This is a genomic window from Acidithrix ferrooxidans (genome assembly GCF_000949295.1).
GTDB lineage: Bacteria > Actinomycetota > Acidimicrobiia > Acidimicrobiales > Acidimicrobiaceae > Acidithrix > Acidithrix ferrooxidans.
The window spans coordinates 1-54,440 of record NZ_JXYS01000080.1 but is presented as its reverse complement, the minus strand read 5'-3'; the positions used below and the strand labels follow the sequence as shown (position 1 = coordinate 54,440).

The window sequence follows — 54,440 nt, the reverse complement described above, 5'->3', positions numbered from 1 at the left end:
GGCACTCATGGCAGACTCGTTAGGTTCAAATCAGACAATGCATCAGACGCTGCAGTGGTGGACTTTGATGCTGTCGTTGTCTGGTTTGTTGGAACAAGTGACGTAGAGACAACTGGCTTTCAGTTCCGGGTGTTGGCATTGATCCATCGTTTTGGATTCTTGGCTTTGGCCTCCTCGTAGACCTTGACTCGCTTGGCGAGGATCATGACATCTTCGCCGTTGTGTTTTTGGTTTGGGGTCACAAAGTTCAAGCCAGAGTGATGGTGCTCCTCGTTGTATAACTGGACGAATCCCTCGATCCAGACCCTTGCCGCCATGAGGGAGGCAAAGCCATCGTGGGGATAGCTCGCACAGTACTTGACTGTGCGAAACATCGATTCCATGTGAGCATTGTCATTCGACGTCCTGGGACGTGAGTAGGAGGCAGCTATACCAAGTAGGTAACACAGTGCCACTAGGGTTGTCCCCTTCATAGGTGAACCGTTGTCTGAATGTAGTACAGAAGGAGCGAGTGAACCCTCATTCAAAGTGGCCCTCTTTAGGACAGTTGCTAGATTTTCAGATGATTCATTCTCGTAGATCTCATAGCCGACGATCTTCCTGGAGTACAGGTCCATAATGAAGTGCAGGTAGTAGAAGAGACCTTTGATAGGCCCTGGCAGGTAGGAAATGTCGGTGACCCAAACCTCACGTGGTCCCATGGCTACATGATTGGGCTTGGAACGCCTACGAGGCAGCGCTACCCGTCCTCGTCGCTTATTGAGTCCCGCGTCTCCTAAGACCCGATAGAAGGTGGACTCTGATGCTAAATAGACTCCTTGATCCGCTAGAGCTGGGACAATCTGAGCCGGTGGCAGTGAGCGGTACTCAGGACTGGCGCACACCTTTAGGATCTCGGCCCTCTCTTGATCACTCAGGGCATTAGGTGGGGTTGGATAGACCCTGGTGAGTCGTTTATCTTCGAGGATCGCATCTGAGATCTCCTTAGGTGATGCTTTGGTGGCATCCACTCCACCTGCCTTCCTCCAACGCTCATAGGTGCTCTCGCAGATTCCCACCTCCCTTACTGCGCAAGAGAGGTTGACACCAGCGCTATTGGCCTCAGCACTCGTTCCTTTTGTTCTCTTGGGTATACCTTTTTCATGACTCCTCTATCCTCGCCCTATATATGACTGTAGTAGATTTTCCGGCAAAGACTCTGAGGGCTAGGGGATCGATACCACATATCTCAGGTAATGAAGAGTTGGAGTTGATATACGAATAGGTCTTTCGATCAGATCCAGGACGGTGAGTGTCCATATAGTTGGCACATTTGCTTTGTTTCAGATTAGTGTTTTTCTCCTTTAGCGCCAACAGAACCGGGGTAATTTATTTGTTTTGTGGGTTGGCTAAGTCGCTATATATGTTTCTCATAGTTACGGACTTGCAGGTGGCAACTATGCGAGCCGACCACACTCAAGTTATATAATTTGGACAACCAATTAATTCATCTCAAAACTCTTAGTGACTTCTTGGCCTTCAGTCAAGGGATTATCATTGTGGCAGAGTAAAGAAGTACTCCCCCGAAGTTCGTGACTGCGCATTAGGAAGGGTCAATGACCACCAGGGTAAATATCCTTGACTTCGGACATAAAGATACTGACCGTCTAGTCATCCTGTCGCTCAGAATCACTAAATGTCACCCAAGACGCTTTCGTGCTTTGATGCGTCACAGGCTGCTATAGATGTCCGTGACGGTAAAGGAACAAATACTCAACGAGAGGATTGAAACCCGTTAACTTGAGCGAGAAGTTGTGAAACGCATGAGATTTTATGAGCGGTATTTATTCTATAGCGATCTGTTTTGGAAGGTCAAAACCTGAAGAGATTCAAGTAATCGCTTGCTTGGATTGGAATAAATAAAGATGGTTGCTCCGGCCGATTGCCAGGGGAGAGTCGATTGTTGGCTCTTATCGTTATAAGTGAATTCTCAATACCAGCACTGGCTTAACGGATTTTTACCCTTTGTATCCAAATTATTTGGAAATTGCCTTAAGTACTGTTCAATTGACACCGAAAACAATAGTGCGAGCAGGATAGCGCAATAGGAGCCCAGGAAGGGCCGTATTCGGATTCGGACATTTGTGTCCAAATGAAGGATTTCGGTGAGTACTTAATGGGTGGACCTGTAGTTCAAGCATTACAATTCGCATTAGATGGCCTGACGATCCAGCAGAATGTTCAGGCAAATAATATCGCAAATGTCAGTACGCCTGGATTCACTGCTTCTAGGGTTGACTTTGCATCTTCTCTACAGAGCGCGCTGGCGTCAAGCACAAGCGGTGCTCCAGCTGTGGCTTCGGTGGCAATAACAGGTTCAAGTAGATTGCCCTCCACAAATGGAAACAACGTCTCCATGAGCCAAGAGCTTGTTGGAATTGAAAAATCTACGGTCTGGTATCAATCAGCTTCTGCTGAAATCAATAACCAATATCACCTAATGCGTGGTTCAGCGGGAGGGTCCTACTAATGTCTTTGTTTGGCCTTTTGTCAATTTCTGGTTCTGGCATTGATACTAATCAAACCTGGTTGAATGCAATTGGAAGTAATATCGCCAATATTAACGACGCGGTAAATCCAGCGAAAACGCCATTTTTGCAGCAGGAGATCGTAGCCGCACCGGGAGCGGTACCAACAGGATACGGTCCCTCTCAGAGTGCAATTCCAACATCTCCCCTAAATGGTATGGGTGTGCACGTCGCAGCTGTTACGACGAATCTTCCAAATGGAGTTCTCACCTACGATCCAACGAGCCCGGTAGCTAACGCAAGTGGCTATGTGCGCACTCCAGGGATCAGTCTTGCCGATCAGCTTGGAAACTTGAACATCGCTGAGGCAAACTATCAAGCCAATGTTGCTGTGATCAACCATGCGAAGTCGATCTATCAATCCGCATTGACGCTCGCTGTATAGTAAGCGAAAAGTTTCCTAAATTATTTACCGAGAAAGACTACCATGACTGCGATTCCGGCTATCTCCGCCATTCCATCGATCCCACCACTTCAGAGCGGATTGTCCCCTTTGAATCAAATCACGACTCCTAACTCGACTAATTCTTCATCTGCGACAGGTGCAATTGCCACAAACCCTGGCATCGGCGCAATACAGCCAATCGGAGGGGCTGCAGCTACCAGTGGAACTTCTAGCTTCGGTAATGCCCTCGCTTCGGCTGTGGATTCGATCTCTTCAGTTCAGAACCAGGCAAGTTCTCAAGCACTTCAAGTCTCTACCGGTCAAGCTAATCTCGCTGACGCGATGATCTCAGCACAGCAGGCTTCTTTGGATACCCAAGTAGCGACGGCAATTAAAACTGCTGGAGTTGGAGCGTTCAATCAAATTATGGCCATGCCGGTCTAAGAAATAGTTAGGTACTAAAGTGGCAGTTTCAGATAGCGTAGGATCGCTTAGGCAATATGGCGTAAGGTTCGCAAATGGCTTTACGTCCGGTCAAAAAGTTCTCACAGTTCTTGCCATAGCGGCTCTAGCGCTTGGTGGATTTGTGTATTCCCAGTACGCATCTAAGCCCAGTTATGCTCCTTTGTTTACTGGGTTGGCAGCATCTGACGCTGCTGCTATGACGGCAAAGCTTCAGGCGGCGGGCGTTCCGTATCAAATAGCTGACGGTGGAGCCACAATTATGGTCCCACAGCCAGATGTCTACCAGCAGCGCCTAAATATGGCCCAAGCAAATCTTCCAGCCAATTCGACGGTTGGCCTTGCGATCTTGGACAAAGTCGGAATTACTGCCTCGCAACTCACACAGCAAGCCGACTACCAGCGTGCCTTGCAAGGAGAACTCGCCTCTACGATCGAAGCAATCCAAGGTGTTACTGCGGCTCAGGTCAACCTTGCGTTGGTCTCTAACAATGTCTTTGCGATTTCAAATACCCAACAGCCATCTGCTTCGGTTTTGGTAACACTGGCTACCGGGACTGTTCTTAGCGCTACGCAAATCCAAGGGATCGTCCATTTAGTGGCTTCGTCGATTCCAAATCTTTCAGCATCAAACATCACCCTCGTTGATTCAAATGGAAATGTTCTCTCAGCACCGGGGATGAATACTGCGTCTTCGACCAATTCAGCAGCTACTACTGCTTATGACCAGAACCTTCAGACCGCTCTAGAGTCTCTTCTGACTCCCTTGGTGGGAGCTAACAACGCCGTGGTTCGCGTGGCTGCAACCCTGAATTTCAATCAAGTCACCACTCAGAGTCAAGCTGTTCAGACTAACCCTAAGGGAACTCCGATCACGGTTCCAACGCAGGTTCAAACTGCAACTCAGAACTTTAGCGGAACTGGATCCCCAACAGGTGGAGTTCTGGGAAGTATCACGACTAATGCCGCTACCGGTGCTGCTAATTCCACCTACCAGCAAACCAACAACACGACCAACTACGCCCTTGGCCAAATCAACCAAAGCACCACCCAAGCACCAGGGCAGGTTCAGCGGCTGAGCGTCGCAGTTTTGTTGAACTCAAAGGTAAAAGGTGTGACCCCGGCGCGAGTCTCGCAACTTGTCTCGGCGGCTGCCGGAATTGTAGCGGCCAGGGGCGATACTATCTCGGTTGTTCAAATGCCCTTTAGCGCTTTACCTAAGACTACCCCGATTGTTGGAGCGTCTTCTGCATCATCGCTTTATTCCCTGATAAAGACTGCACTGCTAGTCTTAGGCGTGATCTTGGCCATGTTCTTTGTCATTCGATCGTCCAAAAAAGAGGTTCGAGCCGAGATAGATATTCCTGCCTATAGCGATTATTACGATGAGATTCCAGAGGCACAGGTTCGTCAACTTCCACCTGCTGAAGCTCCGATGATTTCAACTGAAATTGTGAGCTTTATAGAGAGCCAGCCTGAAGATGTCGCCAAGCTGCTTCGAGTCTGGATGACTTCAGCCGTAAAGGCGGGATGATGGCGGTGAAAGCCAGCGAACTCACAGGAACCCAAAGAGCAGCCATTGTTTTGGTGCAACTCGGAAGAGATGTTGCTGGTCGGATCCTTCGATCGATGTCGGAGACTGAGGCGATATCGCTCACGCTCGAAATAGCGCGCCTTCCAAAGATTGAAAATGATCTGAATCGTCAAATTGCTGATGACTTTATTAATTCTTTGGCTGGAATTAGAAACCTCACCCAAGGCGGAGTTGACACCGCCAGGGATTTTTTGGCCTCTCGAATTGGAGCCCAGGCGGCCGAAGAGATACTTGATGAATTTTCTGGATCTCAGGCAAATAATCCGGTTTCGTTTTTGGCACATGTGGATGCGGGCCAGACTGCTTCTTACCTTCAAGATGAGCACCCGCAGATAGTCGCAGTAATTCTAAGTTTTTTGTCCCCAGATACTGCGGCTGCAATTTTGTCTGCACTTCCGGATGTTTCGCGCGCCGATATAGCTAGGCGAATAGCCAACATGGAGCGAGTTGACCCAGAGGTTCTAGAGCTTGCTGCATCGGTCTTGCAGAGAAAGCTTGCTGGTCTGGCAAAAGCTGGGCAAACTTCTAGCAGAGGTGGGGTCTCAGCAGTTGTGGAGATGCTGAATCGGGCAGAGCAAAATACAGAAAAGAGGATCCTAAGCGACTTAGATGCCATGGATCCTGAATTGGCTGACCGAATTAGAACGCAGATGTTTGTCTTTGAAGATGTGATGAATTTGGACGATCGAACGCTTCAACGCATCCTTCGGCAGGTTGTGCCTAAGGATCTAGCCGTCGCACTCAAGGGTGTTCCAAACGACATGAGAGAAAAGGTCCTAAAGAATATGTCAGAGCGTGCTGCTGGGGACTTGGTCGATGAGATCGAGACGCTTGGTGCTATGAGGGTTTCAGCTGTTGAAGCGGCACAGTCGGCGGTCGTTAGGGTTGTACGCGAATTGGAGTCAGCTGGAGAGATTGTTCTCACTCGAAACGATGAGGAGATGATCTAATGAGCCGCAATCGATATGAAAATATGGACGCATCTACGAGAGCTGTTTTGCGATTTGGAGCAATGCGCGATAATCCAGAGCTGATCTCACCACTTGAGCTACCATCGGTTGCATCTTATTCATCCGAGGGGAATCCCTCATCAGGCTTCGAATCCCAAGAAAAAGAGAGAATACGCCAGGATGCATTTGAGGAGGGAAGGCTAAAGGGTTACAACGAAGCAAGAGAACAAGCCCAAAGTGAATTTGGAGCAAAGGTTCGAGCCTTTGATTCAGCAATATCGTCACTCTCTCAAGCCATCGAGTCAATCTCGTCAAAGAGCGAAATCCTAGAGATGACTGAGTCAACCGACCTAGCTACCTTCGTGGTTGACTTGGTGGAAGCAGTGTTATCTGCCCCTATCTTCGATCAGCGTCAGAGATTGATCGAGGTGCTCAAGAGTACCATCTCCATGAGTATCGATGCTAAAGCTGTCACGATTCGACTCAATCCTAAAGATTTCCAAGTGGTTTCAGTCGCCTTTGAAGAGCGAAAGATTCCACCTCCGTCAGGACTCTTGCTAGTTGAAGATCCGGATATAGAGGCTGGCGCCGCAATATTAGAGGCGGATTCCATGAAACTCGATCTTCAGATCTCTTCAGCATTGGCTCGCATGAGGGAAGTCCTTAATGAACTAGGAAACGACTAATGATACCTAGTTCTATCAAAGATGCCCTTCGTGAGGGAGCAGCATTTCGCCCAGTTGGGAAGGTCTCTCGAATCACCGGCCTTCAGCTTGAGATAGAAGGCGTTAGCGCGGCAATTGGCGACTTGGTAATGGTCCAACGAGATGATGGTTTTATGGAAGCAGAAGTAGTGGCCGTTCGAGAGGGGCGTTTGATTTGCACTCCATTTGGTCATTTACGTGGCCTTCGTTTCGGAAGTTCTGCAATGCCAGCAGGTCGGCCACCAACAATTCGAGTCGGCGAATCGCTTTTGTCGCGAGTGGTCGATGCCCGAGGGTACCCGATCGATGGCGGTAAGCCTATTAGTGGTGGCGAAGTGATATCAGTTCATGGAGAGCCGCCAAGTCCCATGGCGAGAGGAACGATCTCACGTCAGATCCCTCTAGGCGTACGGGTGCTTGACACCTTAGTTCCCTGTGGAATTGGCCAGCGCCTTGGGATCTTTGCTGGCTCTGGAGTCGGCAAGTCCACAATGCTGTCGATGATAGCTCGCGGTAGCGCGGCCGATATAAATGTAGTCGCACTCATAGGCGAACGAGGTCGGGAGGTAAATGAGTTCATTTTGAACGATCTTGGGACTGACGGCTTGGCGCGTTCGGTAATTGTGGTGGCTACCTCTGACGAACCTGCCTTGGTGAGAATCAGGGCCGCATTTACCGCTACTCGTATTGCAGAATGGTTTAGGGATCAGGGCAACTCAGTAGTGCTAATGATGGATTCGCTAACGCGTTTAGCTATGGCTCAACGAGAAGTTGGATTAAGTGCCGGCGAGCCACCAGCTACACGGGGATATCCACCATCTGCCTTTGCCCTTTTGCCTAAGTTGCTCGAGAGAGCTGGAAACTCCGAATTAGGTAGCATAACTGGTTTGTACACAGTTTTGGTTGATGGCGATGAGATGAACGAGCCAATATCAGATGCCGCACGGTCGATTTTGGATGGTCATATTGTTTTGTCACGGCGGTTAGCTACCTCAGGTCAGTATCCAGCTGTTGATGTATTGGAGTCGATCTCTCGTCTTGAAGGCGCAATATTGACACCTGAACGCAGAGCCTTGTGCACAAGATCTCGAAGGTTGATGGCCACCTATCGCGAGGCGCGCGATCTAATTGAGGTAGGTGCCTATCAGCGTGGCTCTAATCCTGAGATCGACCTATCTATCTCAGTCAAACCACGACTGGATGAATTCTTACGTCAGACTATCGATGATCAAAGTGATGTGGATCTAGCCTTTGGGCGACTTGGTGAGATTTTGAATTCCTCCTACGAAGAGGTGTCTCGATGAAGAAGTTCGTCTTTTCCCTGGAGCGGCTGATGCGCCTTGCTCAGATGCGCGAGGAGGTGGCTCGGGCACAGCTTTTAACTCAGGAGAATATCGTTCGTCTCGCGGAGGTCCAGGTGAAGACGAGGTCTCATTCTTTATCTGCCATGAGCTTTAATGCCTCTTCCAAAGAGGAGTTGCAAGGCACCTTCGCCCTTCAGCTAAACGGAGTGGAAGCCCTGGAATTTTCTGAGCGAGAAAAGTCGATTGCTCTTGATCAGAGAGATAGTGCAAAGGGTAAGTGGACCGTTGAAAAGCGTTCATTCGAATCGCTTTCTCGTTTAGAGGAACGCGATTATAGAAGCTACATAGAGGAACTAACACGCTTTGAACAGATGGAAAACGATGAAGTTGGATCTGTTATGTGGTATATGAGAAAGAGAGAGGACGAACAATGAGTATGGTTAGCCCCGCTCCATCGAGCTCTTCTTCTGTGAACCCATCGGTCCAAATGAGCCAAAGTGCGATTTCAGGCATTTTGGCTACCATAAATTCCATCTCTAACATGGGCAAGACCTTGGCAAGCAGCGTTGATGCAGCGGTACCTTCAAGTGCATCGTTTGCCTCGGCTTTAGCATCTGCGACTCCTAGCGGATTGATCAATGGCGCAAACCTATTGCAGAACTTAAATAATGCGGCAAATCCATCGGCGACAAATTTATCTAATGCGGCAGCGGTAACTTCTCAAGTTCCATCACAGCCCACATCACCCAGCGGCGCACAAGCTCTCGCCACAGGCAATTGGGCATTTTCACCATCTACTACCCCCTCTGTGTCTCCTGCATCTCCTACGTTTGCTACATCTCCAGCGTCTCCTGTAGCTTCGAGCGGAACTATCACAGGGGGCGCGCCTGTCGTAAATGGTGCATCTGTAGTTAGTGATGCTATGCAATATCTAGGTGTGCCTTACCAATGGGGTGGGGCCTCTCCATCAACAGGATTTGACTGCTCGGGCCTGGTGCAAAAGGTATTTTCGGATCTCGGCGTCTCACTTCCTCGAACCGCGGCTCAACAACAGAGCACAGGAACCCCAGTTGCATCATTGGCACTTGCACAACCTGGCGATCTGATCTTTTATGGAAGCCCTGCTTATCACGTTGGCATTTATATAGGTAATGGAAAGATGATCGATGCTCCAAAAGCAGGCCAGAACGTTCAGGTAAATTCGGTTGGCACTCCTACTTCAATTGTGCGAATAACTGGCGCAACAGCAAATCCTTCTTTGGTGAGCCAAGCTGGAAGCTACCTTCCGACCTTCCAGGCTGCGGCTGCGGCAAATCACATTGATGTGAACTTGTTGCTTTCAATCGCTAAAGTCGAGTCAAACTTTAATCCAAATGCCGTTTCGTCGGCGGGCGCCCAAGGCATAATGCAGATAATGCCATCAACGGCTAGCGGTCTTGGAATTAACCCAATGAATCCAACCCAAGCTATCTATGGCGCTGCTCAGTTGCTCAGCGAAAAGCTTGGAGCCTTCAAGACCCCGGCTTTAGCTGCAGCTGCCTATAATGCCGGCGACAATGCGGTAAGAGCCTATGGAGGAATTCCTCCGTATCCAGAAACTCAAAATTACGTCACCTCGGTACTTCAGAATATGAAAGGAGCAGCTGCATGATAAGTGTTTCTGCATCCAATTCGTCCTCTAGCTCTACAGTAAGTTCAACGCCAAATTCAAATGGGTCCTCCTCGTCAGGCGGTTCCTCTTTTTTAGATGCGATCTCGCAGGCGACATCCCCTCCCAATGCTGCAACATCTAACGCTGCATCAAGTTCTTCGTCTCAAACTATCTCTCGCGTCAGTGACACTATCGGCCAAGGGGCATCTGCTTCCCAAACCAATATGAGCACACCTACCTCTTCTCAGAGTCAAGATGCGACCTCAAAGAGCCCTGCGGTCGCGAATAGTTCTTCGAATGGGGTGAATAATGGTCCTAAAGGTGCTGCTATTTCGACAGTGATGCTGACAGATGTCAGTGTCGCAAATGGCACTGGACCAGCGACTAATCCGTCTTTAGCCAGTGTTGTTTCGGATGCCAAAAATGCTTATCTCGCAAATTCAAATTCCCAGCCAATAACTACAATTGGCGCGCCTTTGGACAAGCAACCTACGAAGACAACCACAACCACAGCTACCAAATCAAAGTCGAAACCTATTTCATCACCTGGTAATTCGATAGGGTCACCGGCACAGTCGACCACTGTTCCGAATCAGATTTTGTCGAATCAGCTTGCACCAATCACGATTGCATTGAGTGCTTCCAATCTCTCAAGTAAGGTGGCATCTTCGAGCACCAATGGCCAAAGCGTCCAAAGTGCATCAAAGCAAGGTGCTTCGGTATCTTTGGTTAGTGCCTCAGTGTCAGAGAGTGCTCTTTTGCCAAATCAGCTTGGAAACAAATCCAGCACTGCTGCTGCGCCGGAGGCGACGGCCTCTAATAAGGCGATTCAAAATTCAAACAGTCCGACTTTTGTTTTGGGAGAGAATTTAGCCAAAACAGTCCCTAACCAAACCCAAGATGCATCGAGTGTGAGTCAGCCTTTGTCTTCTAGTCAAAGTCAACAGGAGGCGTCTTCTAAAGGTGCAGCCCCTATTGATTTTACTAGTGCACTTATGAGCGGCTCTAAAATGACTTCTTCTTCAGCACAGATTGGCGGATCAGGTGCTTCTGGTATCTCTTCAACCTTGGTTGGCGAAGCTACTAAGGCGGCTGCGTCTCAGAGTCATACTTCTGGTAATTTAACCCCAGGAACACAGAACCAACCAAGCGTTGCCACAGTTGGCCCCTCAGAAGAGAAGTTGGCTAGTCTTTTAGCCAACTTTGGAACTATTGCATCAAACGACCCAACTTCTGGCGCGCCGAAGACTTTGACCATTTCATTTCCGACGCCCCTTGCACCTTCTGAAGCTATCTCAAGTGCGATAGCAACATTGGGGATTAAGGCTGGGATGGGCGCAAATGTGGAACTTATTATTACACCACCAAATCTTGGACCAATCACAGCACATATGACCATTGATTCAGGCGGTCTAGTGGTCTCTTTGACCTCTAGCAATTCAGCAACTAATTCCCTTCTATTGCGACATGCTGGCCAACTCACGAGTGAACTTACGAGTGCATCTGGCCTATCTACCCACTTAGATTTTTCGCAGAATCGCTCGTTTGGGCAAAGAAGTCCTACCCCGAGCGCATTTTCACCAACGGCCGCCACAGCCGTTCTAGACGGACCTATCGAAAATCAACAGCCCTCGCCCGCTTCGCTTTCTTCAGTTTTGATCAGCGGATATCACGTACTTGATATGCGTCTTTGAAGTGACTAATGAGAGAACTATCTATTTTTTGAGAGAAGGAAATTAATGTCATCTATTTCATCGATACCGGCGATACCACCGATCATCCCACCTGCGATGCCGACCTTTAGCTCGATCGCATCACCCACAACCACCACTTCAACCTCGACGACGCCTACCAGTACCACGCCTACCAGTACTTCTACGACGACGCCTACTACGTCATCCACTTCGACGACACCAAGTTCGTCCTCGTCGGGTGGTTCGAGTGCAACTTCGACCAATGCGATTGCTTCGATGAATTCGAGTGAGTTTTTGCAACTATTAGTCGCACAGCTGCAGAATCAAAACCCCCTGAATCCAACAAATCCGACTACCTTTGTAACTCAAACTGCACAACTTACGATGGTTCAGGCGCTTCAAGCGGTTCAAACATCGTCAGCTCAAACGAACCAGGAGATGGGGGTGATGGCGTCGACGTCGATGATCGGTAAGACGGTTTCGGGTACATTATCCAATGGAACACCTTTTTCGGGTTTGGTATCTTCTGTCTCCGTAACAGCAAGTGGGCCAAATTTAAATGTTGGTTCTCAATCCGTGCCACTCGCAAGCGTCAGCTCAGTCTCTTAGATCTTGCTCTCTTAGTTATCCATTTATTAATCATAAGTATTTCAATTCGACCAACAATTAAATTAGAAAGGCAAGCCGAATGACTCGTTCTTTATCCGCTGCTATATCAGGAATAGATGCCGCACAGACAATGCTTGATAATGTCGGTAACAACATTGCAAACGTCAATACGGTTGGATACCAAGACACAAGTGTCCAGTTCGCAGACCTTTTAAATCAGCAGGTAGCTCCTGCTGGAGCGCCGCAGACTGGAGTAACGGGTGGCGTAAACCCAATCTTTGTCGGTAGCGGTGTTCGTGTCAGTAGCACAAGTACTAATTTTACTGAAGGTACAAATGTTCAAACCGGAAGTCCGACTGACGTTGCAATTCAAGGAACGGGCTTCTTGGTAGCTCAACAAAATGGCCAAACTTACTACACCAGAGCTGGTAATTTGAAGCTTGATGCCAACGGTCAGCTCGTTACTCAAACTGGAGCACTGATCCAAGGCTGGTCCCCAACGACTGCAGGGGGTACTATCTTAACTACAGGACCGACAGGGCCCCTATCAATACCTCAGGGCCAAGCTGCAAATCCAGCAGCTACAGCGAATATAACCTTGGGGGGAAACCTCCCTGCTTGGAACGGAGCTACGGTTACCACGCAGCCAAGCTATACAGCTACGACTACAGCGTATGATAGCCTTGGCAATCAGATACCAATTACGGTTACATTTACAGCCACATCGGGGACGGCAGATAGCTATGGCGTAAAGGTAACCACGCCGACGCCAGGAAGTACAACGGGAGGCACCACCTCCCTAGGGAGCGGTACGATTACCTTTGTTCCGACCACCGGGCAAATGACGTCAACGACTCCAATACCGTTGACGGGTTTTCCAACATCCTATAGCGTGCCGACGGCGGGAATGAATTTGGACTTTCCGGCCGCTGGGACGACAGGGGCTGTAACTCAGTTTTCTGGATCAAGTACGATAGCGGTTGCTTCTCAAGATGGATATCCTTCTGGAACCTTGCAGAACTTCTCCATTGGGTCTGACGGGACGGTAACTGGTACTTATGCAAACGGTAAGACGCAATCTTTGGGAGTTATCGCAATGGCAAACTTTGCCAATGAAAATGGCCTAACCAAGGTGGGTAATCTAAATTATCAATCCACCTTGAACTCTGGAACTGCCCAACTTGGTACTCCTGGTACTGGTGGTCGAGGGCAACTTCTAGGTGGTTCTTTGGAAAACTCTAACGTCAGCCTTGGAACTGAACTATCGAACCTGATAGTCGCCCAAACTGCCTACCAGGCTGACACTAAAGTGGTTTCAACAACTTCCATGGTCCTTCAGTCGTTGGTTCAGATGTAGCTGACCACCTTGAATAAATAAATTCATCACTTTTTCTTCGACGAATCCGCCAAATGGGCACCGGGTAACTGTGAACCTGGTGCCCATGTTTTTGCCTTCGGATATGCCGTGAGCAGTCAAGATATGCGTGCTACTCGATCGTTGTGTCAGAAACTTCCATTGTCTATAACAGATATAGTTCAACCGATTAAAGGGCAGCCCCATGAGGCGATACCCCTGAAACTATTGGTGTCAAATGAGATAGCGAAGACACCATCGTTTAATGTATCTATCGATTTTTGGATTATCCAATAAAACACTATTTGCCTCGGACCCCAGCCTTTTTGGTCGAACGCAATTGAGGAAATCTTCAGATTGTAATTTCGATGATCTTGAGCATTGCGTTATTTATTTATTGATTTCTTTAAATTAGCCACCTAGAGTGCCGACACTCTAGGTGTTGGAATTGTCGGGAGATGTTCGAAAAGGAAACTTATAGATGATTAATCTAACTCGATTGAATGGTGAGAAGATGGTCATCAATTCGGATCTCATACAACGCGTTGAGGCTAACCCTGATACCGTGATAATGCTGAGTGACGGGACTCATTACGTTGTTCGAGAGAGCGTCGATGAGATCGTTGCTGGGGTTCGTACCTTTCAGGCATCTGTTTTGGCAGAGGCTGCATATTTGGGACGCACCGGAGAGCCCTCTCCCGCACTTCGACTGGTTATAGGACCTGACCAAGAGGGGTAGAAATGGATTTCGCAACACCAATCGGAATTGGAGTTGCCTTAGTGGCAATTATGGTTTCGATGATAATGGACGGGGGCAATCCTGCATCGCTGATCGCTCCGTCTTCAATGCTTTTGATCTTTGGAGGCACGATCGGCGTTACTATGGCGACGGTCCGTCTTAAAGATATGTCTATGTTGATCGGTGGAATCAAATCTGCAATGTTAGCAAAGGCTCCAGTGGCAGAGGAGTCGATAGCCGATTTAGTCAAATACGCAGAGGTTGCACGCAAGGAAGGCCTATTAGTGCTGGAATCTGCGGCAAAAGACATAGAGGATCCCTTTATGAAAAAGGGCCTTCAAATGGTTGTGGATGGCTCCGATCCGGAGGTAATTCGGATGATTTTAGAGGGCGATATCGACTCGATGAAGGCACGGCATAAGGCTGCGGGAAAGATCTTCAAGGACATGGGAGGATATGCACCTACGATTGGTATTTTGGGAACAGTTATGGGCTTGGTCCATGTTCTGCAGAACCTTTCTAACCCTAGCACTCTAGGGCCCGCAATTTCGGCAGCCTTTACCGCAACCCTTTGGGGTGTTATGACTGCTAATGTGATCTGGCTTCCAATCGAAGGCAAACTTCATCGCATGGGAGAGTTAGAAGTCAAAGCCAAGCAATTGACTCTTGATGGGATATTGGCAATTCAAGAGGGATCTGCTCCTCGAATTGTCGAACAGCAACTCTTGACCTATTTGGCGCCAAAAGACCGAGAAGCGCTTGAAGCTGCAAAAGCGGCTTCTAAGAAGAAGGCAGCATAAAAAGATGAGCGTTAAGGGACATACTGCTCCTGCACTTCATCGAGGAAAGAAAAAGCACGAGGAAGAAGTTGGTGAGCACTCTGAACGTTGGCTACTGACATATGCCGATATGATTACTCTTTTGCTTGCTCTATTTGTGGTTCTTTTTGCTATGAGTTCTATCAGTGTAAAGAAATTTAATGAATTTAGGACTGGTGTGATCTCTGCATTTTCTCCTCAAATAAACTCCCTACAAGCGGGAGGAACTGGAATTTTACAAGCGAATTCACTTATATCGAGTCCTGGCAATTCGTCAGCTAAGGCTACGATCTCGTCCTCATCAAATTCGAGCTCCTCTAATGCGACTGTTAGCTTAGAACGCCAGTTGAGCAGATCGATCGCGTCATCTGGACTTTCTTCTTCGGTAAGTGTTTTGACAAGCTCCCAAGGAGTTATTGTTAGGATTCTGACGGATAAGGTATTTTTCGCCGTTGATTCTGCCAACGTTCAGCCTGGTGGAACCAAGATTTTGGATGCCGTCGCCTCGGTGATTGCACCGATTCCAAATAATGTAGTTATTCAAGGTAACACCGATAACCAGCCAATTGTAGGAGGACCTTACAGCTCTAATATGGAATTATCGGCCATGCGTGCCGTGAACGTGCTTGAGTATTTAGTGAAGAACGATCATATTTTGGCTTCGCGCTTGAGCGCAACTGGATATGGATCCACCCGGCCATTGCTTCCAAATACCACCCCAGCTAACATGATGGAAAATCGACGAGTTGATATCTTGATCCTCAACACGACGATATCGACGAGTCTCTCTTCTACGGCCACCTCTTTAGCGCCGACCTTGACTACGCTTCCGAATCTAGGTTAGCTGACTCGCGCTACTGGATATCATGAGCGAATGTTGATTTCTGCATTTTTGTGAATAGATCTATAAAGAGATTCATTGAGCTCGGGTCCTCATTGTTAGTGTGACCAAAGCGCTGCGACTGAACATATGAGCTGGAGCTGTGATTGACTTTCTCATGGTCGGCTACAAAGTTCAAGACCCTCCAGGCGCAATTGGCACGGAGACGACCAGGATTGTTGCCAGGGATTGGGACACAGACACGATTCGAATTGGTACCGTAGGTCGCAACCTCCAAATTGATTTTGCAGAGTCTATCTGCGCTATCGCAGTTGTTTGATCTCTTCCTTTTCTCTTTTCGTCTCTTGTCTTCTTGACGATCCAAGACCATGTTTTTACCCTTTGATAGGGTCCAGCTAGTTAGCTATCTTTAGCATTTTGGGAGAAGATCGATTTAGGGATCGATTTCCGCAGATTCATTTGAGATAGCCGATGATGGACGAGGCGCAAAGGTGAGGCGCAAAGGTGAGGCGCAATGGAACTAAATCAGTTAACTAAATTGACTACGCCATGGCTTCAATCTAAAGAGACAATGCTCTTTAGATTGAAGCCATGGCGTAGTTGTCGATAGGTTCTAAATTAGCTCTTTTAGCCAATGGCAGGTGGTGGCTGAGAGGTCTGTTGGTTTATCTCCTCTAAGGCGAGTTTGGCAGGCACCACATTATCGCCTTTGTTTTCCTTCTCCTTGGCATCTAAGAGTTCTATACTTTCCAAGGATTGAGCAGTAAAGATCGCAAGTACATACGAAAGAAGGGTAACCCCAACAAACGAGACCGCAATTGAGATTAATGCACGGCCAAGAAGGTCGTTGAGGGAGATGAAGCCCGCACTATAAGACGAAAAGGCCGGAAAGGTAATCGCAGCAGATGCTGCCAATGTTAGTTTTGGTCGAAAGTGCATCGAGTCTCGCCTCCTATCAATCAGGGTTACTTTGCGACCTGGTCATCTTGGTTGGAACAACTCGACCGGCTTGATTTGTTGCCAGGTTCAGAACTGGCAGGTCGAAGTTGTTTGCGTCAAAGCCAGGCGAGTTGCTCAAAAAGACGAGCGTCATTGCGCTTTTGCCACCGAGTTCTCTAGCTAGATGATTGACGTAGGCATTAGACCACCGTGGATCACAAAATAGATATGTAGATGGAAGGCCAAGTTCGCGACGTACAAAGGCCACTTCTGTCGGGTTTAGCGATTCTTCGTCGATCTCCATTGCAATTGTCATTGGAGAATTAGAGGTTTCAATTTGTCCAAAGAGGTTGTTGATCTGCTCGATTGTAGCCACAGCAAGAAAGAGTGAAGGACTCTCCATCCGATATTCTGATTCAATAAGATCTAAAAGCTGGTAGGAACCTTTGCGGATCTGCCTTTTCTCGCCTATGAAAATCGTTCTTAGGGCAGCCAGCGAAGGAGAGTTTAGAGTTCCATCTCGACTTTGATTTAGAGTTCCGTTTGGGCTCGGTGGGCGGCTTTGTTCGTTTATGTCGGCAGCTAGGCCCTGTGTGAGGCTGTTGATTCGAGCTTCGAGCCAAGTTATAGGATCGGACTTCGTATCGTGAGCGGAGTTGTTGTCTCTAATTTGACGAAGGTCGTCTAATTCGATTACATTCCCACGCAGAAGTTCGGGTTCTGGTGGGGTCTTGGGCTCAAAAGGGGTCTTGGGCTCAAAAGCACTCAGAGTTCGAAGGTCTATTATTTGTTCTTTTTCGGGAGAAATTCGATAGGACGACGGGGTGGCTTGTGCTGCCGCATTATTTGAGATGTCATCGAGAAGTTCAAGGGAGAGGTCGTCTTCCAAATAATCGTAGGAGCTATTGGAGCTTCTAGAGACTAGATATTCATTTGAGAGTTCATCGTTTGAGGCATCGCTTCCTAGATATGCTTGGCTGAGTTCGCTGGAGAAGTCAAAGGCCAGATCATTTTTGCTAGCCTTAGGAGATTTGTTCTCTTTGGTGAGGTCCAACTCAAAGTTGTCATTGGTTGGGGCGTTAGCTTCAGCTTCGCCATCGAACTTTTTCGATAGGCGAGTCCAAAGGGGAGTGGTAACCTCTTTTGGCGTCTTTGTCTTTTTTGCTCCTTTTGAATTTGAGCGAAGCGTTCGTTTATCCGGATCGGATGGATCGTCCAAGAGGTGCTGTGATGGGTTCGAAGATACCTTTAAATTTGGAAACGGAAGAGAGGTCGAAGGTGACTGGGGCTGCGATGGGGCGACCTCTCCGTATGCACGTGCTAGTCGTACCGCAAATTCAGCAGGATCTCGAACGAGAGTATCTTCTCTTAGACGGGCTGATTCCGCACGAAAACGGTCTTCAACTAAAGCATTTGAGAAGTTGGGATTGTCGGAGATTTCAACGAGAATGGAGAATCTCTCTTTGTAGACCAGCGACTTTAATCCCGCTGGCTTAATCTTTTCGGCTTTTATAATCTTTGCGGCGGAGCCCCATTGATTCTTCACATTGAGAATCAGGAGCTCGAGGGATTCACCCTCAAATTGCTGAAGCGTTGACAAGGCTCACTACTCCTATCAGATTGGGGCGGTATGAACCACCCAGTTCGGCGGTCGAAATGACGCTTAATCGAGGTATTAGAGGGTGTATGGTTCGGTAGGTCGCTGCCCTAAGCTTGGGTTGGACGACTAGAACCGGGGACTTTCCCTTGGTTTCTGAGTCTGCAAATATCGCTCCCACCTCGTCGACAACTCGTCTAACATATGTGGGGTCGGCTCCAAGGGTCAGACCAGCCTCTGTAATTTTGAGCGTTTCCATCAAATGCGTGGTTACAAGGCCGTCCAGTGTGATCATAGGCAGCTCGCCATCGGTGAGTTTTAGTGAGACTATCGACGGGCCAAGCGCCACTCTTGCGGCTTCGAGGAGGTTATCGGGATCGCGACTCACACGAGCTCTTTCGGTGATAGCTTCTAAGATTCGTGTGAGATCGCGAATCGGGACGCCTTCGTCGAGGATATCTTTTAGGGTTCGCTGTACTTCCGAGAGGTTTATGCCAGCTGCTCCCAACTCCTCTACAACCGCCTCATTTCCTTTTTTGATAGCGTCTATGAGTTCTTTGACTTGTTGTCGTGAGAGTAGTTCGCCTGCGTGACGTTTTACCACCTCGGAGAGGTGGGTGGTAATTACTGACGAGCGGTCGACAACTGTCGCACCCATCATCATGGCCTGTTGCTTCATTGAAGAGGGGATCCACTTGGCCTCAAGGCCAAAGACTGGTTCTTTATCCATCTCGCCCGGGATTAGATGGAGATCGCCTCCGATTGCTAGAGATCGCCCTTGAGGGGCTCGTCCTTTTGCGACTTGTACTTCATGGACTGAGATCGCATATTCAGTCATGGCTAGCTCTATGTTGTCTCTAGTTCTTACCGGTGGGAGGACAAGCCCTAGTTCATTTGCAATCTTGCGACGAAGGCCTCGAACGCGATCCAAAAGGTCGCCACCCATGGGAGTATCCAATAGATCCAAAAGATCAATTGCAAGTTCCAGAGTGAGAGGTTCCACCTTCATAGTGTTCATAAGGGCTTCTGGGGTGTCAAGTGGAAGCGGAGCTATTACCTTTGGCTCTTCTTTTTCCACCTTGGCGCTAGCGTCAGCTTGTGCGTTGTTTCGACGACCAATTATATAGACAACTGAACCAACGAGTATAAATGGGAGCTTCGGAAGTCCTGGGAGGATTCCAAGGCCGGCGATGATACCTCCAGCCATGGTCATAGCATGTTTTTGAGATTTGAATTGCGATAGTAGGTCTAAACCAAAGTCGTTTTCTCCAGCTGATCTGGTTACGATAAGGCCAGTTGAAACTGAGAGCAATAGAGCCGGAATCTGTGAGACTAAACCGTCTCCAACGCTCAGGAGCGAGTAGGTAGAAATCGCCTGAGTGAGCCCAAGATGATTCTGTAGTACGCCTACGGTAAATCCACCTATAAGGTTTATCATCGTGATTATGACGGCTGCGATGGCATCGCCTTTTACAAACTTCGATGCGCCATCCATAGCTCCGTAGAAGTCAGCCTCTTTTGAGATCTTTTCTCTTCTCAATCGTGCTTCAGCCTCATTGATGTGGCCTGCATTTAGGTCGGCGTCGATTGCCATCTGCTTTCCAGGCATTGCATCGAGTGTGAATCGAGCTGCGACTTCAGCGACTCTTCCGGCACCATTTGTAATTACAACGAACTGGATGATGAAGAGGATAAAGAAGATTACTAGGCCGACAACGATCGAGCCACCGACGACAAAGTGGCCAAAACTTTCAATAACGGATCCAGCGAATCCATGCAGGAGAACTAGGCGTGTGGCGCTTATATTGAGCGCAAGGCGAAAGACCGTAGCGATGAGCAAGACCGATGGAAAGGCAGAAAATTCCAAGACTGATTTCACTCGTATCGCCATCATTAGCACGAGCACGGCAAAGGTTATGTTGATAGATATCAAGATGTCCAAAAGTATCGATGGTATAGGTACCACCAACATGACAACGATCGCTACGATTGCCAAGGGAACACCAAAGAGCGTCCATTTACCAGCCTTCAAGACTTATCCTCACATCGCGTTCTTACGCAACCATCATGGTTAAGTTCCAAAGAGCCGTCCTGGCTTTCAATAATTTTCGACAGCTTGAAGGTCTGACTAAAATTTTTACTTGATTTACTTTGAGCTTCGTCTTCGATTGCTAGAGTTGGCGATCAATCAATGTATTTTATCTCTTGGGTCGGGCCAGTTGGAATCCAACCAAGGTGCACCAGCCGCAGAAGGGCAAAATGGCTAGGATCGCGATCTAAATCGTCGCCGTTAAATGCTATTCAAGTCTCCTCGTTGTTAGGTCGAATAATTAAAATATGGTCAAGACCATAAGCGCATGTCTTATAACAAAAAATGAAGAGATCCACCTGGAGAGGTGTCTGAGCTCTGTCTATGGCCATGTCGATGAGATCGTGGTCGTAGATACCGGTTCGAATGATCGTACAGTTGAGATTGCGCAGGGTTTTGGTGCCAAGGTTTTTTCGGTCTCCTGGAAAGACGACTTTGCCCTCGCCAGAAATGCAGCGCTAGATCTCGCCTCGTCGGAGTGGATTTTGAGCATCGATGCAGACGAATGGGTGGAAGTAAATTGGGACGCTTTGGACTTTGCGCTTAGATATCCAAGAGGTACTCAAGCTTATTTGATTGATATAGAAGTGAAAAGCGCAACTAGCTTTGGAGGAGATTACTCTTTTCGAGCTCCACGGCTCTTTACCAGGACGGAACTTCGCTGGTTTAATCGGGTTCATGAGAAGGTTTTGACCCCAGATGGCTTTGAACCAGTGGTCTCTTTTTTGGAGTCGTCGATAATGAAGATTATTGACGTTGGCTATCAAAATGAGGATGATTGTTTGGTTAAAGGTGAGCGAAATTATACCCTGGCTCTTCGTGACTTGTTAGATCACCAAGAGTTCTCGTTCGATCAAAACCTCCTTGCGCAAAAGGCCTTCGAAGTTGGGCGCAGTTTAGTCACTTTAGGCCGTAGAGAAGAGTCTTGTGAATATTTTGAGCAAGCTCGGGGCACCGCTAGAGACCCGCAACTTTGGATGTGCGCTACTGACTTTCTAGCACGCCAATATCTTGCCCTTGGAAGGTTCCGCTATTGCATAAGCTTGGCGATCTCGCTACGCCAGCGTGGTGGTGAAGAGCGATATTGCAATTGGTTGTGCGCCCAGGCTTTGGCTCAAGCCGGTCAACCACACGATGCATTGGACTTTCTAGAAGGCGTGGACCAAGTCATCGATCCTTCGGGGTGTGAGTTCGATCGAGCTCGGGTAGTAGAATTTCGCTCGCTCTGTCTTGCACTCAGTGAACTTGAGGAGTCCACAGGATAGAGTCTTTGAAAAAGGGACTGAATCAACCAGGCAGAGATAAGCACCCGATTACAGCGCCAAAGTAAATAGAGGAATCTGAGGCCTTGTGACCAAGGTCAATTTATTTGCCGTAGAGCGTTTTTGCCTTTAGCGTTGAGCCCCCTCGAACTAACTTTGATTGAAAGTCGAGACTTTGTTGACCTGAGGTAGAAGTCGATCTTTGGTTTTAGATTTCGTTTGATTCTTTTTCTAAGGACGGCACTTTGGCCGCCTCGCTTGCTTTAAAGAGACGATCCCAAAGAGACGATCCCAAAGAGACAATCTTTTTGAATGGACGGACCTAGGCGAGCTCTGGTTAGTCGACTATAGGTCGACTATAGGTCGACTATAGATAGTCTGGGTTCTAGGGGCTTTTACTTCACGTAGCGATATCTCAATTTGATCCGTGATATTTCAAATCGATGTGATAGTAGGTTAGCCCTCTTGGACGCTCTTTAGATCGATCTTTTGCCTACCTCCAGTGCCAATCGCGATAGTTGGTTGCCCATAGAGGTGTCGCCTAGGCAATTGAATCCGCTTTGATTAATAGTTCATTGGGGATCTCTGCGCTCGGAGTTGTGTGGCTCATCTCTTGGCTTTTAGCAAAGGCAGATAGCTTGAAGACGAATGCGATCAGCTTAGCAACGGCCTTATAAAGCACAAATGGAATTTGATCGTCAATCTTCGTGGAAACATAGAGTGCGCGAGCTAATGGTGCGTCGCGAACGATCGGAACATGATTTTGGCTTGCTCGTTCCTTTATCAGGAGCGCTATGTTATCTTTTCCTTTGGCTACGACCCTAGGCGCCGGTGAGATCTTGGGGTTGTAAGAGAGGGCGACTGCAAAGTGGGTTGGATTTACCACCACAACAGTTGATTTTGCTATTGCAGCCATCATCCTCTGCCTGGACATTTGCATCTGCATTCTTCTGATTCTACCTTTTACGGTTGGATCGCCTTGATCGTCTTTGTTTTCCTCTTTGACCTCTTGTTTGGTCATCTTTAAGCTTTTGGTAAGCATTTTTTTCTGACGGGCATAGTCGGCTACGGCTATTACTAGACCAAATCCTGCTATCATTCTGGCAGCTCCTAGGACAATACCGGCCGTTTCAGTTGTAACGCTTCCAATTGCCAGATTTGAATTTGTGGAGAGCAAAGATGTGAGGCCATGAACCTGTGAATAGCCAAGCCCAACCACGACAACTAGCTTGACAAAACTCTTTAGCACTTCTGTGAGGCCAGATGGGGAAAAGATCTTCTTGATGCCCTTGAGGGGCGAGACTTTGGAGAGTTTAGGGGTTATAGATTTATAGAAGAGACCAAATCCCGTTTGAGCAACCGAAATGATGATAGCAACAAGGGCTGCTCCTCCAATTATCGGACCCACAATCAATACGAATGCGCTGAATCCATCGCTGAGCATGGCCGTTGTGCTTGTTGTCGTTGGATTCAGGGTTACGCGAGGAATTGTATAAAAGAGCACCTCGATCTTTTGTTCGGCAGGTCCCAATAGGATTGGCATCAGAATCGTCGCTGCTAAAAGTGAAAACCATGAAAATAATTCCGGAGATTTTGCTACACTACCCTCAGATCTCGCCTTTTTGATTCGTTTAGCGGTGGGTTTTTCAGTCTTACTCTTCTTGTCGGCGGCCATCTGGTCACCCCCCGTTGATCAAACGCATGAAGTTCATCATCGTCGTTACCGAGTCACCACTAATTAGTTGTACAAAGCCAGGAAGATTCGAAATTACCAAGGAGACGACCAGGATTGTTGCCAAGATTTGAATGGGAAATGAGAGTGCATAGATAGAGATCGAAGGTGAGACCTTAGAGAGGATGGATAAGAGTATTTGGACCGTAAAGGCCACCGCTGCAATTGGCGCTGCTATCTGCAGGGTCGCTCCGAAGAAGGTCGAGAAGTTGTTAATAACTAGTTGACTAATCGCAGAGGATGAGATGTGGGTTGGCATCGCGATCTTCAGTGATACAAATAGTCCTTTTAGAATAAATAGGTAGGCACCTGAGGTGAATAAGAGCATAAGTGCGATCATCTCGTACAAGATGCCAAGTCCAGAGTTTTGGTTTAAACTCAGTGGGTCTAATTGAGGCGGAGGTGAAAATCCACCGAGTAGACCACTAAGAAAGCCAGCGCTAGAAAAGGCCGATATCAATGTGTTGACAAGGACTCCAAGGGCCAGCCCTAATACGACTTGTACAACCAGAAAGATTAGCGTCGAGTTGGGGTTTGAAAATGTCCCACTTGGAACTGCCAAGAGATGAGCTGCTGGAAGTGCCATCGCCAAGGAGAGACCGACTCTAACTGAGACCGGGATCTGCTGTGATGAAAATGGCGGTGCGACAGCAACGAATGCTCCGATGCGAAGCAGTGCGCCAAGCAACAAGAGCAAGGATGCTTCAGAGAGCGTCACGGTCTCATCCAGCCAGTAGCTGAGGTAGTTGAGAAAACAGCGAGTCGGTGAAGGAGATCAATTGGCCGATCATCCAATGTCCCCCAACAAATAGCACGGCCGCCGCCACGACTAGTTTTGGAACAAAAGTTAGAGTTGGCTCTTGAATCTGCGTTATCGCCTGGATAAAGGAGACGATCAGTCCGATTGCAAGGGTTGCTACCATAACTGGCCCTGCGATCTTGCCAATTAGGTAGAGTGCTTGTCCTGCAATATTTATTACTTGAGAGTCGGTCACCGAAAGCTCACCAGTAGCCCATGAACCACCAGGGTCCAGCCATCCACCAGCACAAATAAAAGAAGTTTAAAGGGCAGAGAGATAAGTGTTGGTGGTATCATCATCATTCCCATTGACATCAATATCGATGCGACCACCAGATCCACGATCATAAAAGGTATGTAGATAACGAAGCCAATAATGAAGGCAGACTTGAGCTCAGAGAGCATGAAGGCCGGAACCAATGCACTCATTGAGATGTCTTGTGGCTTTGCGGGATGTTGGTTTGTCACCTGTGTAAAGAGCGCTAGCTCGGGTGTGCGAGTTTGTTTGAGCATCCAAGTCTTCAGGGGCGCCTGGGCGTCATTGTATGCAGTCACTGCTGATATTTTGCCGTTTAGATACGGTGAGACTGCAACATTATTAATCTGGGTGAAGGTTGGCGCCATAATAAAGAATGTCATAAATAGGGCAAGTCCTGTCAGGACCTGACTTGGGGGGATCGTTGAGAGGCCCAGGGCGTTTTTGGTAATGGAAAGGACGATGATAATGCGGACAAAGCTAGTCATCATAATTAGAAGCGATGGTGCTATTGAAAGCAGGCTCAACAGCAGAATGACAATAATACTCTGACTTGGCTTTGTGAGGGTGTTACCTAGATTGATGCTGACGGTAGGAAGAGTTGTTGTGGTCGGTGTTATGAGACCGGCGGCTGCGAGAATGGGTGTCATCGGCTTGCCTTGGTGAATCTTTGGGTTCCACTAAATAGGCTCTGGGAGAGTTTGGTAGCGAGAGCTTCTTCAAATCGAAGTTTTGTACCTGAGCGACCTTGGCTTTGTCTGATCTGTGCAGTCAGATCCTCAAGGCTATTATTAGAGAGCTGATTTGCATCGTCAGTCAAGTCGATAACTTCACCTTGATATCCACCCTGGCGCTTTTGCGGTTTCATGACAAGTAGGTTTGTGGCATCTAAGGCTTCATGGGAGCTTTCATCATTTGATTCGGCCTCTATCTTTGAGATTAACGAGATGTTGGACGGCGTGATTCCAACGATAAAGGAGTGCTCTCCGAACTCTACAAGGGCGATCTGGCTCGATTTCCCAATGGTTATTCGACTCTTGATGACAAGATTCTGCAACTGCTTGGGCTTGGGTCGCGTCCCTTTGACCATTCGCTTTTGGTAGATTTTTGAAAAGAGAAGGATGATTCCAATTGTCGCTCCCAAGGAAAGAACAACTCGTGCTGCTAGAAGGACCATGCTCATTGAAGTAACTCTCCTGACATCGCATATCGCGATGTCTAAATAAGCCGATCCTTGGCAGGGTTTGGATTCTTCCGTGTTTGAAAAGTAATAGAAAAATTAAGTGATAAAGTTGACTCGCTTGGCTAGGAGTCGCTTCGCTCATCTCGGCCGACCACTTCGGTGATACGTATGCCGAATTCGTCTTCTACGACGACTACCTCTGCTCTGGCTACTAGGGTTCCATTCACCAGAACATCCACTGGGGAGGTGGCCAAGCGATCGAGCTCTACGACGTCGCCGCTTGTCAGGGAGAGGAGTTCTCGAACTGACATCTTGGCGCGACCCAATTCGACCGTAATCTCCATCTCGACATTTTGGATAACCCCTAGCGGACCAAGGTCTGATTCAAGTCTCTTCCCAAGAAAGTTTTCGTTTCCATTTTGATTAGTATCGGAAAAGTCAGTACTAATGTCGGTCATTTGTCTCCTCCGGTTCGACTAATAGACAGGCAACTCGTTTACCGACCTGTGTCGGTTGAGCCCAGTAAAGATAGGTTCCATCGACCTTTATTTTCAGAGGGTTACCTTTTCGATGTTTCAATCGCACCACGTCACCGACCGAAAGAGAGACTATCTCTCGTGAGGTAAGAGACGTTGGCTCGAATTCCACCGTTGCCTCTACCTCAATGTCAAATAGCCGAGCCTCTAAATCATGGCTTAAGGTGGTATCGGCCGCGTCTTCTACTGGGTTGGCTCGATTGTTTAATATGTCAGTGATGGGACGAAGTAGCGGAAATGGTAGGCAGATAGCCGTTTGAATTGGCGGGTCATTTGAGATTGACATCTCAACTTGAGCCAAGACGCACATCTCAGACAGCGATACAAGCTGAACAAATTGAAGGGATGCTTCTTGATGGATGGATCCTATTGAAATTTGGGTTATTGGGGCGAATGCCGGAATTAATTGGGCAAGCATCTCTTCGATGAGATTTCGAACGATAACCCGTTCTAAGTCGCTTAGAGATCTTCTTGGGTTTTCGCCTCTTCCGTTTCCGCCAAGTCGCATATCGATGAGACGCATAACAAGCTCAATTGGCATATGCCATAGAGCCTTTGACGGCAATGGAGGGAGGGAAAAGACTGCAATTGACGCAGGATCTTCAAGAATTGTGATTACATCTTCCCAAGGCTTTTGTTCTAACTCGCCGATGTTCAATCGAAATGGCATGCGAAGGTTGGCAGATAGGACCGACGAAGCTGCCCTTAGAAAGCTCTCCAATATCAATTGGAGGGTTCTAAGTTGGTTACGCTCTAGAGACTTCGGCTGGCGAAAGTCGAAGTTTCTAGGAGCTCGCTTGTTATTTTTTTTAGAGACATTTGCGATGTCGAAGGAAGTCTGAGTCATACCTATCTATAGTTTTCGGCACTTCCATAACCAATCTTCAATATCTCGAGTGGAATTTCCTAAATTTAGTTGGTCGCTAATTCAAAGGGGAGGTAGTTGGTGCAGTTTTTTAGAGTCGTGGCCTTTGGAGCGTCTTAGAACCATAGGGCCTAGTTCGGAAAACTTTACGCGGGCACCTATTCGCAAAATTGAAGCAATGTAGATACGAGCACCTATTCGTGCGACTAGGACAGTCGCAATTATTGAAACTGCAATCGAACCTATGAAATATGCAAGTGAGATTTTTCCAAGAGAAAAAAGAACCGGTGCCAAAAATGGCGATACCCCAGGGATGAATACGAGCACTTTGGCCAATAGCGAGGGAGAGGACGATGCGACCTCAAAGAAGCCAAGTCCATAGCCGGCAAGCATTGGTAGAACCAATGGGAAACTAACAGCTTGGGCATCTTCAACTCGAGAGACCATCGATCCTACCGAAGCAAAGAGAGTTGCATAAAAGCCATAACCTGCGATGAACCAGATAGGACCAGTGACCAAGAGTGATCCGGAGACGACGCTGGTCGGCGACACTCCAATTACAGCTAACCCCACGATTAGCGAGAGGATCAGTAAGGTGGCATGTATGAGGGCTACGACTGCAATCCCAGCAATTTTTCCCGTCAATAGTTGAATTGGACGTACGATCGACAAAAGGACCTCTATGACTCGGGTCGATTTTTCCTCGATTATTCCAAACATTACCCAACTGGAGTATTGGGATAGAAGAACGTACATTAATATCAACTCGAAGATCGCAGCTTTTTGCGCTCCCTGATTTGGTGCTTTACTTGGCGTTAAGGAGGTGATTGAAAAAGGAGCGGGATGATTGATTATATAGAGTTGGCTCTTTGTCAATCCTGCTTGATCCTGTGCGTTGATGGTTGCAAGAACATTGGCGGTCCTATTGGCTAGAACGTAAGATGAAGAGGAGGTAGAGGCGGAATTTATTAGGAATCGCTTTGATGGTGAATAGCCAACGGATATGGCTTGGCTTCGAACTTCTTTCTCAAGTTGGCTGGATGATGCGATGGTTTCGATCCGAATGTGAACACCAATTTCAGTTGAGGCGATTTGAAAAGCCTCTAGAACGGATTTTGGGGCAGAGGATTCGATACCGACGCTTTGAGGTCCAGCCTTTGATGCGGTTAAATGCGGTACCAGAACATATGCAAAGGCTGCGAGCATCGTTAGGATCGTTGCTATCCTAAATGCTCTTGAATTGGTGCGCTGTCTAATTTCTCTCTTAGCGATTAGTGCCAGCGAGGAAGTCCCGAATTGGGGTCGTTTCAGTTTCATGAGATCTCATCTTTTAGGTCGTGGCCTAGTTCGGTTTGGTGTTCTGCCTTGAATTTTAGGTCTTCGTCGAAGTCATCTCTTGTTTCCCATTGGCTATTTGATAGGCCAGAGGTTGAGATGGCTTCCTTGAAAACATCGGAGAGGCGTCTTCGCGCGACTTCGTATCGCTCTAAGGTCCCGAACTCCATAGCTCTGTGCAATACGACTGGAGCCAATTCTGGTCGTGCGAGGCGTAGTCGAAAGGTGCCCTCATGATTATCTAAAATTGAGATATCATCAATTTGATTTAGATAGTTACCATCTAAATCGTCTTGGACCTTGATGATTAGGTCTTTATCTAACTCTGTGAGCGTTGTGAGCCGATCCCAGGCGACGATTCGACCTTGGTAAGCTATCGCCACTGATTCGCAAAGGTCCTCGACCACTTCTAGCTGATGCGATGAGAAGAGTACAGTCTTGCCCTCCTGCGCATATTTTTTAAATATCCCGCGCACTACCTCAATCGAGATAGGATCGAGGCCAGAAAATGGCTCATCCATAACCAACAGGGTGGGCTCATGTATGAGCGCCGCTGCAATCTGGGTCCTTTGTTTGTTTCCTAGCGATAACGACTCTACTTTGGCACTTCCACCACCTTTAACCTCTAATTCGTCTATAAGAGCCTGCGCCCTTTTGGTAGCGGTTTCAGTGGATAGGCTATGAAGACGACCTAGGTAGACTAGGTGATCCATTACTGACATTTTGGGGTACAGCCCGCGTTCTTCTGGCATATATCCGAATTGTCTTATTTCATCGGGCGTAATGGGTGCGTTTTTCCATTGGACATGGCCGGCCTCAAGCGAGATCAACCCGAAGATTGATCGCATCGCCGTGGTTTTGCCAGATCCATTTGGGCCAAGAAACCCAAAGACTGCTCCAGGTTGAACGGAAAATGTCATTCGATCAAGAGCTTTAACTTGGCCATACGTCTTGGTGAGATCTATCAAATCGAGCATATGTTTGTAATGTCCCCTCTGACTTTGGTAGGACCTAATATCTATTTGGATAACTATAGGAAATCTTCTCATACCTAATTACTCCTCAAGATGAGTAATTAGGTATTGCTATCTATGCAAATGTGGTTGGCCATATTCTAAGGTGTTGTGATGTGATAGTAATTGGAGATAGAACAATGAGACCAAGTGTTAGGATTTCTGCTCTAGAACCAAATTTTCCCCGAACGATCGCCCATGGCCCGAGTGATCCATTGCAGGTGAAATATGGCTCTACAAAAGACCGGTAGTTTGTTATCCTTCGGGATAAGTTTACCTCCTAGTCCGGGCAGGTTACGGCTGTGCCTGATGAGCCTTGGGGTTGATCTCTTTGACCCAAAAATGCAATATCTACATTTATCTTATAGTCACCCTATTAATCACCCTTTTAAGGCGATCGCGAAAGGCAATTGAGATATTATGTGGGGCCTTTTATGGAAGCATAAGGCTCAGGAGGAGTTGTCATCTAGAGTTGTTATCCACCTGATACAGGGGGTAAAAATGCCAACTCGCTATTATTGGAGAGTTCGGTATCCAAAGGAACCTCGTCGCCGTCAAGCCAAACCTTTGAGACCAAGAGGAGTTCTTCAAATTTTGTTCCAAAAGATTGTCGAGCAAAAGCTATTGCTTCTCCTACCGTCTTAGCATCGATCGATATCTTAGTCTTTCCGGTTATATCTTTGAATTGCGCAAAAAATAGTAAGGTTGCCACTACATCCACCTTAGCGCTTAGAGGGAACTTTTAAACAAAGCCAGCGAATGAACAGAGCTGGCCAATAGGTTTTTGTTCAAATTATTCTGCGATGATAGCTAAAGCATCATTTAGATCTAGGTCGAGATAAACCTAGATGGTTATTGGGGCCGCCCTTTGAGCAATGATATCTTGGAAACTAGCTCCCGCTTGGATTTTCAGGCGTTCTATTTTTGAATTTTGGAAAATCGACGTCGAGGTTTTTCCAGCGCCTTGGCCCAGACCATGGTGCTGGAAGCGCATCGATCTCATAACACAGCCGAAAGACTATCGCCTCATAATTTACTCGCCAGCCTTGAAAATGTCGATATGCATCTTCGACGCTGCGCTCAATTGGAAAGCCAACGATCCTCAGCATCTCGACCGTTTCTGCAAATTCACTCAACGATATCGAGATCGGATTTGTTGGAAGGGGATCTGGATCGTAGGGGATTCTAAGTGAACGAGCAATCTGGCGTAGCGCGCTAAAGCCCATTTGAAGACAGAGACGCGCCTGCATCGGAGCGTCGCTGGGAGCTAGGGAGAGATGGATTGCTGCGGCATCCAAGACAGCCATTAGGGAGGTGATCCATGATGTAGCAAAACCAGGAGATCGGAACCTAAGCAAAATTGGGTATGAGACATGACTTTCAGCAACTTGCGCAGACCAGCGTTCCCAAGCCAAATAGATGATTGGGAGCTCATCTGCGACGATTCCGAGACGACTTCTTCTTAGAACCTCTGGTCCCCAAGCTGGTCGACCTGCTCGTGCAACTAGTAGAGTTACCTCGGTTTCTCTCTTATTGTAGGCGGCATATAGCGTCGGAAGGTACGCAATTTGCAGTGCCACCAGGATCATTCCAGTAAAGGCGGCGGTGAAATCAACAAATGTTGCCCAAGGGCGGTTAGTGGCTACAAATCCAAGTGTCATTAGTGAAGCGCCGGCTTCTCGGATGGCTGCACCAAAGTTTGGGACTACAGGAAAAAGTAGCATTGAAGTTGACAGGAGAAAGATTATGCCCCAAGTGCTCAATTGTACGAATAGGACGGCAGCTGGTTGGCTAGTGAGAAGTGCATTTTTATCTTCATAGTTTGGACGAAAGCCACTCGCCATGTGGTAGATGAAACTCACACCATGATCGATTGTTCTTGCGGTTTTGGTAATGTATCCGCCCGGTATTACTAGGGTCTTCAGAATGTTTGCAACGGTTAGGCCAAATAAAAGGGAACCCACTATGGCGACGAATATTCTCAAAGACGACTCCCTATCGCTCACTCTTGGCAAACCTAGATTACAAAGCTAGGCTACATGGTTCGATGGTGGCTAACCCCCATAGCGTGGAAAGTCAAATCAAGCGACGAAAAAGATGCGGCAGTTATCTATTGGAGGCTTTGACTTTGCGATATCGTAAAGTAGTGTGTTTGGGTAAAGTTGCATGCGTTCATTGTCGAATAATTCACCGATAGTGGTAAATTTACTTTAGTACCATGACTTGGGGTTCCCTAGATTTTTTGATAAGGGGTTGATGCTTTGGCGAATCGGACTTATGAAAAGGAGGTCGTTGGGGATCGCTACTCCTTTGATTCTAGGACTCTTAAGGATGCTCCTTTAGCTAACCAAGATCTAAGGCGCAATAGAAAGTCCGCCATACACTTTCAGAATGCTAGAAGTTACCAGAAGCACTCGATAGAGTACATTGGATCGATCGCGCTCTATTTGGCGCTGGTTGTCGCGCTTTTTATAGCTTTTATGCTCTTTGGCACGAACTTGATAAATGCCAGCGAGCAGTCAAGCCTTCTAAATAGCTATCAAAGTCGAGTAACCCATGGCTCCTATCTGCCTCCAAAACAGGGGAGCGTACTCGGAGTTCTCTATATCCCTAAGATCGGACTTGACAGGGTAATAGTGCAAGGTTCCATGGAATCTGACCTTATCTTGGGTCCGGGTCACTACGTCGGAACGCCGCTACCTGGACAAATGGGTAATGTGGGAATCGCTGGCCATCGAACTACATACGGCGCACCTTTTTATAACATCGCAAAATTGGCCACGGGCGATCCAATATATATTCGAAGCAGCGCCGGGCGATTTGAATATTTGGTTACTGGCGCTGAGGTCGTTGCTCCAAGTGACAATTCTGTTCTGGATCAAACTAATTTCGCTCAATTAACCCTTACAACATGCAATCCAGCCTTTTCAGCATCAACTCGCCTGGTGGTCTTTGCTCGTCTTTTGGGAAAGCCGATAGGCTCTACAATCACCCTAACCAAAACAATCCACAAACAGGTCTCTATCTCTAGCGGTACCTCCTCAACGATTAGCTGGCGAGGGATTGCCTTGGCGCTTGTTTCACTTTTGGTTGGACTGTATGGACTTTGGAAGATTTCAATTCGCCGCGCTCACTTAGTGGGCTTTGCGCTGGTGCTTGGGTCTTTGGTGTTGTGGATTGGGGCTTTTTACTTTGGTGCTTCCATGCTGCCAGGATCTTTTTGATGCATCCTGGTGAATGCACCTTGAGGCTGAGATGGAGCGATTCTAGATGGAGGAGATGGTGCAAGAATTGGCTCAAATTCTCACCCAGGCGATGGCGATCTAGAGGGGCCGACGTTTTAATGCGGACTTCTATTTGCTGGGTGGCTCTTCTTGCAGTTGGCCTAAGCGGTTGTCAATTGCTTCCAACTTCGAAGGCGCTAATCAAAAAGACCGTAGTAACTTCGATGATTTCATCCACAACTGTGACTTTTCCAGTAGTCCTAAATAACTGGGGAGCAACTATGGCTATATGGGATCAAAATCACACCGTAGACCCGAGGGCGCCTTCGGCATTTTGGCCACGTTTGAGCGATGGCCGCGACACCTATACCTCTTTGATCGTTGAATCAGGAGTGGTTGTTGGATTTACTTTCGCGCTGTATCCATCGATATCGTTGGCTTTGGCCAAGGGGCTGGCACTTTCGTTGTTGCCTCTCTCGGAAAAGCAGATCTCAACAGCCAAGAGCGCCTCATGTCTTGAGGTTAGCTATAGTCGGTTCGACCATATGATTCCTGTGGCTTTTTTTGTATTTGATCCATCTATGGATATAAAGACGGTTATTTTTTCAGTCGATACACGGCCAAAACCAGATCAGTGCGTTGGTTGATCTATGGTCAGTTGGGTTTTGTCCGAGACGTTGCTTTGAGCCTATGGATAGGAATTAGACAACCGTTTTTGGGTAATTTTTATAGATATTGAAAATCAAATTATTAGGCAAGGATTACATTAAATGAAAAAACGGGTATTGATTGGGTTTGGCACTCGCCCGGAGGCAATCAAAATGGCGCCTCTGGTTAAGGTGATGCAACAAAGTGCCGACTTTGACTCGATAGTTTTAACAACCGGTCAACACAAGGAGATGCTACGGCAGGTCTTGGAGGTCTTTGGGATTATCCCAGATTACGAGATTGAGTTAATCCGAAAGTCCCCAGATCTAGCTGAGCTGACCACCGCCTTGATAGAGATTGCCGATCGGGTCATCGTGGAAGCCTCGCCTGATGTTGTTTGTGTTCAGGGCGATACGACAACGACTTTCGCTCTCTCGCTTGTGGCATTTTACCACAAGATAAAGGTGGTTCACCTAGAGGCAGGCCTGCGCACCGACAGCAAATTTTCCCCGTTTCCCGAAGAGATCAATAGGCGACTGACTTCCACCCTTGCTGATCTTCATCTAGCTCCGACTCCGATTTCGGCGGCGAATTTGATTCGAGAGGGTGTGGACGAGGCAAAGATTGTCATCACGGGCAATACCGTTATTGATGCACTTTTGAGCGTGGTGAATGGGGGTTTCCCGTTCGAGACAGAGATTGTGCCAAAGATCCTTTCTGGCAAGAGAGAATTTGTTTTGGTAACCATGCATCGAAGAGAGGCTTGGGGAGAACCGATGGTCATGGTCTCCAAGGCGATAGGCGAGTTGGCTAAAACTTTCAAAGACCTCGATTTTGTGCTTCCACTTCATCCAAATCAATTAGTGCAAGAGGCAATGCGAAGTGGCGTGAGTGGCCTAGATAATGTGATTATTACCGAGCCGGTGCCCTATGGGGACTTCTGTCGCTTGATGAATGGTGCAAAGATGGTTATTACAGATAGCGGTGGAATTCAAGAAGAAGCGCCATCGCTCGGAAAGCCGGTTTTGGTCGCTAGAGACACTACCGAGCGACCCGAGGCCGTCATGGCAGGTACGGCAAAGTTAGTTGGGACGCAACCGTCGCAGATCGTCGCTGAAGCCTCGAGGCTTTTATCGGACCCACAATATTTTCGATCGATCGCTCAGATTGCGAATCCATTTGGTGATGGTAGCGCGGCACTCAGATCACTTATGGCAATTGGCTATCTCTTTGGAATGGCACTCAAGCCGGCGGATTTCGTAGCTGACTCTTTGAGGGACTCTAAGGTTCTGGCCTCCTAGGCGATAAAAATGGTGACTTATCCCAAGGATGGACCTAGCCTATTAGGAAAATGTTTTAGAGCTGGAGCTACTTTAGCAATCTTAGGGGTGGCCCTAACTAGTTGTCTTGGTCCCACAAAGGTCAAGTCTTCATCGGCCCCAACGACGGTGGTCAATGGTCGAACTCTTTCTACTACGTCGTCTACCTCGAACATAGTGGTGTTACCTGGACCTCCGTCTACAACCTTGACTTCATCACCTAGCATTGCACCGCCACCACTGGTTGCCCTACCTAATATCACTCCAGGGCCACCAGGAACTGTTCTGCTGAGCGCTTTCAATGCAAATGGTTCGCTAATTTCATGGGGAAACTTTAGATCTATTGAATCTAATAACACTGGATCCAATGGATACGACGATGCGCTTTTGAATCCAAAGACCCTTGAAGTTGAAGATCTTGGACCTCTCTATAACCAAGGGATAGGTGTTAGTGCTGCGTTGGATGTGACAGGATATGAATCTTTGTCTTTGGCGTGGCCGTCTGATTTGGGATATTCGAATTTGATCTGCGACCTTCCAGGGGCTGGTCAATACAATTTTGATCAGGTTTGTTCTTTGTCTCTCCTTCGAGATGTCTCTGAGATATTGTCAGAGCATAAGGGAATGACATTGACTTTGGGTCAAGCTTCCACCTTCAACTCGATTGCAAGCCAGTTGCTCAAACCGGCCGGTGGGAGTTTTAACCAAAACCAACTCCAGGCGGCAATGGACCTCGATGTAAGTGTTACAAGTGACGCGGGCCTCTATCAGATTTCTACGGTTGGACTAGCCAATAATTATCGATATGGACTTACAATTGACTCCCCAGCCATTGCGATTACGACTCTTCGATCACTAAAGAGCATCTATCCAACCGGTGCCCGGGTTCGATTGGTAATAGATCCAGGCACGCCTCTTTCTAGATATCAATCTATTATCAATTTTGCCCATTCACTTGGTATATCAGTGATGGTGGAGTTGGTGGATTCACAATACATGGCATCGATGAACCTTGCCAACTATGAGGCTCGCGTAAGTCAAATCGTAACGACTTTACGGAATGTTGACTCATACGAAATTGGAAATGAAGTAAATGGCAATTGGCTGGGCACGAACGTCGCTGCCAAGGTGGCCTATGCAATTAGCTTCGTTAGATCTCACTCCTCGGCAACTACCTTGCTAACGCTCTATTGGCAGTTGGGTGAAGATACTGCCTCTAATTCAATATTCAATTGGTTTGCTACAAATATCACAAACAGTGAACTTTCTGGAGTAAACGATATAGGTATCTCTCTCTACCCACAAGAAGCACCAATGGGTACCGCATTTCATCGGATATTGGATACTTTGCACAGCCAGTTTGCTCCAGGTCAGAGGATCTTTATCACCGAATTGGGCTATGGTGGCTCTGGAGTTACGGGAAGCTGGTGGTGGGGAAGTCCCGGTGTCGCATCGGACTCCCAGCGAGCAGCGGTGGCTTCTCTCTATCAGGATGAATTGGCTGGCTTTAGCTTTAGTGGCGGTGGGACTTTTTGGTGGTACTTTGGTGAAGAGTACAAGAGCAATCTTGGCTTAGATTCTGCCTTGGCAAATTTTTATCAACTAAGCCACCCCAAAGCGCCCTAATGCGTCGCTTGAGCTAGGTATCGCAATATATAGATACAACTTAGAGTAGGATTTACGAATTTCCTTTCACGGAAAATGCAGTTATGTGCCTTCTGGCTAAATATTCCCGGTGATTCGATAAAATTTCGGTAAGTTCTAGCGAATTCGTAGTCATAAGAGACTTCCGTCTTAATTTTATAAAGTAATATTAACAAATTGTGAGATTTTACTTTTTTTGGGTAAGAAAAATCTTTATTATCCGTATAATAGTCACATAGGGTGGTAACAAGAGGTCGGGCATATTTTATGCTGCCCATAAAGGAATGGTTTTATGTCTGGTGTAGGAACTACATTAACAACGCTTGGAAATGTGACAGGGACGACCCTAGGTAGTGTCGCTACTACCCTTGCAGCAGGCCAAACAACCGGAGTTGCCCATGACGCTCTTGCCTTTACTGGCTTTGCCCTGGGAGGCTATGCGCTTTTAGTGGCGGGCCTGGCAGTAGTTGGTTTAGTGGTAAAGATCTTCAACCATTAATATTGTTTTTTGATGTGGCTTTTGCTTCATCTGCTTTAGGTTTCATAAATATCGGTCTTATAAAAGAGTCCAAGCCGGTTCTCGCGTGATATTATCCGGCTTTAATATATGTTCAATTTCATACAGCGAAAGTTTCAACAAGGAGTGTCGGGATGTCTAGGACGACGGTAGTTAAGCGAGATGATAAGCATAGATTTGGAAGTACGGTAAGTATTTTCCAAAGGGGCAGGTCCTTTCCTGTTGTACGGTTAGCCATGTCGGCACTGGCAATGGCCACGGTTGCGAGCGCTGGTGTTGGAGGTCTTACCGCTACCAAGGCGTTCGCCGAAGATTCGACTACTCCCGCCAACATAGCCAAGAGTATTTCAGCAACTGCCCCGGGCTCTACAGTTTGGGGAACTATCTCATTGCCGGCTAAAACGCTTGTCCTCTACGACACAACTGGTCCATGGGGATATCTTGGTCAGATGTATGCTATTTCGCTTGGGAACCTAGCGTCGAACGCTGGGATGGTTGCCGCACAACCGGTGGTTGACTACACAGCTGGTGAGATGAGTAAGTTCACTGCTGTGATTTATGTAGGATCTACCTACGGTGAGCCCATTCCACAATCTTTCATAAATGATGTTACGACCTCCTCCACCAAGGTACTTTGGTTGGGGGAGAATCCATGGGTGTTGGATAATTCGTCCACAACTGCTACGAGCGCGTTCATCAACAAATACGGGTGGGATCCTTCGACTAGTTATTTTGATACAAATAACATTGCATCGGTTAATTACAAAGGACAGACGCTCTCTAGAAACCCCTTGGCGGGTGGCGTTATCGGGCCCAACATAGTAACGCCTACTAAGGTGACAGTGCTTGGCACTGCCAATTGCACTACGACTGCCGGTGTGGCTATCCCCTGTGCAAGCCAGGCGCGAGTCAATGGGGCTACTAGCTTTCCGTGGGCGATTTCCTCTGCTAACTTGACTTACGTTGGAGAGAACCCGCTTTCTTACATGACCGAGACGGATCGATACCTTGCATTGGCAGATTTGGTCCAAGGGTTGACGGCTCCTGCGGTAACCGGCCATACCGCGCTAGTGCGTCTTGAAGATATCAGCGTCAGTGACTCAAACCGTCAGTTGTTGGCAGCAGCGCGGTACCTTCATTCCCAGCACATTTCGTTTGGCATAAACCTCATTCCTCACTGGTTGGATCCGCTTGGAACCTATAGCAACGGTGTCCCAACCAACATTCCATTGACCTCGCCAAAGGCGAAGAGCTTTGTTGCGACCATCAAGAAGATGATACGGTTGGGCGGGGTATTGGGACAAGAGGGATACACCCATCAGTATTCGAATATACCAAATCCATATGACGGTACGACCGCAGATGATTTCGAGTTCTATCGTGGACAATGTGCAACTACAGCGTCAGCGCCGTATACCTTTGTAACTCCGTGTGCAAATACAGATTGGGTTATAGAAGAGGGGCCACTGCCGGGAGACTCAGGATCTTGGGCTGCTTCGAGAGTCCAGGCTGGCCTGTCTGAGATTGCTGCGGTTGGTCTTCCTCGGCCGACCTATTGGGTAACGCCTCATTACGCGGCTTCTTCTGTGGATTATTTGGCCTTTGCGAAGTACTACGGTTCCAATACAACGACCGCTGGATACGATCGAAGGCTTTACTTCGGTGGGCAATTGAGCACGCCTGCTGCTCCTAACTATTCGCAAGTGATGGGTCAGTTCTTCCCCTATATGGTTCATGACTTATACGGATCCACGGTTATCCCAGAAAACCTTGGTGACTATGAGCCGATTGCGCTAAATAATCACCCAGCTAGGACTCCAGCCGACATAGTTGCTGAGGCTAAGGATAATTTGGCCGTTCGAAATGGGTTCGCCAGTTTCTTTTATGATCCTTCTTATGGGACTAGTGCCCTCACTCAGATAGTTAGTGGAATTCAGGGCTTAGGCTACACCTTTGCATCGCCGAAGACATTACTAGGAGCACAAAGCACCACTACCTTTGGAGCTTCATCTGGAAGTTAACAAATTGAAATAGATCAAGAGGGTCATGTGCAATCGATCACTGCATTATTGATACTTCTCTTTCTGGCCTATGGCGTTGGTTATGTGGTTCTCTCGAGAATTAAAAAGCCAATGCCACCGGCGATTGAGGAAGCCGCGGAAGAGATTCACTTTATCTTTTTGCTGCCCTGTCTAAATGAAGGCGCAGTCATTGGGCGAAGTCTGGATCGACTATTAGAGCTACCGTATAAAAATAAGAGCGTCGTCGTCATAGACGACGCTTCTGACGATAATACCTATGATGTCGTAGCAGGATATTTCGACCGTCGTGTCTCGCTGTTGAGGCGCGAACTTCCAGATGCACGTCGAGGCAAAGGCGAAGCTCTCAATGCCGCCTATCGAGCAATCACATCGTCGCCGGAGATTGTAGCGTCCGATCCGTCCAAGGTGGTTCTGTGCATTGTGGACGCCGACGGTCGTCTTGAAAAGAATGCACTTGCTCGGGTAGCTCCATACTTTAGTGACCCAAAGGTTGCAGCCGTTCAGATTGGCGTGCGCATGTACAATAGCGCCAAGTCTCTTTTAGCCCGGATGCAAGACTTCGAGTTCCTAGTCTTTACCGAGATCTTTCAACGGGCTCGCCATCAAATTGGCAGTTCTGGACTAGGTGGAAACGGGCAGTTTAATAGATTGAGCGGATTGGCGGATTTAGGAGAATCTCCTTGGTCAAACTGTTTAACTGAAGATCTTGACCTTGGCTTGAAATTGATTGAGCGTGGATGGGTGAATGCCTTTTGTCAGGAGACCTACGTTGCCCAGCAAGGCGTCACTGTATTTTCAAAGTTGATTCGACAACGGACTAGGTGGTTTCAGGGCCATTTGCAATGTTGGCACCACATGCCCAAGCTTATCAAAGCTCGCTTACCGGTGACGGCAACGATTGACCTTTTGTATAACCTCATGGGGCCAATGACCGTCCTTTTGCTTAGCCTGTCAATCGTAACGGTTATGGTGGCGAATATTTTTATCGCGATTTCAATGCCGATGAGGTATCTACACGCGGTGACGTCTAACTATGGCCTGCCGTTGATCATTGTTTATCTATTTTCGTTTGGATTTAGCCCAATCTATGCCTACTTATATTTAAAGAACACTCCAGGCGTCGGCATCATGAAGGGCCTATTTTATGCCCATATATATGTGCTTTATTCCTACATTTGGTTTATATCTGGTTGGAAGGCCATTTTTCGAATCGTGTTTCGGAAAAAGGGTTGGTCTAAGACCTCTAGATTTACTAAGCAGCTAGCTATATTAGATCCCTATGAAACCAGTTCTTCTAGGCCTAACCCAAATAGGCCAAGACAAACAGTAATGTCTTTCGGCCAAGGAGGGTCCGTCGCCGATGTGGCAATTGACGATCTGGAATTGATTGCAAGGGAACTACCGAAGGCATTTTTGGATGATCTCGTGAGAAGAGAATCTACGGTCTCTGGGTGGGGGTTTCTCTGGCCCGAACTTCAATCTGACACTTTCGAATAAGCATTTGATAAATGAGAAAAATTCTATCGAAATCAAGTCCGAGCCATCCTAGGGCCAGATCGACAGTGGCCTTCTTGCGTTGGTTTGTTTCACTTTTAATATTGACCGTTACATTGGCTGCTTGCTCGGCGGCAACCGTTCCATCGACCGGTTCCACCTTTACTATGGCTCCTAAAGAGACGCTAAGTGCGTGGGGAGGAACTTCCCCCATCGTCGTCGCAGGCGGACCGAGCGAGATATCCAAAGCTTTGAATATCCTACGTTCTGGAGGCTTAGCGGCATATAGCGAATCGATTTCATTCCTCACAAATGCATCAAGCCTTGTCGTGCTCGGTGATGCAATTTTGTCAAAGCCACAGATCGATGCGATATTGACCTGGACTAGAAGGGGTGGTTATCTAGTTAGCTTTAATCGAGTGCTCAATAGCGCTTTAGGGGTGAAGCTTTTGCCAGCTAACCTCTACCCAAAAGCATTGGTTCCTTTTGTTGGCACTCCGGTTACCATCAAAAATCCCATAAAGATTACACCAATTTCACTCACTAAGGGCTTTAATCCACTCGTATTTGGAGGTAGTGCTGCTAACCCCTCCAACGCGTTTGTCGCCAGTGAGGGGTTCGGAATTGGAAAGGCACTGATTTCGACCTTTGATCCATTTAGTGGTGGTTTCCTTGGATATGAAGTTATTCCGTCACTGGCGAGGGTGATCGGGGGCTTTACCAACGCCCCTCATGGTGCTCAATCCCTCATGACGACAGTATTTGTTGATCCTGGTGTTTTGGGGCCGAATCTGGAGTACAACTATGCTCAGATCGCTAACGATCTTTATGGTGTTCGTGCCGTTGAACTTGCTGCTTGGGACTTTGGTTTTTCTGTTCCATCGGCGAACTACCCCTATCAAAAATTGATCAGCGCTCTTCACGCGCGTGGGATTTTAGTTTATGCATGGCTGGAACCGCCATTTGTGAACGATGCCCTATGGCAAAAGTATCCTCAGTGTCGTGAGAAGACACAAAGTGGAAGTCAGGCGATTGGCGGCTGGCGCGAGCTGATTGCACTTGAAGATCCAACTTGCTATGCCTTAGCATGGGGCCAATTTAGCAAGGTGTTGACGTCTTACAACTGGGATGGTGTCAACTTTGCTGAACTCTATTTTGAGACGTTGGCAACTCCGGCTCTTTCGACTCCTTATTCTTCGGCTGCGCTGAGTCAATTTGGTAAAGACCCACTTACCAACCCTGCCGCATGGATACAATTTCGATATTCCCTTGTTGACCGTCTATATTCGGAGCTATTGAAATCGGCAAATGGACTTGCAAACGCAAAGTCACTAGCGTTTCAGATTACGGTAATCGATGACTCGATAGACCCGGTTGAGGCTCAGGATATTGGTATGAATGTCCATCAGTTGGCAAAGGTGGCGTCAAATGGGGGTGCATCGATGATTATCGAAGATCCTTATACCGTGTGGACGCAGGGACCCAATCGCTACGTCGGAGTCAATAAATACATTTCGTCGATGGTGACAACACCCAACTATTCGATCGATATAAACGACGTTCAAAGAGGTGCGTCAGCCGCACCGACGCCAAAACCCACCATGGGCGAATTCAATTTGGCCTCGATGTTTGCGGGCGCGAATAGCTCGAGAGTTGACTTTTACGCACTGGGAACTATTGCTAGCTACGATATGGCTAATCTGTCGTATGGTGTTGCGGGCAGTACTGTGTATTTTCCAAATGGACTTTCGTCAAAGTTTCCCGTTGTCTTGTCCGTGAAATCATCCTATGGAAGACTTAAGGTGGATGGTGTACAGTGGCCAGTTTCTGGCGGAGTTGGCGTCATTCCTGCGGGGCAACATAATTTGGTTTGGGAGAAGGGTTCACCTCTTTCGCCGGGGTTGATGAGAATTGATGCAGCAATTTCCACAGCTAAGGTCATCTCGAGCAAAAGTATCTCATTTGATTACTACTCAAGAAGTGCTACCTACGCGCTTTTGTCTGCTCTACCTAGATCTATTACCGCTAAAGGTGGTGCGGCTATAACTTTCCAACCCCGCCAGGATCCACTCGGGGGCTATTGGGTACGGCTTCCTAGCGGCACCCAAAGTATTACGATTGACTTTTAATCAAGTTTTTCAATTTACGCTAATGCTTATTAATATAAATTCGAAGATACTATTTATGGTGGCGATCGAATTCATGGGTTCTGTATCGATCATTGCGAATTCTTATCTTATTGGGAACGTACTGGGTTGTTTTAGGATATCAGGGATATTATCTCGTTCGAGCTATTTCTCTAAAGCGTAAGCGTTCTTTGAGCTTTGCTTGTTGGGCTCTAGTCGTAATAATAAAGTCGGGATTGAGTGGATCTTTGTCTTCGGCTGCGATGTCGTGACTCATAGCGCTGAAAGTTCTTTGGGTTTATCTCCTATGAAAGTGGATAACCTATCTAATGAGGCTTATGAATGATGGATACTCCCTGAGATATCATTGATTTATCGATTTGATTTATCGATTTGATTTATCGGATTGATTTATCGAATTGATGGAGCTTCCAGGATTTGAAGGTACCCTATCTTTCGGTCTTATCGTCAATTTGAGTTGGCCTGTTTTTTACGATTGATTAAGGTGAAAAGGCTATCGTGCTTTAGATGCAATATTATTTCGAAGATTACAACTCATTCAAAATTAGAAGTTGGCTCATTTTCGAGATTTACTTACCTTTGATGGTTAGGCTTTTTAGAGTATTAATTTAATTTTTGGGATAAATTGGGGCTTACAGTCGTTTGGTGATGAAGTAGTGATTAAGGTGGTTTTTAAAAGCTAATCGCGAGGCAATTTAATCGCGAGGCAATTTAATCGCGAGGCAAATTTCTAAAGGTCAAATGATACCTAAATTTCGGATTGCGCGATGAGTAGTGCCGCTAGAGATGGTTGGCATACAACCGATATCGGCGATTATGACCCGCCCTCTTTTTGAATTAAGGCATATCGTAAATGGGGATCTGCGCAGAGGATGAAGATTAATTTTAGCACTATGAGTGGATTTTGCTTCCGCCAAAGTGGCGTGGAACTGGCAACGGCACAAACTTATTGATTGCCAGTTTCTAAGGCCGTTGTTTCCTCGTTGGGAATTTCGTGGGGAATTGACTTTTACGTTACGATATCTATTGGTATCTTTATTGAAATATTTGAATCGTTACGCTTGGATGCGCTTCAAAGATATTGATGGCCCTACCCATTACGAATGGGCATTGATGTAGTTGGATTGAGATAAATTGTTGGGTGATTCCAGCACAAAGAATCGAATAAGTTGTATTTAGAGTATCTAATTTATTTGAAGGGGGCCATAGTCAACGGATGAGTCCTCATCGTAGAGGCCAAAAGATCCTGAGAGATATGGGTTCTGATTGTCGGTGAATGTCACAATTGGTGTTCCATTTACACTAACTGAGATGGTCGAGCCGTTCATGATGACATTGATCTTGTACGTCGCTCCAACGGGGAATGTTGGGGAAGATCCAGTGGCCATGAACCGCTGATTGCCGCGATAGCTTGGATCTTCTTTTCCTAGCTCCCACCCGGTTGGCTTTGCCAGAAAGTAGTAGAAGTGAGTGTTATTGGTGTAATGAAAGAGCACCCAACCTTCTTCCCAAGGGTTTGGGGGAGTGCCGGTTCTAAGTTGACTGATAGTTCGGTAGGTAAAGGTCGCGTTGAAATTTCCATAGTTTGAGGTTGTGGTCACTAGTGCGGAGTGTGTGACGTTGGAAGCGTTTGCAACTGCTGGTGAGAGATTTAGCGAAGGGCCAAGGACTGGGTCGTTTACACGATTTATTGATCCATAGCCGTTAAAGTCGACAAACCACGGACCATAGGTTTGACCAGGTGTACCTTGGTTGTTTGTTGGAAAGGACGAATACCCTATTGTTCCCAAAGGTGTGGTTGTAGTGGGGGTAGCTGCGGTTGTAGATGTGGTGGTCGTGGCTATAGGCTTCGAGGTGGTCGGAACTGCGACTGGAGCCGGAGCCTGGCTTGGAGCAGCCGTTGTCACCGGAGATACTGCGAGAGATGTGGCAGTTACTCTTTGGCTTGTAGGATTGGCATTTTGACTAAGTAGTGCGGCGTTCGCTAAAGTTGCGTTCTTGGTTGGCTGGGTCGGGTTTGATATCGTTGCTTGTGAAGCGGTGGTCTTTTCTTGGCCGATAGCGGTAGTCGATGTTGCTTGAGAGCTAGGCGTAGTGGATCCCAAGGTATTGACCAGGGATATTCGGGTTAGAGATACTTGGGCCGACTTGGCGGCACCTGTTGCAATAATTGGTGCATTGACCATATTCGTTTGAGAAGTCAATCCCGGGCTAAGTAGGGTGACGGAGGCTGTGTTGGCCATGTTTACCCCGGCTTCGTGAGCTACAACTGCCGTTGTGAGCGGCATGATCGCTATCGCCGTAAGTCTGAACAGAATCGGTGCCTTCAAAGCTATCTTCATACTTTGTGTATCGTCACTGAGAGTGATAATTATAAGTTAGAAATCATATTAGCGCGTTGATTGACGCTACTTTAGGCGCTCGCAGTGTAAATTATCACTGGAAATCTCTTGGCTGACCACTGAAATCGAAGGTTGTCACTCAGGTCCAAAGATGTGGGATCCATTGATGTTGGCGTCGATGGCGCCCTAGTATGTCAAGGCGGCAATTGCTCATTTTGCTGTCTGAATATCTTTGAGCGAGAGTGAGGTGTGAGAGAGAATGCGAGAAGAAGATCCGATTCTAACAAATCGAGCACTTTATATATTTTCTGTTACCTGCGGTGCGAGTGTTGCATCGACTTATTACCTTCAGCCGATCTTTCCATCTGTCGGAAGATCGCTTCATATTTTGCCGGCCACTGTGTCGTTAGTCTCTACGGTGTTGCAACTTGCTTATGCACTTGGCCTTTTGCTCGTGGTACCACTCGGGGATCTGTTCGATAGGCGTAAGTTGATTCCATTTTTGTTGGGGTTGTCGTCTCTGTCACTTCTGGGGGTGGCATTGTCGCCAAACTTCGGCCTCTTTCTCTTTTTTTGCGCTCTTGTTGGCGTTACATCGGTGGTGGCTCAGATCACAGTTGGTTTTGTGGCTACGATCGCCGAACCTGCTAGAAGAGGAGCGCAAGTTGGTACCGTTATGAGTGGACTTTTGATGGGAATTCTTCTGGCGCGAACCATCTCTGGGACGATCGACCAATTCTTTGGATGGCGTGCAATCTTTGTCATGGGTGCAATAGCAGTTGGAGCTTTGGCCTTGGTGATCGCTCCCAATATCGCCACCTTACCGAGATCGCACCAAGGTGGATATGGTTCCCTCTTGGGCTCTTTGTTAGTTACCTTCAAGGCGGAGCCAGTTGTACGTCAGGCATCACTTCTTGGCCTGTTGCAATTTATGGCCTTTTCGATATTTTGGAATACCTCTTCGCTTCAGTTGTCGTCGGAAAAATTACACCTAAGTCCCTTTGATATCGGCCTTTTTGGTCTGATTGGTGCTGCGGGAGCGACTGCGGCACGAATTTCAGGCAAACTCGCCGACCAGGGCCGTCAGTTTGCCGTCTCACTTTTTTGTGCAGCCTTGATAGTCGTCGCCTTTGGTTTGTTGTATCTCTTTGAATATAACTTAGTTGTGATCGTGATTGCGGTTTTGCTCTTGGATTTTGGGGTTCAAGGGGCACATATTGCGAATCAATCTGTTATTTATGCCATTGGGCAACAAGCCAGAAGTCGCATCACAAGCATCTATATGACCTCTTATTTTTTTGGAGGCGCAATCGGCTCATTTCTATCTACCTTGTTCTTTAGACAGTATGGCTATAGGTCGGTGGCTATCTATGGCTTCGCGGTTGGATTGACTATAGTTTTCGTTCGGTTCATTATTGGAGATGTGCAAAAACGCTATCGTTTGCTGCAGAAGTAGTTGGTTCCATCGAATCTCTGAGGCGTCATTGCGATAGCACGAAGTTTTTTGCACCTTAGATCTATCAACGAGCTTCAATCAACTATTTTTTAGTGTTAGCTCGCAAATATACCGGGGCCTTTACTTCTATGCTGGCGCTATGGCAAATAGTGGATTTTACGAACGAATTGGTGATGGAAAGTTTTTCCCGAACGAAGCGACCATTGGTCCGTGGTCGTCTGATGCACAGCACGGCGGACCTCCGTGTGCACTTTTAGCAAAGATGATGGACGACTTTTCGCGTTCGGATTCCACCTTTATATCGAAGATCTCGATAGAGTTTTTGAAGCCGGTTTTGTTCGGGGTGGTTGAAGTATCGCTTCGGATAGTGCGACCGGGTTATAAGGTATCTTTGGTTGAAGGAGAACTGGCTGTAAATGGAGAGCCGACCTTGCGCGGGCGTGCATGGCGACTCCGCAAGACTCCGAATCGGGTGCCCGAGGTTTCAATGGCAGAGGGCTTGGTCTTAGATCCAGAAGCATTTGAAGTGTTAAATCTTGACGCATTCCCTTACATATCAAATATTGAATGGAGATTCGAGGAGGGGTCCTTCTATGATCCAGGCCCCGTATTGGTACACGCTAGACCAAAGATCCCCCTAATTTCCAATGAAACCACCTCCGGATTAGCGGAGATGATCATCGTTGCCGACTCTGCGAATGGGATATCCCAAGAATTAACGATGGGAGAGTTTGTCTATGTCCCGGTTGATCTAATGATAAGTATTCTAGATGAGCCGATACCAGGTGAATTTATCAAATACGACGCTCGAACCAGGATTGATCCAGGCGGTGTTGGAACTTCGATAATGACTATCTCTCAAGGTGGACGTCTAAAGGCCAGTAGTTTGCATACTTTATATGTTGATAAGGGCAAGGCTTAGAAGAATTACTTCGAACAAAGCCTTGCCCTATTCGTATTTTCTCTATTTGCAGGCAGGAAGCTATTAGAGAAAAAGGCGGCCACTGTTCGTCTAGTGTTGGTAAGAGGAAGGAATGCGACCCATTTTTCCGCTTTGAAAATCGTCAAATGCCTCTTGCAGCTCGGATCTTGTATTCATCACGAATGGTCCATGCCAGGCCACGGATTCTTTAATCGGCTGTCCACCCAAGATTAGCAGTTCGAGTTTGTCTGGAGCATTTCGCTCGTCTCCATAAAGGGTTATATGGTCACCCCGCCCGAGGACGGATAGATTTCCAGTTTTGATTGAAGCTTTATCCGAACCAACGAAACCTTGTCCGCTTAAAACGTATACCAACGCGTTGAAGTTGGATGGCCAGTTCAATTCGACCATTGAGTTGGGTTCAAGGGTAGCATGGACAAAGTTAATGGGGGTCATGGTAGAGCCCGGGCCGGCGTATCCGTCGATTTCACCAGCCACGATGCGTATGAGGGCTCCACCATCAGGCGTCGTAACCAATTTGACCTTATCGGATTCCAAGTTTTGATACCCTGGTGGTGTCCACTTGGACCGTGCTGGAAGATTGACCCAAAGCTGAATTCCATGAAATAGACCTCCAGACACTACAAGGGATTCAGGTGGTCTCTCTATGTGTAAGATTCCAGCTCCTGCGGTCATCCATTGCGTGGCGCCATTTTGGATTATTCCACCACCACCGGTCGAGTCATTGTGAACGAAGGTGCCATCAATCATGTAGGTGACTGTTTCGAAGCCGCGGTGTGGATGCCAAGGGGTTCCCTTGGGTTCACCGGGTGCATAGTTTACCTCTCCCATTTGGTCCATGTGGATGAAGGGATCTAGATAGGCTAGGTCGACGCCGTGGAAGGCTCGCCTTACTGGGAATCCTTCTCCTTCGTGACCCTTGGGGGCATTAGTAATCGAACTAACAGAACGTGAAGTGGAGATGGATCTGTCAATTCTGTTAGTCCTCGGCAGGACGAGGAGGTCGGAAACTGTTACAGCTGGCATTTTATTTACCTCAAAGTGTCTATAGTTGCGCACGCAACTAAAATTATAACCAACTTATGGCACAGTTGTATTCCAACTGTCGCTGAAAATCAGGGATAAATCCAAAGGCCATGATATGACGCCACCTCTATTGGTCTTTGGGTGTTCAAGCTGGAGTGGAGTGGGGGATGTCAAAACTTCTCACGAGTTGCATAGTTGGCTACTTATCCAAGAGCCAGCTAGACCAGATAAACCAAGGGCAATTGGATCGGAGTTTTGGGAGAATTTCCTAGTGGGAGGGATGATCTTCTTGGAATCAGGGTGCATGTTTTGGGAGGGTCTGTGCCTTAAACGTCTGTGTATTAGATGGTGTCATCGTGTCTTTGAGTTCCCTGTGCAAACTGCACCTTTGACACATAGCTTTTGAACTAGAGATCCAGGGCATTTATGTGTGGAATTCCTAGATAATTTATCGATTTAAGTGCCCCCCCTGGGACTCGAACCCAGAACCGCCGGATTAAAAGTCCGTTGCGCTAACCATTGCGCCAGGAGGGCAGTCCGATCTAGAAACGTATTCCGGAGTATGACAGAGTCTAACCTCGGCCCTTGGGCTATGAGTCCGATTTGTTGTAGGCAAACCGATGGATTTTGCATCCTTCCAGCACCTGGAGCCGACTCATTAGACCAAAATCGTCCAATTCACGTCAAGAACAGCTTTAAAGGTTAGTCGATTAAGGCTGCGCTTCATCGATTCAGTTTTAATTTTTCGTTTCGATTGGAATTTGATCTTTGTTCTAAATTTTCCTTGTAGATTCCATGGTCAATTAATGTTGCCTTCAGAATGGAGGACTATTACTGATAGTGATGAATGCGAACGGTAATGAGGAAATAGTCAACGACTATGGTGAAATGAAACGGCCTCCCATAGTCCGAATCGAATCTCGGATATCGACTGGTTTGGAGCGGACACCAATCTCGGGCAATGGCCTCAGCGAGCCACTTCATCCGGCGATTGCTCCAATCGTAGAAGAGATCTTTCACCCAGAAATTGACGATCAGGGTCCCAAACGAGCGGTATTGGCAAATACACGTCTTACATCTTCCATAGGACTTTTGATCTTTCTTGAGTTGTTTGTAATTGGCATTACCATACCTGTGGTCGGCCAACTCTTTACACTTCATGCAATCATTGGCTTTATGCTAATCCCACCACTTTTGTTTAAGCTAGTTTCGACTGGGTATCGATTTTTTCGCTACTATAGTGGCGCTCCACGATATAAAGCCGCTGGTCCGCCACACACCCTTTTGCGTGTTGCGGCACCATTATTGGTATTATCGACCGTGGCTTTAATGGCCTCAGGTGTGGTGCTGATGGTGATAGGTCCAACCGCGAGTGCGATGAATACATGGAAAGGGATACATCAAGCCAGTTTCGTCGTTTGGTTTGCTCTGACGGCAATGCATGTTGTCTCCTATCTGCCAAGGGCTGTCTATCAGATGGGTGGTGAAATTCGACTTCCAGCGATTGGTTCCTTTCAGTTTTCAAGCGTGAGACTCAAAGGACGTGAGGCGCGCTTGATCGTGGTCTTGATTGCCATCATCTTTGGTATTGTCGTCGTTAGCCTGGGTTATGGAAGTATCGCTCCGTGGGTTCACCTATTTCAGACCGGTCGGTTGATCAAGGTTCATTAGTTCTTTTTGAAGTTGATTCGATAGCCCCAAGCTAATGGATTCCAAGATGGATAATTGGTGTTTAGTCTTGATCTATCTTTAGTCTTGCTTGGGATGATTTAAGATCTAGCTATCTTTGAGACAATTCTCTAACTAAAAAGTGCTTCGAACGCAATTGCTTGGTCATACTTGATCGTAAACACCTAATCGGCCATACTTGGAGTTATTCAACGCATTGGTCCGCTGGAATTGGCATTAGTCCGACTTGCAACAGGGGCCTACGTTTCACTAAGGATTTGTTCATAAAATGGAGAGCCCTATCTGAAAACTTCAGCTAGGGCTCTCCATTTTTTTATTCTTATTCTTATTTTTACTAGGTTTTACTAGGTTTTACTAGGTCTAAACAAAGTATAAAGATCTACTTCTTTGTATCCCAAAAGATCGTGTCGATCGCGGCAATCTCTGAGAGCAATTTTTCGGCGACTGCTACGTCATTAGTTTTTTTGGCTTCGCCTGCGGTCTTGGTGGCAGACCAAAAGAGCTGATGGAGATCTGGATGTGCTTCTAGATGAGCTGGTTTGAAGTAGTCAGTCCAAAGAACCCAGAGGTGATGCTTGACGAGTTCAGCTCGGTCCTCTTTGATTCTGACAGCACGCTCGCGAAAGACATCATCGCTGGATGCATTGAACTTCTCCATGCAGGCTTTGACTGATTCGGCTTCTATTCGGGCTTGCGCCGGATCGTAAACTCCACAAGGAAGGTCGCAATGCGCAGATGCGATTCGTGGCGCCAAGGTCTTTCTGATTTTCAAGGTATCCTCCGTTTATTTTCATCCGATTCCGATGGTCTCCGAATACGGCCATCCTTGCCGCTATTTTCTTTCATCTCCAATCTACATCGGAATTCGGTTCTTGTAATTGACTTAGTCGGCCAACGTTAATTTTCTGGTGAAAATATAGTTGTCTGATTAGGGGTTTACTTTGTAGGATCGAAGTGAATGAGACCTGTTTTTAGAGTAGAGGTTACCGGATTGAGCATGCTTCCTACTTTGATGCCAAAGGAGAGACTCCTTTGCGTTGGGATCTTTCGACGAAGATCTCTAGCTCTAGGCGCAATAGTTGTGATAGCTGATTTTGAAGCCACAAGTGAGCTTATGGTCAAGAGGGTATCAAAGATTTTCTCAGATGGATCATTTGAGGTGATGGGCGATAACCGAGGTATTTCTATCGACTCACGTCAATTTGGGGTTGTTTCGCCGGATTCCCTGCAGGGGCGAGTCTGGTTTTGCTACTCGCCCAACTTTCGAAGTTTGTGGCGAGCTACATAGAAGAGCTCATAGTGAACATCCCAAAACGCTTTTACATACAATTCCGAGGAGTTGGATAATTTCGTCGAAGGAGTTTTTTAGGGTTATGGCATGGTCGATGGAGCGAAATTTTGGTGCAAAACTTACTTTTTGGCTAATTATAAGGGCAAAAGGGATCGCGCTATTGGCATTGGACTCACCTTAATGATGCCAATAACTTATTGAAGTCTATAATTTTAGATCATGCAAAGACTTGAGTCAGATATCGAGCGGATTCTAAATCTAAAGTTTTATACCGATCTTGATTCGGTTTCAACCGAGGAACTGCGTCTTCGAAAGAAGGATGCTGAAGCCATCGAGGCAATGGTCTCTTACGCCCGGAGGATTACCCAAGGGCGAATGGAAATTTTTGAGTACGATCCGACGACCTTGGCAGCAGAGGGCTCCAGTGCCGATGCGGGGGCAGTCGATCGTCTCGGTGATGTTATTACCCCCAACTCAGGGGGCAGGCAAATATCTTATGGCCGTTTTGTTGACGTCTCGATTAGTCAGGGCCAGATCGATGAAGTCGAGGCTCAGCTTTTAGAATTGATCGCAGCCGCTAGGACACAAGTAAGCACCACGTTAGAAAAGCCTACTCCGGACTCAGTTATTGAATTTTCTAGTTTGAATCAGGTGGAGACGAAGTTATCTGAGTGGCGAAAGCAGCTGTTTATGAGTATAGATGCTATTCATGCTGAGCTGGTGGTTCGATATCGAGATGATGGTTCGATCATCGACAGCCTTTTGAACAAGGTAATTCAAGGCGAAACTTCAGGGGATTAGCACTCCAGAGGTTCTGAGATTCGAACGGTTCTTTCATCAAAGTCGAACTTTTGTGCTTGCGGTCCTGGATTTTTATCATTTTCGTCATTTGGGGATTATTGACCTTTAGGGGATTTTTTGGAGCGTGCTTTTTTAGATGATCTTTGAAGTCGTTTTTTTTCGATCCACATTGGCTCAAAGTGAGCGACATCTACCTATTAGGTTGTATCTCTCTTCTCTGAAACGATAGATGGTCTTGGTGTTATGGTAGTTCCGGAAACAACTTGGAGACGATGATTGTTGTTATCGAAGATGCTTTGGGTAAGAGGTAAGACTTTGTGGGTTTTTATATGACCAATTTTGCCGTAGTTTCGCTCCATAGTTCCCCGCTGGATCAGCCTGGTAGTGGTGATGGCGGGGGAATGAATGTCTATGTTTTTCAATTAGCGTCGGCCCTTGCGAGACTCGGCAATGACGTTAACATCTATACGCGAGCGACCTCGCAAGACGATCCAGCTCGCATTGAAATCGAACCTGGACTAAGGGTCCACAATGTCCCAGCAGGCCCTTTGGCGGCTCTTGATAAAGACGAGCTGCTGGAATATGTCGATGAGTTCACCGAAAATGTGATCGCAAGAATTCAGATAGACCGTTCACTTAAGCCTGATGTCGTGCACTCAAATTATTGGATCTCAGGGTTGGTCGGCCACAAACTGAAGCACTTCTATCAAGTCCCGATGATTACGACTTTTCACACAATTGAAGCCATAAAAGCGATTGGTCGTACGGTTCCAGATGATCGAGTCAGTGAATCCTTTCGGATGGATGCCGAGGATCAGATTGCCGGTTGTTCAGACTTCGTGCTCGCTTCCTGCGACCAAGAGGCGCTCGATATTCAGAGGTATTTGGGTTTAGCTTCGGAGCGAATTGCTGTTGTGCCATTGGGCGTTGAACATGCCTATTTTGCGCCGGGAGATATGGCTATGGCTAGATCTGCAATGGAGCTACCTCAGAACGATCCAATAAGCCTCTATGTGGGCCGAATTCAGCCTCTCAAGGGTCTTGCAACTGCCTTCGAAGCCTTTTCTTGCACCCTAAGTGACTTTCCCAATAGCCGCTTTGTGGTAGTTGGAGGACCTTCGGGCCATCTAGGCGAGGTTGAACTTGACTATTGTTTCGATATGGCTAGATCCAAGGGATTTGAGGACAAGATTATCTGGCGACAGCCAGAGCCTCACATCCGCCTAGCAAGCTACTATCGGGCCGCAAACCTGGTGGTAGTCCCATCGCGTACAGAGTCATTTGGATTAGTAGCCCTAGAAGCAATGGCATCTGGAACCCCCGTTGTAGCCTCAAGCGTGGGCGGATTGAAGTCCCTAATATCGCATGGCCGAACAGGCCTATTGGCTCCTGTGCGAAATGGCGGTGTGTTTGCTAATTTGATGTTGGAGCTTTTGTCTACTCGTGAGCGGTCTTCGATGATAGCCAGAAATGCTCTTATGCAAGCACGGACATACTCTTGGAAGGAAGCGGCTGAGCGAGCGCTTTCGGTAGTGGAATCTTTGGATGTTCGACAATTGATCGAGTGTGGATAAGTGCCCGAGTTGGTCTCTCTAGCCAAGCAGAAAGAACTCTTCATGGAGATCAATGGGTATCTTTTGGACTTTTCTAGCTCTGACATAGTATTGAACGTTGATAGCGATGAGACTATATTTCGCCATTACTTGCGTTGTCGCGGTCAAGAGCGTGAAGTTATTACTATATGGATTACCCAAAGGGGCCGTACAGTAATGTTTGAGAGTACACATTCGGTGATCCCGTCAAACAAGCGGTGCTGTAGACACTCGATGATGGCGTAAGGTTGGGGTAGCTGGCCTATCCTCTGTGGCCTAGGGTGGCTGGACACGGCGCTTTAATTGTGATAGTTATAGTTACGTGGCAAAAACAGTGCGCCAATACGACAACGAGCGGATCGCTTCGCTGGAGGCCGAGAACGTCGTCCTTAGGTCCGAGCGTGACGAGTTGTCTGCCAAAGTGGATGCACTCACAGCCAAGATCGTCGAGCTAACCAAACAGGCTTTCGGGCGTCGCTCCGAACGGGCGAAGATGGCTCAGGATGTGAACGCAGAACCAATAGGCGCCTTGGAAGAAAGTAGCGACCCTGAGCCTGATGAGGTGCCAAGGCGCAAGAGAGGTCAACAACTCGGGCACCGCGGCCATGGTCGACGCAGCTATGACCACCTACCACGCGTACAACAGATCCATGAGCCCGATTCCAAGCTGTTGGTCTGTGGGAGCTGTGGTGCGCCTTATGCGCCTTTCGGAGAGGAACGCTGCGAGGAGATCGACGTCGAGGTGATAGTCCGGGTCATCGACCATATCCGTCCGACGTACCGGAGAGGATGTAACTGCAAGGCGACCAAGGGGGTCGTAGCTGGCGCACCACCAGCGAAGGTAGTTCCAAAAGGTAGGCTGTCGGCTGGGTTCCTCGCCCATATCGTGGTGGCGAAGTTTCTCCTTGGGCTCCCGATCAACCGGGTATGTGCAGCACTTGCGATGCAAGGGGCCAACTTCGCTCCTTCGACTCTGGTGGGAGCGCT

Annotated in this window: 51 protein-coding genes, 1 tRNA gene and 1 pseudogene; 32 read left to right on the top strand and 21 right to left on the bottom strand. The window is 47.5% G+C overall.

The window, feature by feature from the left end; genetic code table 11:
* Positions 1-119 precede the first annotated feature (119 nt).
* Both AXFE_RS12680 and AXFE_RS20070 read right to left on the bottom strand, forming a co-directional pair.
* A complete protein-coding gene (locus tag AXFE_RS12680) occupies positions 120-1,133 on the bottom strand; it encodes an IS3 family transposase (RefSeq protein ID WP_052606330.1) in 1,014 nt (337 codons plus the stop codon).
* Between the two features lie 7 nt (positions 1,134-1,140).
* On the bottom strand, positions 1,141-1,299 hold the full coding sequence (locus AXFE_RS20070) for a hypothetical protein (RefSeq protein ID WP_160291854.1): 159 nt from the start codon (positions 1,297-1,299) through the stop codon (positions 1,141-1,143).
* A gap of 832 nt (positions 1,300-2,131) precedes the next feature.
* Between AXFE_RS20070 and AXFE_RS12675 the strand changes: the two genes are divergently transcribed.
* From AXFE_RS12675 to fliK, 10 genes are read left to right on the top strand one after another with little or no spacing between them, the layout of a single operon-like run.
* On the top strand, positions 2,132-2,509 hold the full coding sequence (locus AXFE_RS12675; protein ID WP_082058730.1) for a flagellar basal body rod protein FlgB: 378 nt from the start codon (positions 2,132-2,134) through the stop codon (positions 2,507-2,509).
* A complete protein-coding gene (locus AXFE_RS12670) occupies positions 2,509-2,952 on the top strand; it encodes a flagellar basal body rod protein FlgC (protein WP_052606328.1) in 444 nt (147 codons plus the stop codon). Before AXFE_RS12675 ends, AXFE_RS12670 begins: the two co-directional genes overlap by 1 nt.
* A 42-nt stretch (positions 2,953-2,994) precedes the next feature.
* Complete coding sequence (locus AXFE_RS12665) at positions 2,995-3,396, top strand: flagellar hook-basal body complex protein FliE (RefSeq protein WP_052606327.1); 402 nt, start codon at positions 2,995-2,997, stop codon at positions 3,394-3,396.
* 19 nt (positions 3,397-3,415) lie between these two features.
* A complete protein-coding gene (fliF, locus tag AXFE_RS12660) occupies positions 3,416-4,948 on the top strand; it encodes a flagellar basal-body MS-ring/collar protein FliF (RefSeq protein ID WP_052606326.1) in 1,533 nt (510 codons plus the stop codon).
* Positions 4,949-4,953: 5 nt separating this feature from the next.
* Positions 4,954-5,958 (top strand): flagellar motor switch protein FliG, encoded by a 1,005-nt coding sequence (gene fliG, locus AXFE_RS12655; protein WP_160291853.1) that lies wholly within the window; start codon positions 4,954-4,956, stop codon positions 5,956-5,958.
* Positions 5,958-6,644, top strand: coding sequence for a FliH/SctL family protein (locus tag AXFE_RS12650; RefSeq protein WP_052606324.1), 687 nt, complete (start codon positions 5,958-5,960; stop codon positions 6,642-6,644). The genes fliG and AXFE_RS12650 overlap by 1 nt, the downstream gene beginning before the upstream one ends.
* Entirely contained in the window at positions 6,644-7,966 is a 1,323-nt protein-coding gene (locus AXFE_RS12645; RefSeq protein WP_052606323.1) for a FliI/YscN family ATPase, read from the top strand. The genes AXFE_RS12650 and AXFE_RS12645 overlap by 1 nt, the downstream gene beginning before the upstream one ends.
* Complete coding sequence (locus AXFE_RS12640; RefSeq protein ID WP_052606322.1) at positions 7,963-8,400, top strand: hypothetical protein; 438 nt, start codon at positions 7,963-7,965, stop codon at positions 8,398-8,400. Before AXFE_RS12645 ends, AXFE_RS12640 begins: the two co-directional genes overlap by 4 nt.
* Positions 8,397-9,617: an NlpC/P60 family protein gene (locus AXFE_RS12635; protein ID WP_152626078.1), complete on the top strand. Its 1,221-nt coding sequence runs from the start codon at positions 8,397-8,399 to the stop codon at positions 9,615-9,617. The genes AXFE_RS12640 and AXFE_RS12635 overlap by 4 nt, the downstream gene beginning before the upstream one ends.
* On the top strand, positions 9,614-11,311 hold the full coding sequence (fliK, locus tag AXFE_RS12630; protein ID WP_052606321.1) for a flagellar hook-length control protein FliK: 1,698 nt from the start codon (positions 9,614-9,616) through the stop codon (positions 11,309-11,311). The genes AXFE_RS12635 and fliK overlap by 4 nt, the downstream gene beginning before the upstream one ends.
* A 17-nt stretch (positions 11,312-11,328) precedes the next feature.
* Here fliK and AXFE_RS20825 read toward each other — a convergent pair whose 3' ends face one another.
* Positions 11,329-11,574, bottom strand: a complete 246-nt coding sequence (locus AXFE_RS20825; RefSeq protein ID WP_052606320.1) for a hypothetical protein — start codon at positions 11,572-11,574, stop codon at positions 11,329-11,331.
* Between the two features lies 1 nt (position 11,575).
* Here AXFE_RS20825 and AXFE_RS20820 point away from each other — a divergent pair.
* The 6 genes and pseudogenes from AXFE_RS20820 to AXFE_RS20065 form a co-directional block, all read left to right on the top strand.
* A pseudogene (locus AXFE_RS20820) lies at positions 11,576-11,920 on the top strand (flagellar hook capping FlgD N-terminal domain-containing protein); the annotation flags it as partial.
* A 79-nt stretch (positions 11,921-11,999) separates the two neighbouring features.
* Positions 12,000-13,277, top strand: a complete 1,278-nt coding sequence (locus tag AXFE_RS12615) for a flagellar hook protein FlgE (RefSeq protein ID WP_052606318.1) — start codon at positions 12,000-12,002, stop codon at positions 13,275-13,277.
* 478 nt (positions 13,278-13,755) lie between these two features.
* Positions 13,756-14,013, top strand: a complete 258-nt coding sequence (locus AXFE_RS12610) for a flagellar FlbD family protein (protein ID WP_052606317.1) — start codon at positions 13,756-13,758, stop codon at positions 14,011-14,013.
* 2 nt (positions 14,014-14,015) lie between these two features.
* Positions 14,016-14,813 carry a flagellar motor protein gene (locus AXFE_RS12605; protein WP_052606316.1) on the top strand — a complete coding sequence of 266 codons (798 nt, stop codon included), beginning with the start codon at positions 14,016-14,018 and terminating at the stop codon, positions 14,811-14,813.
* Positions 14,814-14,817: 4 nt separating this feature from the next.
* Positions 14,818-15,675: an OmpA/MotB family protein gene (locus AXFE_RS12600; protein WP_052606315.1), complete on the top strand. Its 858-nt coding sequence runs from the start codon at positions 14,818-14,820 to the stop codon at positions 15,673-15,675.
* Positions 15,676-15,814: 139 nt separating this feature from the next.
* Entirely contained in the window at positions 15,815-15,991 is a 177-nt protein-coding gene (locus AXFE_RS20065) for a hypothetical protein (protein ID WP_160291852.1), read from the top strand.
* Between the two features lie 308 nt (positions 15,992-16,299).
* On the opposite strand, the gene AXFE_RS12590 is transcribed toward AXFE_RS20065, so the two are convergent.
* Genes AXFE_RS12590 through AXFE_RS12580 form a run of 3 tightly spaced genes read right to left on the bottom strand, consistent with a single transcriptional unit; the run spans position 16,300 to position 20,240 of the window.
* Positions 16,300-16,611, bottom strand: coding sequence for a hypothetical protein (locus tag AXFE_RS12590; RefSeq protein WP_052606313.1), 312 nt, complete (start codon positions 16,609-16,611; stop codon positions 16,300-16,302).
* A 16-nt stretch (positions 16,612-16,627) separates the two neighbouring features.
* On the bottom strand, positions 16,628-18,211 hold the full coding sequence (locus AXFE_RS12585) for a hypothetical protein (RefSeq protein WP_052606312.1): 1,584 nt from the start codon (positions 18,209-18,211) through the stop codon (positions 16,628-16,630).
* Positions 18,189-20,240, bottom strand: coding sequence for a flagellar biosynthesis protein FlhA (locus tag AXFE_RS12580; protein ID WP_052606311.1), 2,052 nt, complete (start codon positions 20,238-20,240; stop codon positions 18,189-18,191). Before AXFE_RS12580 ends, AXFE_RS12585 begins: the two co-directional genes overlap by 23 nt.
* 305 nt (positions 20,241-20,545) lie before the next feature.
* On the opposite strand from AXFE_RS12580, the gene AXFE_RS12575 reads away from it, so the two are divergent.
* Positions 20,546-21,562 carry a glycosyltransferase family 2 protein gene (locus AXFE_RS12575; RefSeq protein ID WP_052606310.1) on the top strand — a complete coding sequence of 339 codons (1,017 nt, stop codon included), beginning with the start codon at positions 20,546-20,548 and terminating at the stop codon, positions 21,560-21,562.
* Between the two features lie 538 nt (positions 21,563-22,100).
* Here the strand turns inward: AXFE_RS12575 and AXFE_RS12570 are convergent.
* From AXFE_RS12570 to AXFE_RS12520, 11 genes are all read right to left on the bottom strand, one after another.
* Complete coding sequence (locus AXFE_RS12570; RefSeq protein WP_052606309.1) at positions 22,101-23,234, bottom strand: EscU/YscU/HrcU family type III secretion system export apparatus switch protein; 1,134 nt, start codon at positions 23,232-23,234, stop codon at positions 22,101-22,103.
* A 4-nt stretch (positions 23,235-23,238) separates the two neighbouring features.
* The gene (locus AXFE_RS12565) at positions 23,239-24,009 is read right to left on the bottom strand and encodes a flagellar biosynthetic protein FliR (RefSeq protein ID WP_052606308.1); all 771 of its coding nucleotides are present in this window, start codon (positions 24,007-24,009) and stop codon (positions 23,239-23,241) included.
* 4 nt (positions 24,010-24,013) lie between these two features.
* Positions 24,014-24,286 carry a flagellar biosynthesis protein FliQ gene (fliQ, locus tag AXFE_RS12560; RefSeq protein WP_052606307.1) on the bottom strand — a complete coding sequence of 91 codons (273 nt, stop codon included), beginning with the start codon at positions 24,284-24,286 and terminating at the stop codon, positions 24,014-24,016.
* Positions 24,283-24,930: a flagellar type III secretion system pore protein FliP gene (gene fliP, locus AXFE_RS12555; RefSeq protein ID WP_052606332.1), complete on the bottom strand. Its 648-nt coding sequence runs from the start codon at positions 24,928-24,930 to the stop codon at positions 24,283-24,285. The genes fliQ and fliP overlap by 4 nt, the downstream gene beginning before the upstream one ends.
* A gap of 62 nt (positions 24,931-24,992) precedes the next feature.
* Positions 24,993-25,529, bottom strand: coding sequence for a flagellar biosynthetic protein FliO (locus AXFE_RS12550; RefSeq protein WP_052606306.1), 537 nt, complete (start codon positions 25,527-25,529; stop codon positions 24,993-24,995).
* 122 nt (positions 25,530-25,651) lie between these two features.
* Positions 25,652-25,987, bottom strand: coding sequence for a flagellar motor switch protein FliN (gene fliN, locus AXFE_RS12545; protein WP_082058726.1), 336 nt, complete (start codon positions 25,985-25,987; stop codon positions 25,652-25,654).
* Positions 25,974-26,912 (bottom strand): flagellar motor switch protein FliM, encoded by a 939-nt coding sequence (locus AXFE_RS12540; protein ID WP_052606305.1) that lies wholly within the window; start codon positions 26,910-26,912, stop codon positions 25,974-25,976. Before AXFE_RS12540 ends, fliN begins: the two co-directional genes overlap by 14 nt.
* An 81-nt stretch (positions 26,913-26,993) precedes the next feature.
* Positions 26,994-28,247, bottom strand: a complete 1,254-nt coding sequence (locus tag AXFE_RS12535; protein ID WP_052606304.1) for an ABC transporter permease — start codon at positions 28,245-28,247, stop codon at positions 26,994-26,996.
* Positions 28,244-29,242: an ABC transporter ATP-binding protein gene (locus AXFE_RS12530; RefSeq protein ID WP_052606303.1), complete on the bottom strand. Its 999-nt coding sequence runs from the start codon at positions 29,240-29,242 to the stop codon at positions 28,244-28,246. The genes AXFE_RS12535 and AXFE_RS12530 overlap by 4 nt, the downstream gene beginning before the upstream one ends.
* A 511-nt stretch (positions 29,243-29,753) precedes the next feature.
* On the bottom strand, positions 29,754-29,990 hold the full coding sequence (locus AXFE_RS12525; protein ID WP_052606302.1) for a MoaD/ThiS family protein: 237 nt from the start codon (positions 29,988-29,990) through the stop codon (positions 29,754-29,756).
* Between the two features lie 178 nt (positions 29,991-30,168).
* Positions 30,169-31,284, bottom strand: coding sequence for a hypothetical protein (locus AXFE_RS12520; RefSeq protein WP_052606301.1), 1,116 nt, complete (start codon positions 31,282-31,284; stop codon positions 30,169-30,171).
* A gap of 255 nt (positions 31,285-31,539) precedes the next feature.
* On the opposite strand from AXFE_RS12520, the gene AXFE_RS12515 reads away from it, so the two are divergent.
* The 8 genes from AXFE_RS12515 (at position 31,540) to AXFE_RS12475 (ending at position 42,295) form a co-directional block, all read left to right on the top strand.
* Positions 31,540-32,502: a sortase gene (locus AXFE_RS12515; RefSeq protein WP_052606300.1), complete on the top strand. Its 963-nt coding sequence runs from the start codon at positions 31,540-31,542 to the stop codon at positions 32,500-32,502.
* Positions 32,503-32,621: 119 nt separating this feature from the next.
* Entirely contained in the window at positions 32,622-33,149 is a 528-nt protein-coding gene (locus AXFE_RS12510; RefSeq protein WP_052606299.1) for a hypothetical protein, read from the top strand.
* A 123-nt stretch (positions 33,150-33,272) separates the two neighbouring features.
* Positions 33,273-34,451, top strand: a complete 1,179-nt coding sequence (gene wecB / locus AXFE_RS12505; protein WP_052606298.1) for a non-hydrolyzing UDP-N-acetylglucosamine 2-epimerase — start codon at positions 33,273-33,275, stop codon at positions 34,449-34,451.
* A gap of 9 nt (positions 34,452-34,460) precedes the next feature.
* Positions 34,461-36,095 (top strand): hypothetical protein, encoded by a 1,635-nt coding sequence (locus AXFE_RS12495; RefSeq protein ID WP_152626077.1) that lies wholly within the window; start codon positions 34,461-34,463, stop codon positions 36,093-36,095.
* Positions 36,096-36,405: 310 nt separating this feature from the next.
* A complete protein-coding gene (locus AXFE_RS12490) occupies positions 36,406-36,612 on the top strand; it encodes a hypothetical protein (RefSeq protein WP_052606295.1) in 207 nt (68 codons plus the stop codon).
* Positions 36,613-36,764: 152 nt separating this feature from the next.
* Positions 36,765-38,651 (top strand): DUF2334 domain-containing protein, encoded by a 1,887-nt coding sequence (locus AXFE_RS12485; protein ID WP_082058723.1) that lies wholly within the window; start codon positions 36,765-36,767, stop codon positions 38,649-38,651.
* A 27-nt stretch (positions 38,652-38,678) separates the two neighbouring features.
* Positions 38,679-40,169, top strand: coding sequence for a glycosyltransferase family 2 protein (locus AXFE_RS12480; RefSeq protein ID WP_052606293.1), 1,491 nt, complete (start codon positions 38,679-38,681; stop codon positions 40,167-40,169).
* A gap of 65 nt (positions 40,170-40,234) precedes the next feature.
* Positions 40,235-42,295 (top strand): hypothetical protein, encoded by a 2,061-nt coding sequence (locus tag AXFE_RS12475; RefSeq protein ID WP_152626076.1) that lies wholly within the window; start codon positions 40,235-40,237, stop codon positions 42,293-42,295.
* 1,202 nt (positions 42,296-43,497) lie between these two features.
* Here AXFE_RS12475 and AXFE_RS12470 read toward each other — a convergent pair.
* The gene (locus tag AXFE_RS12470) at positions 43,498-44,655 is read right to left on the bottom strand and encodes a family 16 glycoside hydrolase (protein WP_052606291.1); all 1,158 of its coding nucleotides are present in this window, start codon (positions 44,653-44,655) and stop codon (positions 43,498-43,500) included.
* A gap of 259 nt (positions 44,656-44,914) precedes the next feature.
* Here AXFE_RS12470 and AXFE_RS12465 point away from each other — a divergent pair, with 259 nt between their 5' ends.
* Both AXFE_RS12465 and AXFE_RS12460 read left to right on the top strand, forming a co-directional pair.
* Entirely contained in the window at positions 44,915-46,111 is a 1,197-nt protein-coding gene (locus tag AXFE_RS12465) for an MFS transporter (protein WP_052606290.1), read from the top strand.
* Between the two features lie 139 nt (positions 46,112-46,250).
* Positions 46,251-47,033 carry a thioesterase family protein gene (locus AXFE_RS12460; RefSeq protein WP_052606289.1) on the top strand — a complete coding sequence of 261 codons (783 nt, stop codon included), beginning with the start codon at positions 46,251-46,253 and terminating at the stop codon, positions 47,031-47,033.
* A gap of 90 nt (positions 47,034-47,123) precedes the next feature.
* Here AXFE_RS12460 and AXFE_RS12455 read toward each other — a convergent pair whose 3' ends face one another.
* Positions 47,124-48,080, bottom strand: a complete 957-nt coding sequence (locus tag AXFE_RS12455; protein WP_052606288.1) for a pirin family protein — start codon at positions 48,078-48,080, stop codon at positions 47,124-47,126.
* Between the two features lie 461 nt (positions 48,081-48,541).
* A tRNA-Lys gene (locus AXFE_RS12450) sits at positions 48,542-48,614 on the bottom strand.
* 306 nt (positions 48,615-48,920) lie between these two features.
* Here AXFE_RS12450 and AXFE_RS12445 point away from each other — a divergent pair.
* Complete coding sequence (locus AXFE_RS12445) at positions 48,921-49,751, top strand: hypothetical protein (RefSeq protein ID WP_152626075.1); 831 nt, start codon at positions 48,921-48,923, stop codon at positions 49,749-49,751.
* A gap of 397 nt (positions 49,752-50,148) precedes the next feature.
* On the opposite strand, the gene sodN is transcribed toward AXFE_RS12445, so the two are convergent.
* The gene (sodN, locus tag AXFE_RS12440; RefSeq protein ID WP_052606286.1) at positions 50,149-50,541 is read right to left on the bottom strand and encodes a superoxide dismutase, Ni; all 393 of its coding nucleotides are present in this window, start codon (positions 50,539-50,541) and stop codon (positions 50,149-50,151) included.
* A 186-nt stretch (positions 50,542-50,727) separates the two neighbouring features.
* Here sodN and AXFE_RS12435 point away from each other — a divergent pair, with 186 nt between their 5' ends.
* The 4 genes from AXFE_RS12435 to AXFE_RS19430 all read left to right on the top strand — a co-directional run.
* Entirely contained in the window at positions 50,728-51,057 is a 330-nt protein-coding gene (locus tag AXFE_RS12435; RefSeq protein WP_052606285.1) for a S26 family signal peptidase, read from the top strand.
* Between the two features lie 222 nt (positions 51,058-51,279).
* Positions 51,280-51,861 carry an RsiG family protein gene (locus tag AXFE_RS12430; protein WP_052606284.1) on the top strand — a complete coding sequence of 194 codons (582 nt, stop codon included), beginning with the start codon at positions 51,280-51,282 and terminating at the stop codon, positions 51,859-51,861.
* Between the two features lie 329 nt (positions 51,862-52,190).
* Positions 52,191-53,435: a glycosyltransferase gene (locus AXFE_RS12425; protein WP_052606283.1), complete on the top strand. Its 1,245-nt coding sequence runs from the start codon at positions 52,191-52,193 to the stop codon at positions 53,433-53,435.
* A gap of 340 nt (positions 53,436-53,775) precedes the next feature.
* The coding region (locus AXFE_RS19430) for an IS66 family transposase (RefSeq protein WP_152626074.1) at positions 53,776-54,440 on the top strand (665 nt) is incomplete at its 3' end.

What these genes read in the sequence shown, in the direction of transcription:
- AXFE_RS20070 (WP_160291854.1), bottom strand. Translation starts at nt 1,299, where the DNA reads ATGGACACTCACCGTCCTGGATCTGATCGAAAGACCTATTCGTATATC.
- AXFE_RS12675 (WP_082058730.1), top strand. Translation starts at nt 2,132, where the DNA reads ATGAAGGATTTCGGTGAGTACTTAATGGGTGGACCTGTAGTTCAAGCA.
- AXFE_RS12670 (WP_052606328.1), top strand. Translation starts at nt 2,509, where the DNA reads ATGTCTTTGTTTGGCCTTTTGTCAATTTCTGGTTCTGGCATTGATACT.
- AXFE_RS12665 (WP_052606327.1), top strand. Translation starts at nt 2,995, where the DNA reads ATGACTGCGATTCCGGCTATCTCCGCCATTCCATCGATCCCACCACTT.
- AXFE_RS12650 (WP_052606324.1), top strand. Translation starts at nt 5,958, where the DNA reads ATGAGCCGCAATCGATATGAAAATATGGACGCATCTACGAGAGCTGTT.
- AXFE_RS12645 (WP_052606323.1), top strand. Translation starts at nt 6,644, where the DNA reads ATGATACCTAGTTCTATCAAAGATGCCCTTCGTGAGGGAGCAGCATTT.
- AXFE_RS12640 (WP_052606322.1), top strand. Translation starts at nt 7,963, where the DNA reads ATGAAGAAGTTCGTCTTTTCCCTGGAGCGGCTGATGCGCCTTGCTCAG.
- AXFE_RS12635 (WP_152626078.1), top strand. Translation starts at nt 8,397, where the DNA reads ATGAGTATGGTTAGCCCCGCTCCATCGAGCTCTTCTTCTGTGAACCCA.
- fliK (WP_052606321.1), top strand. Translation starts at nt 9,614, where the DNA reads ATGATAAGTGTTTCTGCATCCAATTCGTCCTCTAGCTCTACAGTAAGT.
- AXFE_RS12615 (WP_052606318.1), top strand. Translation starts at nt 12,000, where the DNA reads ATGACTCGTTCTTTATCCGCTGCTATATCAGGAATAGATGCCGCACAG.
- AXFE_RS12610 (WP_052606317.1), top strand. Translation starts at nt 13,756, where the DNA reads ATGATTAATCTAACTCGATTGAATGGTGAGAAGATGGTCATCAATTCG.
- AXFE_RS12605 (WP_052606316.1), top strand. Translation starts at nt 14,016, where the DNA reads ATGGATTTCGCAACACCAATCGGAATTGGAGTTGCCTTAGTGGCAATT.
- AXFE_RS12600 (WP_052606315.1), top strand. Translation starts at nt 14,818, where the DNA reads ATGAGCGTTAAGGGACATACTGCTCCTGCACTTCATCGAGGAAAGAAA.
- AXFE_RS12590 (WP_052606313.1), bottom strand. Translation starts at nt 16,611, where the DNA reads ATGCACTTTCGACCAAAACTAACATTGGCAGCATCTGCTGCGATTACC.
- AXFE_RS12575 (WP_052606310.1), top strand. Translation starts at nt 20,546, where the DNA reads ATGGTCAAGACCATAAGCGCATGTCTTATAACAAAAAATGAAGAGATC.
- AXFE_RS12570 (WP_052606309.1), bottom strand. Translation starts at nt 23,234, where the DNA reads ATGGCCGCCGACAAGAAGAGTAAGACTGAAAAACCCACCGCTAAACGA.
- AXFE_RS12550 (WP_052606306.1), bottom strand. Translation starts at nt 25,529, where the DNA reads ATGAGCATGGTCCTTCTAGCAGCACGAGTTGTTCTTTCCTTGGGAGCG.
- fliN (WP_082058726.1), bottom strand. Translation starts at nt 25,987, where the DNA reads ATGACCGACATTAGTACTGACTTTTCCGATACTAATCAAAATGGAAAC.
- AXFE_RS12540 (WP_052606305.1), bottom strand. Translation starts at nt 26,912, where the DNA reads ATGACTCAGACTTCCTTCGACATCGCAAATGTCTCTAAAAAAAATAAC.
- AXFE_RS12535 (WP_052606304.1), bottom strand. Translation starts at nt 28,247, where the DNA reads ATGAAACTGAAACGACCCCAATTCGGGACTTCCTCGCTGGCACTAATC.
- AXFE_RS12530 (WP_052606303.1), bottom strand. Translation starts at nt 29,242, where the DNA reads ATGCTCGATTTGATAGATCTCACCAAGACGTATGGCCAAGTTAAAGCT.
- AXFE_RS12510 (WP_052606299.1), top strand. Translation starts at nt 32,622, where the DNA reads ATGCGGACTTCTATTTGCTGGGTGGCTCTTCTTGCAGTTGGCCTAAGC.
- wecB (WP_052606298.1), top strand. Translation starts at nt 33,273, where the DNA reads ATGAAAAAACGGGTATTGATTGGGTTTGGCACTCGCCCGGAGGCAATC.
- AXFE_RS12495 (WP_152626077.1), top strand. Translation starts at nt 34,461, where the DNA reads ATGGTGACTTATCCCAAGGATGGACCTAGCCTATTAGGAAAATGTTTT.
- AXFE_RS12490 (WP_052606295.1), top strand. Translation starts at nt 36,406, where the DNA reads ATGTCTGGTGTAGGAACTACATTAACAACGCTTGGAAATGTGACAGGG.
- AXFE_RS12485 (WP_082058723.1), top strand. Translation starts at nt 36,765, where the DNA reads ATGTCTAGGACGACGGTAGTTAAGCGAGATGATAAGCATAGATTTGGA.
- AXFE_RS12470 (WP_052606291.1), bottom strand. Translation starts at nt 44,655, where the DNA reads ATGAAGATAGCTTTGAAGGCACCGATTCTGTTCAGACTTACGGCGATA.
- AXFE_RS12465 (WP_052606290.1), top strand. Translation starts at nt 44,915, where the DNA reads ATGCGAGAAGAAGATCCGATTCTAACAAATCGAGCACTTTATATATTT.
- AXFE_RS12460 (WP_052606289.1), top strand. Translation starts at nt 46,251, where the DNA reads ATGGCAAATAGTGGATTTTACGAACGAATTGGTGATGGAAAGTTTTTC.
- AXFE_RS12455 (WP_052606288.1), bottom strand. Translation starts at nt 48,080, where the DNA reads ATGCCAGCTGTAACAGTTTCCGACCTCCTCGTCCTGCCGAGGACTAAC.
- AXFE_RS12435 (WP_052606285.1), top strand. Translation starts at nt 50,728, where the DNA reads ATGAGACCTGTTTTTAGAGTAGAGGTTACCGGATTGAGCATGCTTCCT.
- AXFE_RS12430 (WP_052606284.1), top strand. Translation starts at nt 51,280, where the DNA reads ATGCAAAGACTTGAGTCAGATATCGAGCGGATTCTAAATCTAAAGTTT.
- AXFE_RS12425 (WP_052606283.1), top strand. Translation starts at nt 52,191, where the DNA reads ATGACCAATTTTGCCGTAGTTTCGCTCCATAGTTCCCCGCTGGATCAG.